Annotated in this window: 54 protein-coding genes, 4 tRNA genes and 6 pseudogenes (2 of these 64 cut by a window edge); 32 read left to right on the top strand and 32 right to left on the bottom strand. The window is 43.4% G+C overall.

Annotated features, from left to right (window positions below):
* From lpxK to ATY38_RS12585, 4 genes are all read left to right on the top strand, one after another.
* On the top strand, nucleotides 1–965 hold the 3' portion of the coding sequence (lpxK, locus tag ATY38_RS12600; protein ID WP_062559608.1) for a tetraacyldisaccharide 4'-kinase. Its footprint begins 46 nt before the window's first position; the window shows 965 of its 1,011 coding nt (coding positions 47–1,011); the start codon falls outside the window, past its left edge; it ends in the stop codon at nucleotides 963–965.
* A 197-nt stretch (nucleotides 966–1,162) separates the two neighbouring features.
* Nucleotides 1,163–2,392: an aspartate kinase gene (locus tag ATY38_RS12595; protein WP_062559607.1), complete on the top strand. Its 1,230-nt coding sequence runs from the start codon at nucleotides 1,163–1,165 to the stop codon at nucleotides 2,390–2,392.
* A 57-nt stretch (nucleotides 2,393–2,449) separates the two neighbouring features.
* Nucleotides 2,450–2,542: transfer RNA gene (locus ATY38_RS12590), tRNA-Ser, on the top strand.
* Nucleotides 2,543–2,904: 362 nt separating this feature from the next.
* Nucleotides 2,905–3,639: a hypothetical protein gene (locus ATY38_RS12585; protein WP_062559606.1), complete on the top strand. Its 735-nt coding sequence runs from the start codon at nucleotides 2,905–2,907 to the stop codon at nucleotides 3,637–3,639.
* A 354-nt stretch (nucleotides 3,640–3,993) separates the two neighbouring features.
* Here the strand turns inward: ATY38_RS12585 and ATY38_RS12580 are convergent, their stop codons facing one another.
* Nucleotides 3,994–5,070, bottom strand: coding sequence for an IS5 family transposase (locus ATY38_RS12580; RefSeq protein WP_062559605.1), 1,077 nt, complete (start codon nucleotides 5,068–5,070; stop codon nucleotides 3,994–3,996).
* 705 nt (nucleotides 5,071–5,775) lie between these two features.
* A complete protein-coding gene (gene tnpA / locus ATY38_RS12575; protein ID WP_062559604.1) occupies nucleotides 5,776–6,204 on the bottom strand; it encodes an IS200/IS605 family transposase in 429 nt (142 codons plus the stop codon).
* A 536-nt stretch (nucleotides 6,205–6,740) separates the two neighbouring features.
* Here tnpA and ATY38_RS12570 point away from each other — a divergent pair.
* Both ATY38_RS12570 and ATY38_RS16670 read left to right on the top strand, forming a co-directional pair.
* Nucleotides 6,741–7,187 (top strand): hypothetical protein, encoded by a 447-nt coding sequence (locus tag ATY38_RS12570; RefSeq protein ID WP_062559603.1) that lies wholly within the window; start codon nucleotides 6,741–6,743, stop codon nucleotides 7,185–7,187.
* 225 nt (nucleotides 7,188–7,412) lie between these two features.
* Complete coding sequence (locus ATY38_RS16670; protein WP_062559602.1) at nucleotides 7,413–8,063, top strand: PEP-CTERM sorting domain-containing protein; 651 nt, start codon at nucleotides 7,413–7,415, stop codon at nucleotides 8,061–8,063.
* Between the two features lie 271 nt (nucleotides 8,064–8,334).
* On the opposite strand, the gene ATY38_RS16185 is transcribed toward ATY38_RS16670, so the two are convergent.
* The gene (locus ATY38_RS16185) at nucleotides 8,335–8,532 is read right to left on the bottom strand and encodes a hypothetical protein (RefSeq protein WP_162492208.1); all 198 of its coding nucleotides are present in this window, start codon (nucleotides 8,530–8,532) and stop codon (nucleotides 8,335–8,337) included.
* On the opposite strand from ATY38_RS16185, the gene ATY38_RS12560 reads away from it, so the two are divergent.
* Entirely contained in the window at nucleotides 8,468–8,686 is a 219-nt protein-coding gene (locus ATY38_RS12560; protein WP_062559601.1) for a glycine zipper 2TM domain-containing protein, read from the top strand. The two genes, ATY38_RS16185 and ATY38_RS12560, sit on opposite strands and share 65 nt — an antisense overlap.
* 90 nt (nucleotides 8,687–8,776) lie before the next feature.
* Nucleotides 8,777–8,853 (top strand) — tRNA-Arg (locus tag ATY38_RS12555).
* A gap of 169 nt (nucleotides 8,854–9,022) precedes the next feature.
* On the opposite strand, the pseudogene ATY38_RS16665 reads toward ATY38_RS12555, so the two are convergent.
* The 3 genes and pseudogenes from ATY38_RS16665 to ATY38_RS16130 form a co-directional block, all read right to left on the bottom strand.
* Nucleotides 9,023–9,227, bottom strand: a pseudogene (locus tag ATY38_RS16665) (transposase); the annotation flags it as partial.
* A gap of 89 nt (nucleotides 9,228–9,316) precedes the next feature.
* Complete coding sequence (locus ATY38_RS15575; protein WP_074702310.1) at nucleotides 9,317–9,493, bottom strand: PLDc N-terminal domain-containing protein; 177 nt, start codon at nucleotides 9,491–9,493, stop codon at nucleotides 9,317–9,319.
* 195 nt (nucleotides 9,494–9,688) lie between these two features.
* Complete coding sequence (locus tag ATY38_RS16130) at nucleotides 9,689–9,877, bottom strand: hypothetical protein (RefSeq protein WP_158441783.1); 189 nt, start codon at nucleotides 9,875–9,877, stop codon at nucleotides 9,689–9,691.
* 553 nt (nucleotides 9,878–10,430) lie between these two features.
* Between ATY38_RS16130 and ATY38_RS12550 the strand changes: the two genes are divergently transcribed.
* Nucleotides 10,431–10,706 (top strand): hypothetical protein, encoded by a 276-nt coding sequence (locus ATY38_RS12550; protein WP_062559600.1) that lies wholly within the window; start codon nucleotides 10,431–10,433, stop codon nucleotides 10,704–10,706.
* Between the two features lie 4 nt (nucleotides 10,707–10,710).
* The gene (locus tag ATY38_RS12545) at nucleotides 10,711–11,094 is read left to right on the top strand and encodes a hypothetical protein (RefSeq protein WP_062559599.1); all 384 of its coding nucleotides are present in this window, start codon (nucleotides 10,711–10,713) and stop codon (nucleotides 11,092–11,094) included.
* A 416-nt stretch (nucleotides 11,095–11,510) separates the two neighbouring features.
* Here ATY38_RS12545 and ATY38_RS12540 read toward each other — a convergent pair.
* From ATY38_RS12540 to ATY38_RS12525, 4 genes and pseudogenes are all read right to left on the bottom strand, one after another.
* A pseudogene (locus ATY38_RS12540) lies at nucleotides 11,511–11,852 on the bottom strand (transposase); the annotation flags it as partial.
* A 16-nt stretch (nucleotides 11,853–11,868) separates the two neighbouring features.
* The gene (locus ATY38_RS12535; protein WP_062559443.1) at nucleotides 11,869–12,942 is read right to left on the bottom strand and encodes an IS110 family RNA-guided transposase; all 1,074 of its coding nucleotides are present in this window, start codon (nucleotides 12,940–12,942) and stop codon (nucleotides 11,869–11,871) included.
* Nucleotides 12,943–13,210: 268 nt separating this feature from the next.
* Entirely contained in the window at nucleotides 13,211–13,825 is a 615-nt protein-coding gene (locus ATY38_RS12530) for an IS3 family transposase (protein ID WP_062559598.1), read from the bottom strand.
* The gene (locus tag ATY38_RS12525) at nucleotides 13,825–14,145 is read right to left on the bottom strand and encodes a transposase (protein ID WP_062559597.1); all 321 of its coding nucleotides are present in this window, start codon (nucleotides 14,143–14,145) and stop codon (nucleotides 13,825–13,827) included. Before ATY38_RS12525 ends, ATY38_RS12530 begins: the two co-directional genes overlap by 1 nt.
* A gap of 454 nt (nucleotides 14,146–14,599) precedes the next feature.
* Here ATY38_RS12525 and dapC point away from each other — a divergent pair, with 454 nt between their 5' ends.
* Together dapC and dapD are read left to right on the top strand one after the other, a co-directional pair.
* Nucleotides 14,600–15,796, top strand: coding sequence for a succinyldiaminopimelate transaminase (dapC, locus tag ATY38_RS12520; RefSeq protein ID WP_062559596.1), 1,197 nt, complete (start codon nucleotides 14,600–14,602; stop codon nucleotides 15,794–15,796).
* Nucleotides 15,797–15,827: 31 nt separating this feature from the next.
* Entirely contained in the window at nucleotides 15,828–16,649 is an 822-nt protein-coding gene (dapD, locus tag ATY38_RS12515; protein ID WP_062559595.1) for a 2,3,4,5-tetrahydropyridine-2,6-dicarboxylate N-succinyltransferase, read from the top strand.
* 54 nt (nucleotides 16,650–16,703) lie between these two features.
* Here the strand turns inward: dapD and ATY38_RS12510 are convergent, their stop codons facing one another.
* Nucleotides 16,704–17,039, bottom strand: coding sequence for a BON domain-containing protein (locus ATY38_RS12510; RefSeq protein ID WP_062559594.1), 336 nt, complete (start codon nucleotides 17,037–17,039; stop codon nucleotides 16,704–16,706).
* A gap of 166 nt (nucleotides 17,040–17,205) precedes the next feature.
* Complete coding sequence (gene miaA, locus ATY38_RS12505) at nucleotides 17,206–18,171, bottom strand: tRNA (adenosine(37)-N6)-dimethylallyltransferase MiaA (RefSeq protein ID WP_062559593.1); 966 nt, start codon at nucleotides 18,169–18,171, stop codon at nucleotides 17,206–17,208.
* A 165-nt stretch (nucleotides 18,172–18,336) separates the two neighbouring features.
* Between miaA and ATY38_RS12500 the strand changes: the two genes are divergently transcribed.
* Both ATY38_RS12500 and ATY38_RS12495 read left to right on the top strand, forming a co-directional pair.
* On the top strand, nucleotides 18,337–18,525 hold the full coding sequence (locus ATY38_RS12500; RefSeq protein ID WP_062560205.1) for a twin transmembrane helix small protein: 189 nt from the start codon (nucleotides 18,337–18,339) through the stop codon (nucleotides 18,523–18,525).
* Between the two features lie 90 nt (nucleotides 18,526–18,615).
* Nucleotides 18,616–19,785, top strand: a complete 1,170-nt coding sequence (locus tag ATY38_RS12495; protein ID WP_062560204.1) for a BaiN/RdsA family NAD(P)/FAD-dependent oxidoreductase — start codon at nucleotides 18,616–18,618, stop codon at nucleotides 19,783–19,785.
* 37 nt (nucleotides 19,786–19,822) lie between these two features.
* Here the strand turns inward: ATY38_RS12495 and ATY38_RS12490 are convergent, their stop codons facing one another.
* Nucleotides 19,823–20,404, bottom strand: a complete 582-nt coding sequence (locus tag ATY38_RS12490; protein WP_062559592.1) for a class I SAM-dependent methyltransferase — start codon at nucleotides 20,402–20,404, stop codon at nucleotides 19,823–19,825.
* A 554-nt stretch (nucleotides 20,405–20,958) separates the two neighbouring features.
* Here ATY38_RS12490 and ATY38_RS12485 point away from each other — a divergent pair.
* From ATY38_RS12485 to ATY38_RS12470, 4 genes are all read left to right on the top strand, one after another.
* A complete protein-coding gene (locus ATY38_RS12485) occupies nucleotides 20,959–23,097 on the top strand; it encodes a DUF6242 domain-containing protein (RefSeq protein WP_074702174.1) in 2,139 nt (712 codons plus the stop codon).
* A 312-nt stretch (nucleotides 23,098–23,409) separates the two neighbouring features.
* Nucleotides 23,410–24,018, top strand: a complete 609-nt coding sequence (locus ATY38_RS12480) for a LemA family protein (RefSeq protein WP_062559590.1) — start codon at nucleotides 23,410–23,412, stop codon at nucleotides 24,016–24,018.
* 131 nt (nucleotides 24,019–24,149) lie between these two features.
* Nucleotides 24,150–24,947 carry a TPM domain-containing protein gene (locus ATY38_RS12475; RefSeq protein ID WP_235590297.1) on the top strand — a complete coding sequence of 266 codons (798 nt, stop codon included), beginning with the start codon at nucleotides 24,150–24,152 and terminating at the stop codon, nucleotides 24,945–24,947.
* On the top strand, nucleotides 24,948–25,448 hold the full coding sequence (locus tag ATY38_RS12470) for a TPM domain-containing protein (protein WP_062559588.1): 501 nt from the start codon (nucleotides 24,948–24,950) through the stop codon (nucleotides 25,446–25,448).
* A 398-nt stretch (nucleotides 25,449–25,846) separates the two neighbouring features.
* On the opposite strand, the gene ATY38_RS16850 is transcribed toward ATY38_RS12470, so the two are convergent.
* Nucleotides 25,847–25,978 carry a hypothetical protein gene (locus ATY38_RS16850; protein WP_256325595.1) on the bottom strand — a complete coding sequence of 44 codons (132 nt, stop codon included), beginning with the start codon at nucleotides 25,976–25,978 and terminating at the stop codon, nucleotides 25,847–25,849.
* 223 nt (nucleotides 25,979–26,201) lie between these two features.
* On the opposite strand from ATY38_RS16850, the gene ATY38_RS12465 reads away from it, so the two are divergent.
* The 4 genes from ATY38_RS12465 (at nucleotide 26,202) to egtB (ATY38_RS12450) (ending at nucleotide 31,590) form a co-directional block, all read left to right on the top strand.
* Nucleotides 26,202–27,728 carry a hypothetical protein gene (locus ATY38_RS12465; protein ID WP_062559587.1) on the top strand — a complete coding sequence of 509 codons (1,527 nt, stop codon included), beginning with the start codon at nucleotides 26,202–26,204 and terminating at the stop codon, nucleotides 27,726–27,728.
* A 164-nt stretch (nucleotides 27,729–27,892) separates the two neighbouring features.
* Nucleotides 27,893–29,854, top strand: coding sequence for an AsmA family protein (locus ATY38_RS12460; RefSeq protein WP_062559586.1), 1,962 nt, complete (start codon nucleotides 27,893–27,895; stop codon nucleotides 29,852–29,854).
* Nucleotides 29,829–30,194, top strand: a complete 366-nt coding sequence (locus tag ATY38_RS12455) for a BON domain-containing protein (protein ID WP_062559585.1) — start codon at nucleotides 29,829–29,831, stop codon at nucleotides 30,192–30,194. Before ATY38_RS12460 ends, ATY38_RS12455 begins: the two co-directional genes overlap by 26 nt.
* A gap of 103 nt (nucleotides 30,195–30,297) precedes the next feature.
* Complete coding sequence (egtB, locus tag ATY38_RS12450) at nucleotides 30,298–31,590, top strand: ergothioneine biosynthesis protein EgtB (protein WP_062559584.1); 1,293 nt, start codon at nucleotides 30,298–30,300, stop codon at nucleotides 31,588–31,590.
* A gap of 36 nt (nucleotides 31,591–31,626) precedes the next feature.
* On the opposite strand, the gene egtD is transcribed toward egtB (ATY38_RS12450), so the two are convergent.
* The 3 genes from egtD to ATY38_RS16125 form a co-directional block, all read right to left on the bottom strand.
* A complete protein-coding gene (gene egtD, locus ATY38_RS12445; protein WP_062560203.1) occupies nucleotides 31,627–32,601 on the bottom strand; it encodes an L-histidine N(alpha)-methyltransferase in 975 nt (324 codons plus the stop codon).
* On the bottom strand, nucleotides 32,585–33,880 hold the full coding sequence (egtB, locus tag ATY38_RS12440; protein WP_062559583.1) for an ergothioneine biosynthesis protein EgtB: 1,296 nt from the start codon (nucleotides 33,878–33,880) through the stop codon (nucleotides 32,585–32,587). The genes egtD and egtB (ATY38_RS12440) overlap by 17 nt, the downstream gene beginning before the upstream one ends.
* A gap of 281 nt (nucleotides 33,881–34,161) precedes the next feature.
* Complete coding sequence (locus ATY38_RS16125; protein WP_141398071.1) at nucleotides 34,162–34,380, bottom strand: hypothetical protein; 219 nt, start codon at nucleotides 34,378–34,380, stop codon at nucleotides 34,162–34,164.
* A gap of 514 nt (nucleotides 34,381–34,894) precedes the next feature.
* On the opposite strand from ATY38_RS16125, the gene ATY38_RS12435 reads away from it, so the two are divergent.
* Entirely contained in the window at nucleotides 34,895–35,206 is a 312-nt protein-coding gene (locus ATY38_RS12435) for a BON domain-containing protein (RefSeq protein WP_062559582.1), read from the top strand.
* Nucleotides 35,207–35,280: 74 nt separating this feature from the next.
* Here ATY38_RS12435 and ATY38_RS12430 read toward each other — a convergent pair whose 3' ends face one another.
* Both ATY38_RS12430 and ATY38_RS12425 read right to left on the bottom strand, forming a co-directional pair.
* Complete coding sequence (locus ATY38_RS12430; protein ID WP_062559581.1) at nucleotides 35,281–35,661, bottom strand: DoxX family protein; 381 nt, start codon at nucleotides 35,659–35,661, stop codon at nucleotides 35,281–35,283.
* Between the two features lie 30 nt (nucleotides 35,662–35,691).
* Complete coding sequence (locus tag ATY38_RS12425) at nucleotides 35,692–36,558, bottom strand: pirin family protein (RefSeq protein WP_143023514.1); 867 nt, start codon at nucleotides 36,556–36,558, stop codon at nucleotides 35,692–35,694.
* Between the two features lie 125 nt (nucleotides 36,559–36,683).
* Between ATY38_RS12425 and ATY38_RS12420 the strand changes: the two genes are divergently transcribed.
* The 4 genes and pseudogenes from ATY38_RS12420 to ATY38_RS15565 all read left to right on the top strand — a co-directional run.
* Nucleotides 36,684–37,607, top strand: a complete 924-nt coding sequence (locus ATY38_RS12420) for a LysR family transcriptional regulator (protein WP_062559580.1) — start codon at nucleotides 36,684–36,686, stop codon at nucleotides 37,605–37,607.
* Between the two features lie 290 nt (nucleotides 37,608–37,897).
* Entirely contained in the window at nucleotides 37,898–39,499 is a 1,602-nt protein-coding gene (locus ATY38_RS12415; protein ID WP_062559579.1) for a multicopper oxidase family protein, read from the top strand.
* 136 nt (nucleotides 39,500–39,635) lie between these two features.
* Nucleotides 39,636–39,875: pseudogene (locus tag ATY38_RS12410) on the top strand (IS1595 family transposase); the annotation flags it as partial.
* A 199-nt stretch (nucleotides 39,876–40,074) separates the two neighbouring features.
* Nucleotides 40,075–40,236, top strand: a pseudogene (locus ATY38_RS15565) (integrase core domain-containing protein); the annotation flags it as partial.
* A 126-nt stretch (nucleotides 40,237–40,362) separates the two neighbouring features.
* Here ATY38_RS15565 and ATY38_RS12400 read toward each other — a convergent pair.
* Entirely contained in the window at nucleotides 40,363–41,439 is a 1,077-nt protein-coding gene (locus tag ATY38_RS12400; protein WP_062559576.1) for an IS5 family transposase, read from the bottom strand.
* Nucleotides 41,440–41,518: 79 nt separating this feature from the next.
* Here ATY38_RS12400 and ATY38_RS16660 point away from each other — a divergent pair.
* A pseudogene (locus ATY38_RS16660) lies at nucleotides 41,519–41,635 on the top strand (IS481 family transposase); the annotation flags it as partial.
* 72 nt (nucleotides 41,636–41,707) lie between these two features.
* Here ATY38_RS16660 and ATY38_RS12395 read toward each other — a convergent pair.
* The 8 genes and pseudogenes from ATY38_RS12395 to ATY38_RS12360 all read right to left on the bottom strand — a co-directional run bounded on the left by ATY38_RS12395 (nucleotide 41,708) and on the right by ATY38_RS12360 (nucleotide 49,180).
* A complete protein-coding gene (locus tag ATY38_RS12395; protein ID WP_062560201.1) occupies nucleotides 41,708–42,127 on the bottom strand; it encodes a group I truncated hemoglobin in 420 nt (139 codons plus the stop codon).
* Nucleotides 42,128–42,132: 5 nt separating this feature from the next.
* Entirely contained in the window at nucleotides 42,133–42,975 is an 843-nt protein-coding gene (locus tag ATY38_RS12390; RefSeq protein ID WP_062559575.1) for a DUF3034 family protein, read from the bottom strand.
* Nucleotides 42,976–43,002: 27 nt separating this feature from the next.
* Complete coding sequence (locus tag ATY38_RS12385; RefSeq protein WP_143023535.1) at nucleotides 43,003–45,405, bottom strand: bifunctional diguanylate cyclase/phosphodiesterase; 2,403 nt, start codon at nucleotides 45,403–45,405, stop codon at nucleotides 43,003–43,005.
* Nucleotides 45,365–45,997: a methylamine utilization protein gene (locus tag ATY38_RS12380; RefSeq protein WP_062559574.1), complete on the bottom strand. Its 633-nt coding sequence runs from the start codon at nucleotides 45,995–45,997 to the stop codon at nucleotides 45,365–45,367. Before ATY38_RS12380 ends, ATY38_RS12385 begins: the two co-directional genes overlap by 41 nt.
* Nucleotides 45,998–46,545: 548 nt before the next feature.
* Nucleotides 46,546–46,887 (bottom strand): annotated as a pseudogene (locus tag ATY38_RS12375) (transposase); the annotation flags it as partial.
* A gap of 16 nt (nucleotides 46,888–46,903) precedes the next feature.
* Entirely contained in the window at nucleotides 46,904–47,977 is a 1,074-nt protein-coding gene (locus tag ATY38_RS12370) for an IS110 family RNA-guided transposase (protein WP_062559443.1), read from the bottom strand.
* Between the two features lie 268 nt (nucleotides 47,978–48,245).
* Entirely contained in the window at nucleotides 48,246–48,860 is a 615-nt protein-coding gene (locus ATY38_RS12365) for an IS3 family transposase (RefSeq protein WP_062558875.1), read from the bottom strand.
* The gene (locus ATY38_RS12360; protein ID WP_062558874.1) at nucleotides 48,860–49,180 is read right to left on the bottom strand and encodes a transposase; all 321 of its coding nucleotides are present in this window, start codon (nucleotides 49,178–49,180) and stop codon (nucleotides 48,860–48,862) included. The genes ATY38_RS12365 and ATY38_RS12360 overlap by 1 nt, the downstream gene beginning before the upstream one ends.
* Nucleotides 49,181–49,297: 117 nt before the next feature.
* Here ATY38_RS12360 and ATY38_RS12355 point away from each other — a divergent pair, with 117 nt between their 5' ends.
* Complete coding sequence (locus tag ATY38_RS12355; protein ID WP_062559573.1) at nucleotides 49,298–49,720, top strand: hypothetical protein; 423 nt, start codon at nucleotides 49,298–49,300, stop codon at nucleotides 49,718–49,720.
* Between the two features lie 55 nt (nucleotides 49,721–49,775).
* On the opposite strand, the gene ATY38_RS12350 is transcribed toward ATY38_RS12355, so the two are convergent.
* Nucleotides 49,776–50,540, bottom strand: coding sequence for an IS30 family transposase (locus ATY38_RS12350; protein WP_144429462.1), 765 nt, complete (start codon nucleotides 50,538–50,540; stop codon nucleotides 49,776–49,778).
* A 392-nt stretch (nucleotides 50,541–50,932) separates the two neighbouring features.
* Here ATY38_RS12350 and ATY38_RS12345 point away from each other — a divergent pair, with 392 nt between their 5' ends.
* From ATY38_RS12345 to ATY38_RS12335, 3 genes are all read left to right on the top strand, one after another.
* A complete protein-coding gene (locus tag ATY38_RS12345) occupies nucleotides 50,933–51,577 on the top strand; it encodes a DUF1499 domain-containing protein (RefSeq protein ID WP_235590295.1) in 645 nt (214 codons plus the stop codon).
* Nucleotides 51,578–51,994: 417 nt separating this feature from the next.
* Nucleotides 51,995–52,071, top strand: a tRNA-Arg gene (locus ATY38_RS12340).
* A 68-nt stretch (nucleotides 52,072–52,139) separates the two neighbouring features.
* Nucleotides 52,140–52,215, top strand: a tRNA-Phe gene (locus tag ATY38_RS12335).
* A 107-nt stretch (nucleotides 52,216–52,322) separates the two neighbouring features.
* On the opposite strand, the gene ATY38_RS12330 is transcribed toward ATY38_RS12335, so the two are convergent.
* The 3 genes in view from ATY38_RS12330 to ATY38_RS12320 are tightly spaced (at most 5 nt apart) and all read right to left on the bottom strand, a layout consistent with a single transcriptional unit that may run on beyond the window.
* The gene (locus ATY38_RS12330) at nucleotides 52,323–54,692 is read right to left on the bottom strand and encodes a pectate lyase family protein (protein ID WP_143023461.1); all 2,370 of its coding nucleotides are present in this window, start codon (nucleotides 54,690–54,692) and stop codon (nucleotides 52,323–52,325) included.
* 5 nt (nucleotides 54,693–54,697) lie between these two features.
* Nucleotides 54,698–55,867: a hypothetical protein gene (locus ATY38_RS12325; RefSeq protein ID WP_062559569.1), complete on the bottom strand. Its 1,170-nt coding sequence runs from the start codon at nucleotides 55,865–55,867 to the stop codon at nucleotides 54,698–54,700.
* Nucleotide 55,868: 1 nt separating this feature from the next.
* Nucleotides 55,869–57,671, bottom strand: the 3' portion of a protein-coding gene (locus ATY38_RS12320) for a hypothetical protein (protein ID WP_062559568.1). 174 nt of this gene lie beyond the right edge of the window; 1,803 of the gene's 1,977 nt are visible here — the last part of the coding sequence; its start codon lies beyond the right edge, outside the window — the gene reads right to left on this strand; its stop codon occupies nucleotides 55,869–55,871.

The raw sequence follows: 57,671 nt of genomic DNA, 5'->3' as shown, positions 1-57,671 counted from the left end.
TTCTTTTGTGGCCAATAAGTGTTCTCTATGGTTTTTTCTTGACACTGAAAAAACTGTGTTATTGGTTGGAGATTTTGCCTTCGGTCAAATTACCCGTCACTGTTATTATGATCGATAGTATCAGTGTCGAAGATGGCAGCAAAACACCTTTATTGCTTTGGTTAGTGGATTGTTTGATAACTCAAGGCTATCGACCAGGAATTATAACGCGCGACAACTCCGATAGACCAAACTTGCCACATGAAATAACTTGCGAGAGTGATACACATAGTGTCGATGGAAAAACATTTTTGCTGGCTCATCACTGCCGGGCATCCTGTCCGGTATGGGTTGGAAGCGATAGAATAGCCACCGCCCATGCATTACTGAGCGCTCACCCGGAATGTAATATCATCATCTGTAATGGAGGTATGCACTATTATCAACTTGAACGCGATGTAGAAATCATAACGGTCGATTTCAGTGCACATAGTTTTGGCAATGGACTCTTGGTACCCGCAGGGCCGCTACGTATCAATCTTAATCAGTTAAAAAAATCCGATATTCTCGTAACAAATGGAAAACCCGATCATCCTCGAGATATGAGCAAGTGGGGTAAAACCTACATTATGCAGCTGGCAGATGAAATGGTGTATAACGTGCTTAAGCCCGAGATCCAACAATCCGTTTCCTGCTTTAAAAATAAGCATCTACATATTGTAACCGATGCTAATAACTCTCGTTGGTGCTTTGATCTCATGCAAAACAAAGGTCTCCATGCAAAATTGCATTCTTATGCGGAAAATCATCGATTTAGTCAGCACGAGATTAATCTCCCAGAAGCCGATGCTATCCTCATGCCGGAAGAAAATGCGCTGCAGTGCAAGAAACTCGCCAATGACAAGCTTTGGGCTTTGCCAAGGAAAGCCTGGATTAATAACGAGTTGCTAGAGATTATAATAAAAAAACTTGAAAATAAGAATTAACCCTATGAAATCATCTCATCAATTTATAAGAGAAATCAGGCCACAAGAAATTGTAAACAAGGTTCTCTACTTAAATTGGAATCTGGGAAAAATTCAAACCGGAGCGCTAGACAGAAGAGCAGAATCTGGTTTTCTTTGAAGGAAGTGTGTAGAATCCTGCGGTTTTCCAATTCAGAAATTAAGTGAGTTATTAATCTGTGGCATTCTACGTACAAAAATATGGCGGCACATCAGTCGGAAGCACCGAACGGATAAAGAATGTTGCCCGTAGAGTGGCAAAATTTCATGCACAAGGACACCAAATTGTAGTTGTTGTTTCAGCCATGAGCGGTGAAACAAATCGCTTAATCGCTTTGGCTCATGAAGTGCAAGTGAATCCGGATCCACGGGAATTAGATGTCATGATCTCCACCGGCGAGCAGGTGTCCATTTCATTATTGGCAATGGCATTAATGGAACTTGATATCCAAGCCAGAAGCTATACAGGATCACAAGTCAAAATTTTAACTGACAGCACACATACGAAAGCTCGAATCTTAAATATCGATGAAGACAGGATCCGGGCTGATCTTGCTGCGGGTTATGTAGTAGTCGTAGCTGGATTTCAGGGTGTAGACGAGCAAGGCAACATCACAACGCTTGGCCGCGGCGGATCCGATACAACCGGAGTTGCACTGGCCGCAGCTCTGAAAGCGGATGAATGTCAAATTTACACTGATGTTGATGGAATTTACACTACGGATCCACGTGTTGTAGCAGAAGCAAGAAGGTTAAACACCATAACTTTTGAAGAAATGCTCGAAATGGCAAGCCTTGGCTCCAAGGTCTTGCAATTGAGATCTGTCGAGTTTGCAGGAAAATATAAAGTGAAACTGAGAGTCTTATCAAGTTTTGAAGATGAAGGCCAGGGCACTTTGATTACTTTTGAGGAAGATGAAGATATGGAACAAGCGGTTATTTCAGGGATCGCATTTAATCGCGACGAAGCAAAAATTACTGTATTGGGTGTTCCAGATCATCCTGGGATTGCTTATCAAATTCTTGGTCCCGTAGCAGATGCCAATATCGATGTGGATATGATCATACAAAACGTTGGTCATGATGGTCTAACAGACTTCTCATTCACTGTTCATCGCAATGAATTCAACAATACGATGAATATTTTGAAAGAAAAGATTCAACCTCATATTGGTGCACGTGATGTACTCGGAGGTGATAGAATTGCGAAAGTATCGGTCGTAGGTGTTGGAATGCGCTCGCACGCTGGCATTGCAAGCAAAATGTTCCGTGTGTTAGCGGAAGAAGGAATCAATATACAAATGATCGCCACTTCTGAAATAAAAATTTCGGTTGTTGTCGATGAAAAATATATGGAGCTGGCCGTTCGGGTTCTGCATAAAGCGTTTGATCTTGAGCAAGCACCTTAAACTAAATCAGAAGAATTGAGCAACAAACTATTATACGACTGCATTCAACAGATTAACGGAGAGATGGCCGAGTGGTCGAAGGCGCTCCCCTGCTAAGGGAGTATAGGCACAAAAAGCTTATCGAGGGTTCGAATCCCTCTCTCTCCGCCAGATATGTAATAAAATCAATAACTTACGTATTGTTTTATAATCTGACCTACATAAAAACCAAAAATAAAAATCTCTTTATTAGGGTATTCCTGCCGGTTCGGTATCACCCCAAACAACCTAAAACCCGCCAGCAAGACTCACAGGTCACGCGCACAGCGGAAACAATGAAAGAGCTCAGCGTATCCGGGGCTTAGTTTCTGGCCTAGTAATAGCTTCAGGTTAGTTAAATAGTACTCGATCAAAAAATTAATTCATCATTTGTTATGACTATTCGTTCATATTCTATTGTATTATTTTCGATAATACCTATTCGTGCAATTAATCAATAAAAGTACTTGTTTAATAATTTACCTGGAGTAAACATGAAGCGCGTACCTAGTGAAATTACATTTGGATATAAAATTTTAGAAATACCTACGCTAGCAGAAATGGGTATACCGCTGGCTGGATTAAGCGATGTTGTATTTGATAGTGAAACCGAAAATTGGAGTAATCCAGAATCGTGTTGGATTGATAGAGGAGAGCCTATTCTTAGTTACAGCATTATTAATTATAGTAATGCAAAAAAAACTATGTTTTCATTTATGAATGACCCCGTTAATACAGAAAAGTATGAAATTACTGCGCCAATCTCGGGAATATTTACAAAAATTTATCATCAAAGAACACAAGAATATTCTTTAAATTTCGATACGGGTCTTCAATATCAATGGACTAAAATTTTTGGGTTTCCTGTAATTCTCATTCCAAATGAAGAACCACTTCCGGAACATCATAATTTTTATGTATATGATGAAATCTCTTCACATTTTTATTATAACTTCGACGCTATACTGATTCGTGATCAACACAGCGTCAACCCTGAGAGACTTCGAAGTTACATTGAGAGAAAAGAAAGCGGAACCCGTCAACAATACCTAAATTGGTTAAATGAAATCAAGCAACGGGAAAGCAGTAACTTTAGAAATTATAAAATTAGAGAAATATCTGAAGAAGATAAAGAACTTGTTAACAATATTCAACAACTTAGAGCAAAAGATCTACAATTAAGAAATAAGCTTGCTCATATAGCCAGAGATTTCGGCGAATCGATTTAAATCAAATTCGTTAAAACCCTCCAAAACGCTCTATAGCGCGTTAAAATAACGCGCCTTATAATACCTTTACCAACACGGCGGATTCAAGTTTGAAGTGCAATTTTGAATAACGCAGGTCATGGGGGTTGGATGCGGTAGCATCTGAGCCTTTTTGACCAGTCAGTCGAAATTGCAAAGATGAACTACACACACCTAACCCAAGAAGAACGATACCAGATATACGCCTTGAAAGACCTCTGCACAACCGCAAGAATTTTGCTGTAGTGACAGAGAAAATTTTCCAAGTGACACTTGTTGCACGTCACTTTAATAAAAAGTGAAGTTTTTTCCTTTTTTTAGGTGAATTTTTCCCCCTTATGTAATATTTGGACGGATCGCTCCCCTTAATGGTTGGTCTACGAAGATTTTGTTGGCTGCTTTCTTTAGATTCATGCAGATACTTTTCAGTATGACTTGGGCGTTGACTTTCGTCGTACCGAAGTAGCTGGCGCGTCCCATTCTGAATAAGCGTTTGATTGTGCCGAAACACTGTTCGACAATATAGCGTTTTTTACTGATCAATTGATTCGCCAGCTTCTGGCGTGACGAGAGGGGTTTATTCTTGTACGCGCGATGCATGATTGCGCTCTTGATCTTTTGCTTTCTTAGAAATTGCCGATTGGCATTGCTGGCGGATCCCTTGTCGGCATACACCCGATTCGCCTCGATATGCGCACCATCGATAGCGGCTTCGAAATGCATCATTTCGCTCTGGTTGGCAGGGGCGGTGTGAACCCCGCGCACATAGCCGTCTTGTGCGTCCACCACCAGGTAACTGCGGTAGCCAAACTGCGACTTCCTGCCTTTCTTTAGCCAGGTCGCATCCGGATCCGCGCTTTGTTCTTCGATACAGTTGATTCCAGGCTGACTACCATCTTCAAACTGAACAACCTTACCTTCTTCGGCATCCACTTCCAGTGTGATGGTCTTTTTAGGGCGTGCCGCTGACTCAATCAGCGTGGCATCAATGACCGCTCCTGTCGCACCCTTGATCATCAATCCGTGGGATTGAAGCTGTTCATTAATAGTGGCCAGCAGATCATCTAGCCGGTCGTTGGTTATTAGTCGGTTACGGAACCGGCACAAAGTGGTTTCGTCCGGTATCGCATCCGACAAGGACAGTCCGCAAAATTGCAGAAAATCAATGCATACACACAGTGCTTGCTCCAACGCAGCGTCCGATAAACTATGCCACTGACCTAGCAGGATCGCTTTGAACATCAACAACCCATCAAACGGCTCTTGGCCTCCACCATGCGATAACTCGCGCTTGTATAAACCCGTAAGTTTCGGACGTAATTCCTCCCACTCAATTAAGCCTTCAATCTTCAACAGAACATTATCTCGATTCAATCGCTCTGCTAATTCCAGTGTTCCAAAACTCATCTGCATCTTTTGCTCCAGCTGTCTTTTAACCTCCTCTATTTTAGTTGGTTATTGCACTGCCAGGCGAGGTTGTGCAGGAATCTTCAAAGAGTTACTTCATCTTAGAATATTTAAATGTTTCGATGTAGGCGTCATGTAGGGACTATGTAGGAATATTCGATCAATCATGGATTTTCGCACCAGGTTCAAATAACATCCCTAGAAATGGATTATATTGAGCTGGCGTCAATATCCGTTGCAAATAATAGACACTGATTCTTCGAAAGCCTGATTAGCCCAACGGATCCACATAATGCTTGTTTGTGATAAACCACGTAGTTAGTAACGCCCAATACTTTATCCGTAACAACGTCACAACCCAGCATTGATGAGGGTTCCAGCATTACTCTTCTATTGCCTGTTACTGTTACTTTTCCTTTCGTTACTTTACCCTTTAAAGGCTGCCGAAAGGAATGGTTCTGGAATATGACTCAGCTATGCTAGTGTTAATTTGACAATTGACCAATCGATAGAGTAGCGGACTTTTAATCCGTTGGTCGCGAGTTCGAATCTCGCACGGCCTACCAAATAGAATAGGGGTTAGGTTAAACGCTAATCCCTTTTTTATTTAGAGCATAACAAAAAATTCAAAGTTAAATTACTTCCAGCATAATCGGAGGCTTATCGCTGGAGCCCCTTAAAGGGGCTGTTTGTGAGCCGCTAAAGCGGCACCTACATACCCAGTTTCAACTGATCATAACGTTCATCTTCCTTTTCCTGATCTCGGATATATGCTCTGACCATCTCTTCATCCAGACCTACCGTTGATACGAAATACCCACGAGCCCAAAAACTTTCTCCCGTTAAATTCCTTCCTCTGCCCAATTGACGCGCAATTGCTATCGCACTTTTATCTTTGATAAAACCTACTACATGCGACACCGAGTACTTGGGTGAAATACTTATACACATGTGAATGTGATCCAGCATCAAATGGCCTTCCACAATCGCGCTTTCCTTCTGATTTGCCAGATCGCGCAACACTTCCCCTATATGCTTCCTGACCTTGCCAAATAGCAGTTTCTTTCGCCGCTTCGGAATAAATACCACATGATATTTACAATCCCAGCACGTATGGCTCAAACTTTGGTACTCCTTCATCTTTGACTCCTCGTCTCCTGGTTGGGACGAGAACGTTACGACGACTGCCGTAACGGTCAAACCTTGGGGAGTCCCCCGGAAAAGTCAGGGGTTTACCTATTATTAATTATACTGTTATCTAAATACAGCACTTCGATATTTCCCGGATATCAAGCAAAATAAATCGATTTTTCGGCTCTGGACCGAACTTATGCAGAACTCTTCCTGGTAATTATCCTCTACGCTTTACGTTGTAAAGCGGATTCCATGACAATGCCTCAATGGAAAGCAAAAGTGAAGGTGCATCGTCCAAAATTTCAAAACGCGGCAACACGGAATTCAGGAGATTTCTGAAACTTCTGACAGAGAAAGCAGTATAGACTGAATTATTCCTACTAGTGCAATTTACTATGTACTATGCTATTCGCTACTTTGTCGCATGGATTCCATATTTTGACAGCACATGTCACAAAAGTTATTTACTAGTTGTGAACCATTCTTAGGTTATTGCTTGGTTTCAATTGTCCATAGTGGGTTTTTTTTGGGAAAAATTGAATATGAAAATAAACATTACAAAAAAAGAGTATAGATTGTTACTCGATATTCTCTATCTCGGAGACTGGATGTTAACTGCACATGACCAGGAAGAATTGCCAGAAAAGGAGAAGTATCAAGATGTAATCCAGAAATTTTACTCATATGCTGAAGAAATGGGTTACGGGAATTTGATAGAAGCTGATAAAGAATCAAATAAATATTATGAAACACGAGAGTATGAAGATACGAGCGAAGTTAGCGAAATCATTGAAAACTATGATAATGCTACATTCTGGGAAGAATTAGTGTCAGAACTTGCGATGAGAGATGCTAAAGAAACTGAAGGAATTGATGCAATCAAAAAAATGTCACCTGAAAAAAGAATAGAATTATTGCACTCATTGGAAGAAAAATATCATGAAGAATTTATGGCTAATGATCTAACTAATCTTAAAATCAAGAAATGAGGTACGATCATAAGCTGTACTGATTTACCATTGCTGTAGGTATAATGGAAAGCCAGAGAATGTACATTTTATTAATTGATTTCAGGAGAGATTATTATCTTTGCTAATTTTAAATTTAATGCGATTGCAATAGCATTTTTTGCTTTATCGTCTACTACTTACGCAGCTGATTATGTCTATTAGACGAGTCAAGAACCTTGGGCAAATAAGACAAACGATAGCACGATGTCAGCAGTATTCGGTGCGACCAACTGGAGTAAGTCCGGGTATAACATTGCTGATTTCAGTGGGGCGAAATTTGTATTTCTTGTTGGAAGCGACAACAATGCAAACGAGCTTTCGTCATTTATTGGGGGCAATCAAAGTTTCCTTGAGAACTATGTTGCAGGAGGTGGCCATCTATTTATCAATTCAGCCCCTAACGAAGGAGGAACATTTTCATTAGGATTTGGTGATACTCTAAATCATGACTTTGCTCATCAGTCTACTCACAGTTCTGTTGCAACTATCAATACCGCAGGTGTATCAGCTGGGCTCACATACGGCGACATTGCAACTGAATACACAGGAAACTTCTTTTCTCATGCAACGGTAACCGGTCCTCTCACAAGTCTAATTGACGGGTCTGCAGGAAGTATATTTAGTGTCATGGATTGGGGTAGCGGATTCGTTGCTTTTGGCGGGCAAACAACAACAAACTTTCACGATCCCGTAGTTGATGCAAGGGGTCTATTGGCCAACGAGCTGGCGTACGTTGCCTCCGTTCCTTTTGTCTCTCCGCTTCCTATTCCTGAACCAGAAATTTATGCCATGTTATTGGCTGGACTGGGGCTGTTGGGTTTCGTAGCACGACGCAGAAAAGAATCAGTCATTTAAATTAGTTTCAGATTTAAACCAGAATGAGGGGTTATGCTCCCGGTTTTATTAGTTATTCACGCTCATTCCCATACAAATGCTTTAGAAGGTCTCGCAAGCGTATGCGAGTTATTTTTTTTAAGCTACAGCTAGCAAATTTAAAAGGCCACGCCCACCATACTGAAAAACAATAGCCTTTTCTTCCCAGGATTATTTAACGATCGAGATAGACCCATTATTAGTCGGGTAATAATTTAAGGCATTGCCAAGTTATCTCTCGCACGACCGCTTCTCAGCACAGCAGGAATATTGCTTCAAAAACTATTTTAGGAATTGCCCTCTTCGGCATTTCTAAATGATTAGTTGCAAAATTAAAGAAGTAAAGGAATCTTCCGATATTTTTGTATTTGGTAAAAGGTGCTTCAATGAGAATCATAGTCAGCGCTGCAATCATGACAATAATAGTTGTTTTAAGTGGTTGTTCAGGCATGTCAACACGGGATAGAAATACAGCTTTAGGGGCGGGTGTCGGAGCTGTCGGAGGCGCCGTCCTTACCAATGGCAGCACTCTGGGAACGATTGGAGGTGCAGTTGTAGGTGGTGTTATTGGTAACCAAATGGGTAATGGCAAGCACAAAAAATAACGACTTCAATCAATATTCGCAAGGTTGCTTACAGGATCAAGGTTAAACGTGCCCGCTTTTCGGCTACTATGTAAGATATAGATTGAGATAGCGCCCGTAGCTCAGTTGGATAGAGTACTTGGCTTCGAACCAAGTGGTCGTGGGTTCGAATCCTGCCGGGCGCGCCATTAAGTAAAATCCGTCGTTACATCCATTCCTATGAGCACTACCGCATCACCTTGCGTATAAGTATGAAAATTACCGTGAACACCGCCATCCGTCCCTTCGCTCAACAATCCCGCTTCAGGTAGAGCACAATTATTCTCCCGCGTAAGTTATCGATTGGAACATCTTGAAATCAGGCTCGGCGTCCTTTGCCCTTGAATTACTCCCGAATACATCGATTGCAGATTCCTGCAACTGCTACTTCCATACCGAAATCTGATTCGGATGCACATCAAATTGTTCAGCTAACTTAGCAAGTGACTTGTCACCCTTGATGTGCAACTATAGCCATCCTGGCTTTGAATCCCGCTGCGTGATTCCTTCTTGTCCTTCTCATACTCTCGCTCTTTTTTACCATCTATTACACGATTTGGGTTGAGCATAAATAACGCTTAACGGACTGTCTGAATTTTTAAGACCACTTCTCTATCTAGGACCTAGAAAATACCATAGGATCAGACCAATTATAGGCAGAAGCAATATTAGTACTATCCATAGCACTTTGTTTCCTGTACTCGCTGAACTTTGTACAACCTTAACAATCGCCCATACATTAAGGACTAATAAAATAAGACCAGAAAAGCCACTTACTTCAATACCCATGATTTATTTCTCCATATTTATTAAATTAATCAAATTTTTGAATCAATTCAGAAGTAATCAACTAATCCAAATAACTTTGGGTAAAAACAGGAAGAGAAAATTACCAACATAACATTTGGACCTCTCCTAGCATTTTACTCAAAACAAGCGGCTTAAAACAGATAACTGGCATGTCTATAGGTGGCGAATTACAATTCACGCTGCCATCGGTGTATGAAATAAATCTCGGCAATGTGATTTCCCCCGGTACTCGTTGATATTCGCCTTGCCCAGCACATCATTTCCGCTGAGGCTTCTTGCCAATGCAGCGTGAACGCGGTAACCGTTAAAATAGCCTTTTAAGGCATCGAGTTTCTTTTTTAAATCGTGTGAGAATCTGATCAAGACACTCGCGCCTGAGAGTGCCGATTAGCCTTTCGACGAATGGATGTGATACTGGAACGTGCGGGACCGTTTTGATTTCGTTGATCTCCAGTATTCTCAGATTGGCATGCCATCGATGAAAAGTAAAGAAGAATCGATCGAGACCAGTTAGGTTAGGAGCGTTTTGCCGGGATCGGTTGATGCTTAATGAGTAGGCTGTCTGCCACGATGGTCCGTGTCCCACCCGGCTCCTCCAGTTTCGCGAGTGTGGTAAGAAAATGCACAACAAGTAAAAGAACAATTCTCATTGATCTCGATAGTACGCGTGTTCGAGATAATTACAAGGCTGGTAACGGGATTAATTTTTGGCGAGAATTAGTAATTTGCCATGCACAGCCTGGCTATGCCAGATTGTGAAGGTGGATTGTTAAATTTAATTAAATTTTTTAAATACTTAAAAACTAGAAGTTAGAGCGTAGCCTTACAAAGCGTTCATGTACTCGCAATCGCAATGATTGATTAGTTCGATTTAGGTTTTTTATTTAACAATTTTGATTACCGCATTAAATTTATAATGAAAATAAATAAAAATCATCTCAGATCTTTTTGGGGAGTATTTGGTTTAGTTATTACTTTTTTTGTAGAAGATATTAAACTTTTACTTCATGACCCAACCTATCTTATTTTCGTCCTATATTGTGTTGTCGTATTTACAATATATAGTTTTGGTAAATGGTTAGAATTAAGTAAAGAAGAGCTTGATCAAGAAGAGATGCAATTGAAAAATGAATATAAGTTAATCAAGGAAATCAATAATTTAATACCAGAAGATCTTTCATCTTTCATTTAAAGTAATGCGTCCTGATGAAATACTTAGAAACTCAGAGCGCCCATATTTCAATACATATATTAATCGCCATGCAATTCCATCTGAATTAAGTTCAGCAAATATAACACCCTATACTGAACAAGATTTGACCACATTAGTCGAACAAGGTAACAGTATCCTATTGATTGGCAACCCTACCGAGGGTAAAACACGCACCTTGCTTGAAGTTATTCGAGACCTAAAAAGTTTCGTTGTTATTTGCTTACGTTTAGATAGATCACCGAGTAATAATGCATTGGAGCTACTGAAAGATAAAAAAGTGTTGTGGTTACTTGACGATTTAAATACTTATGATAGCGATACTTATGATTTTAATTATGCCGATTCAAATATGAAGTGCAACGCCTGATTTGAAGAATACCTGATTAGGTGTTTGGTATCCAAGCCGTTTTCTAGGTCGATTGTTCAATCTTTCCATTGCTGTATCCATTTCCTGTTGTGTAATAGTGGTGAAGTCCCTGTTTTTGGGGAAGTACTGCCGAATCAGTCCATTGGTATTCTCGTTCGTCCCTCGTTCTCATGAAGCGTAAGGGTGGGCGAAATAGAAGTCCGCATCCAGTTGTTTGCTGATCTCATCAAATCCGGCGAATTCCCGCCCGTAGTACATTCGGAGTAATGAAAGAGTCAGCGCTATACCTCAGAATATTTGATACCTATCAACAAACTGTGAGGACATCAATATGACTGACTCTACTCATATCAATCCAGATTCTATTCTCGTGGCTATCTGGAGTTGGAGTTGTCCCCTTTTGGCGGACATTTTTTTCATGGAGTCGAGAGAGTCTCGACCTGTAAAAGCGGATTGCAGTTTATCGCGATTTTATTTTTCTCATTCAGTTTTCTCTCAAAATTGTTGGGTGATAAGTATCCCAGCCCGGAATGCCTGCGAGTTGGGTTGTACCATGACTCGATCCAGGTGAATATGGCCAGCCTTGCTTCAGTTTTATTTTTCCAGGAGCGCCTATCGATCAATTCACATTCCAGGCTGGCAAAAAAGCTTTCAACCATTGCATTGTCATAAGCATCACCCACACTTCCCATGGAGGGATGCACACCCATTTCCCTGCATCGCTTGCCGAATTCAACACTGGTGTATTGACTGCCCTGGATGCCCTTCTAAATGTCAAGCAGCAATTTGGATACTATTGATAAGATTGTTGCGTTTTTTCAGAATGTAATAAACTTCTCGCGCAATATAGCGTTTAAGGCACCGCAGCGCCTCAAGTTTCGTATGCCCTTGTGTCAAACTTTTATCAACGTACTCTTTAGTTTTATTGTCCGTCCTCAGTCGTCCAATAGCGATAATATGCAGTGCACTATTAGCGGCTCTGTCACCGCCGCGATTCAATCTGTGTCTATTGACCTTGCCCGAGGAAGCAGGAATTGGATTTACACCGCATAATGCGGCAAAGCTAGCTTCGGATTTTAATCGATCCGGATTGTCTCCCGCGGTAATGAGTAATTGTGCAGCAGACTCATAACCAATGGCTTTACCTGCAATCAGATCGGGAGCAAGTTCATCAACTATGGCTGAGATCATGACATCCCGATCCGCAATCTCATCATGCAATTCCAGATATCGCCGTGCAAGAGATTTCAATGCGATTTTGTATGCAGTTGATATATTACGATACCCGCCCAGATCTGGCCGCCAAGTGACAAGAGTACGGATTAATTGCATGCGAGTCAGTGCACGGAGCGGTTCCCGAATCGACTCTGGTGCGGAAATAATATTCATTTGGATCATTTGGAGTGCGATACGTCTAGCTGCAATGGCAGTCTTCCTACATACCTTTAGAACTCGTAACGACTCCACCATGCCATCTCGTGTTTTAGGTGTGACGGTTCGTATTCCAGCAAATGCAGCATGGGCCGCATTTTCCGCATCGATTGTATCGTTCTTGCCGCGTCTGCGTCGATCCATTTTATCAGGTGAGGTAACTTCTAAAATTTCGACGTCAAACTGCTGCAGATACCTTAGCAAACCCGCACCATAAGTCCCAGTGCATTCTATTCCAATGCGCTTGACCTCACCAAAAGATTGCATCCAATTCATCAGCATTGATTTGTATCCTTGCCGTGTTGTGGAGAAAGAATTACTGGCAAGCACTCGATCGTAAGTATCGACTACGGCTGCGAAATGTATGTCTTTGTGGGTATCAACTCCTCCAACTATGCCATGATGATTGTCATCCATTCTCAGCTCCCTATTTTTGAATGATGTTATTGATAGGGATTCACCGAAACCGATTGCCGGGACAAGACAGTAATGAGATAAGCGATCAGGCCCTTCTTGGGTCACAGACAATGGCGAGGTGAAACCTCACCGATAGATATTGCCAAATAACCGACAGATCCAGGGAATGACACTATTGACGGTCTATCGCTGTGAGAGTCAGGAAACTTGGCAATTCTTACGGTACCAGAATTCCAATAATTACTCATTCAATGATTGAGTCAAATCATTATTGAAATCTGGTGCAAGTATTCTTACTATCGCTGTGGTGAATCACTTTGCCCGGTTTACGAGTGATTAACGCCATGTTCAACGCACTGATCACCAGGCTTGCTGTCATGGTTTCACCGAAAGACCAGCCCACTACCTTACGGCTGAATACATCGATGACCACGGCCAGGTACAGGAACCCTGCCCAGGTAGGAATGTAAGTCATGTCCGCAACCCATAGTTGATTGATGCTAGTTGCCTTGAAATGGCGTTGCACTAAATCCGGTGCAGGGCGGTCACGCTTATTCCGATGAGTCGGGATCACAAAGCCTCGCCTGCGACTCACCCCTTTAATTCCAGCTTCACGCATCAATCTGCCTACGCGCTTATGATTGACCCTGACTCCACGATCGGCTAGCTCAACGGTAATGCGGGGGCGGCCATACGTACAATCGCTGGTACGGTATATGGCCATGATCTGCTCGATCAATCGACAGTTGGTAATGGCCCGTCGGCTGGGTGTGCGTTTTGCCCAGTCATAGTAACCGCTGTGCGATACACCGAGTGTCTCGCATAGAACACGAGCCGGAAATTGGGCCCGGTTTGCCTTGATTAATTGGTACACTTTCCCCATCAATCCTTGTTGTTTGCAAACCAGGCCGTAGCCTTTGCCAATATGTCACGCTCCATCTCCACACGCTTGAGCTTCTTACGCAATTCCAGCAGTTCCTGCCGTTCGTTGGCACTCAAGGAAGCAACACTCGATGTCGCAGCGAAAGCAATTGCCTGGCTTGATCTAATTGGTACACCTGCTGCTCGACACCAGGTTTGTATCGAAGTGTAGTGGCATCCAAATTCCTTGGATAATTGCTTGGGGCATTTGCCTAATGCTACCAATTCCACCATCTGTTGGCGTAACTCAGGTGGGTAAGCAGGTTTGTAGTTTTGTGTCATCTTACTTCTCCTTTAAACAGAACATAATGTGTCCGTTCAAAGGGGGCAACTCCAACTCCAACTCCATATATCTGGTATCGTTCTTCTCGGGTTAGGTGTGTGTAGTTCATCTTTGCAATTTCGACTGGCTGGTCAAAAAGGCTCAGATGCTACCGCATCCAGCCCCCCTAACCTGCGTTATTCAAAATTGTACTTCAAACTTGAATCCGCCTTTGATTTTTCTGGATCGATTGAATGAATACCGCTATTCCTCGTATGCAGACAATCGGGAATTGCAAGCATGCTGCGCTTGAATGGTAAGGTCATGTATCCTCTGAATAGTCTGAAACACAGCAGGACAAATTAATTTTAGTTGGTTATTCTCACCCGCACGTTTTATAATCCGCACGCATTAACGACCTAATAACGGGATGATCAGTATAAAATTATTGACTGAGCATTCTTTCCAAATGACATGAACCCAAATCTGAATCAGCTGCAACCCTACCCCTTTCAAAAACTGCGGTCATTACTCGATGGGGTGGTACGCAATGAGGCATTGAGTCCGATTGATCTGCAAATTGGCGAACCCAAACATGCAACGCCTGACTTTATCCGTCAAGCCATAGTTGATAATCTGGATGGTCTATCGACATACCCGACGACGCTGGGAATACCGGCGCTACGGAATAACATCGCGGCATGGATAAAACAGCGTTTTAATTTGCCGGAAATCAATCCGGATACTGAAATTATTCCTGTCAATGGCAGCCGTGAAGCGTTGTTTTCTTTTGCGCAAGCAACGATAGATCGCAGCGCTGGATCCCCGGTAATCATATGTCCCAATCCGTTTTATCAAATTTACGAAGGCGCCGCGTTATTAGCAGGGGCGACACCGCATTTTATCAATACGCTGCCCGAAAATCGTTTTCGATTGGATTTCTCGCAATTGAGTAATGATGTCTGGTCGCGCACGCAATTGATTTATGTTTGCTCGCCCAATAATCCGACGGGTGCAGTCATGACACTGGAGGAATGGCAGGAACTGTTTGCACTGTCCGATCGTTATGGTTTTGTAGTCGCTGCGGATGAATGTTATTCGGAAATCTATTGTGATGAAACGAAACCGCCATTGGGCGCGCTGGATGCTGCACATCAACTGGGCCGCACAGGTTTTCCGCGCTTGGTGGCATTCAACAGCTTATCGAAACGTTCCAATGTGCCGGGAATGCGCTCCGGTTTTGTAGCCGGTGACGCAGCAATATTGAAACAATTTCTGCTGTATCGGACTTATCATGGCTGCGCCATGAATCCTGCAGCTCAGGCTGCCAGCGCAGCGGCCTGGAATGATGAAAAGCATGTGGTGGAAAATCGCCGGTTGTATGCGCAAAAATTCTCTGACGCGCTGGCGTTACTGGAAGATGTAATGACCGTGCAAATGCCGGACGCAGGTTTTTATTTGTGGATAAAAACACCTATCGGCGATACCGAATTCACCAAACGATTGTATCAAGATTATAATGTGACGATGCTGCCAGGTAGCTATCTGGCGCGTGACGCACACGGCAGCAATCCGGGGAAAAATTATATTCGCGTTGCGTTGGTAGCTCCGGCGCAGGAATGTAGCGAAGCGATGCAAAGAATTAAAAACCTCGTGACTCAATTAAGTTGAGTCGACTGAATTTAAATTACTAAGGAAAATTATGAGTGAATTAAAAACCATCATTGAAGAAGCTTTTGAGCGCCGCGCTGAAATTACACCACGTAATGTCGATGCCAGTTTGAAGGAGGCCGTTACACAAGTGCTGACGATGCTGGATAACGGCAAATTGCGCGTAGCTGAGAAAATCGATGGTGACTGGGTTACGCATCAATGGATCAAAAAAGCAGTATTACTGTCATTTCGCATCGAAGATAACAATTTTATCAAGGGTGGTTTTTCCAATTATTTTGACAAAGTGCCATCCAAGTTCGCCGATTACAGTTCCAGAGACTTTCGTGACGGCGGCTTTCGTGTCGTACCGCCTGCAGCCGTGCGCAAAGGCTCGTTTATCGCTAACAATGTCGTGCTGATGCCCTCTTATGTCAATATTGGCGCGTATGTAGACGAGGGCACGATGGTCGATACGTGGGCCACCGTCGGCTCATGCGCGCAGATCGGTAAGAATGTGCATCTATCGGGTGGCGTTGGCATTGGCGGAGTGCTGGAGCCGGTGCAGGCCAATCCGACCATCATCGAAGATAATTGTTTTATTGGTGCGCGTTCTGAGATTGTGGAAGGCGTGATTGTCGGTGAGAATTCCGTGATATCCATGGGGGTGTATATTGGTCAAAGCACGAAAATTTATAACCGTGAAAGCGGGGAAATAAGTTATGGCCGCATTCCGCCGGGATCAGTCGTGGTATCGGGTAATTTGCCAGCAGAAAATGGGAAATACAGTTTGTACTGCGCCGTAATCGTGAAGCAAGTAGACGCAAAAACCCGTTCAAAGACAGGAATTAATGAATTGTTGCGCGGAATATAAAAGAAGTATCCCTTATAAGCTGGATAACCCCCTATTACGGGGGTTTGTTCTTGATTATTTTATGGTGACCTGGTTATCAACATTCTTGACCCCATCCACGATCCAGGTGTGCATATTAGTGCGGGTAATCTGATCTTCATTACGAGCGACACCCGTGAGTGTTACATGCCCTTCGTTAACTTTGATTTCAATGCTGGCGCCCTGTAAAACCGGATCCGATTGAATGGCCTGGGTAACGCGGGCAAAAATGGTCGAATCATCGTAAACGAGTCCGGGAGGGGGCGCAACCCAGGACGGATGGGTTCTTTCCGCGTAGTTTTCACACCCTATCAGAAAAAAGATGCCTATCAGCAACAAAGCTGAAGTCAATAATTTAAAAAAAGTCCTCATGGTCGTCTATCCTATCAATGTTTGTTCCACAGGTATTTTGTAATTCTTCTTATACGCTGATGAAAATTGATGTCATTCATCCAGCATGAATGGAATCATAACGCTACCGATAGGAAATAAACAAGTCGGTAAACTCAAAAACATACTCATAATAATAATTCAGCATTCAGTCTGCTCCGGTCTCAATTGCAGTCCGGATTAAATTATTTACTTGAGTGCTTAAATCACTGGACAAGCAGTCAAGCTCATAGATTTTATCGGTGACGCGCATACTGCGCAGCCAGGTAAGTTGTCGTTTGGCCAGTTGGCGCGTTGCGGCAATTCCCATGTCATGCAATTCGTCACTGTTGATTTTGTTATCCAGGTAAAGACAGGTCTGACGATAGCCGACACATCGCATTGATGGTGATTCCACGCTCAATGAGAATTTTTGGCGTATGGATTGAACTTCTTCGATCAATCCGGCGTTTAACATGCTTCTAAAGCGCTCAGAAATACGCAAATGCAATTGGCTGCGTTCGCTGGGTATCAATGCAATGCTGATTCTACGATAAGGAAAATCAATGGGTTGGAATTTTTTCAGAATCTCTGACATCGGTTGTTGCGTCAGATAGCACACCTCCAATGCACGTTGGATACGCTGACTATCGGTAGGCATGATACGTGCAGCAATGACTTGATCCAATTCTGACAATTTTTGATGCATCGCAGGCCAGCCATGTTTCTCCGCCATATTTTCCAATGTCAAGCGCAGGTCTTGATCAGCCGGAGGCAATATGGACAAGCCTTCTTGTAATGCTCGGAAGTAAAGCATCGTGCCTCCCACCAGCAGCGGAATTTTGTTACGCGAAGAGATATCTTGCATGATGCTTAAAGCATCCTGGCGAAATTGCGCTGCTGAATAAGATTGATCGGGATTAATAAGATTAATCAGATGATGTGGGACATGAGCCAGAATCTCTTGTCCGGGCTTGGCCGTTCCGATATCCATGTAGCGGTATACCTGAGCTGAGTCCACGCTGATGATTTCAGCCGAAAACTTTTTTGCGATATCCAAAGCAACTTGGCTTTTGCCACTGGCTGTGGGGCCCATTAAAAAAATGGCAGTGGGTAAGCAAACCGGATTTTGCATTACACAGAATCGACCGAGTGAAAAAGAGTGGGAATGAAGTGAAATAGAAACAATTGGTTAATTTTAAATAATAAATGTCTGAAATGCTTATCGTTAAATAGTCTTGGATAATCATAAAAACTCGGCTAAACTTTGGCAAATTTAACTTTTGTTAGGATTAAAGCTTTGAAAATTTTTGCTGCCGTATTATTTCTCCTCATATTATATAGCCTGGGATCAGCACTGTATTACATGTACAAGGATAAAGGGCATTCAACGCGCATGGTCAGATCTTTGAGCATACGTATCGGCTTATCTCTTTTCTTATTTATTGTCATGATGATAGCAGCTCGCCTGGATATGCTGGCTGAATAATTTTTCTGCCCGGAATCACTTTATTGTGCAACCGTGAGCCTGCCGAAGTTATATAAAGATGTTGTAATCGTTGGAGCTGGCGCTGCAGGCATGATGTGCGCGATCGAAGCGGGTAAACGAGGCCGCAGCGTAATACTCATTGATCATGCAAGTAAGTTAGCAGAAAAAATCCGTATTTCCGGCGGTGGTCGTTGTAACTTTACCAATCGGTATACTACAGCTGAAAATTTTATTTCCGGGAATCCGCATTTTTGTCGCTCTGCATTGGCTCGATTCACGCCGCAGGATTTTATTGCGCTGATTGAGAAGCACGGTATTCGCTATCATGAAAAGAAATTAGGTCAATTGTTCTGCGATGGTAGCTCACAACAAATTATCGATATGCTTCACGGCGAATGCACCGCAGTGGGTATAGAGTGGCAAATGCCTTCTACAATCAAAGAAATAGTGAACTTATCCAGCGATAGAAAAAAACCAGGTACTGAATCGAATTTTAGTGTGATAACTGAGCGCAATACCATTGAAACCAAGTCTCTGGTGATTGCTACAGGCGGGTTATCGATCCCGCAAATTGGCGCAAGCGCATTGGGCTATCAAATTGCCAATCAATTTGGCGTTCGTGTAACGCCCTTGCGGCCTGGTTTGGTGGGTTTAATTTTCTCCGCCGATGAATTTTCCGCCTTTAAGGAAATTTCAGGCGTGGCGATAGATGCTGAAGTGAGTTACAACGGCGCTTCATTTCGTGAGAATGTCTTATTTACCCACCGCGGATTAAGCGGCCCCGCCATATTGCAAATATCATCGTATTGGCAACTCGGAAAACCCCTACACCTCAATCTGTTACCACAACAGCATGCGCAACAGATTTTTCTTCTTTATCGTAGAAGCGCCGTGCTTTTACCGAATCTGTTAGCCCGCTATCTGCCTAAACGTTTCGTGCAGACCTGGTGCACATCCATGTTAGCCCGTCTGGCTATCGCCGCAAAACCTATCTGCGATTATCGGGAAAATGAATTACTCCTAATAGCGGATAACCTCCATAATTGGCAGATTATTCCGAGTGGCACGATCGGTTATAAGAAAGCGGAGGTAACAATAGGCGGTATCGATACTCTCGAATTATCATCTAAAACAATGGAATCCAAGCATACACCAGGTCTTTTTTTTATTGGAGAGGTGGTAGATGTTACTGGCCATTTAGGAGGATTCAACTTCCAATGGGCCTGGTCATCGGGTTATGCTGCAGGGCAAGTTGTCTGAATTTGTATGCGATATCAATCGAAAAATAAAATATTTTTTATTTTTCTCCATAAAAATAGGATGCGATCGAGAAATAGGTTCTGCGCCACATATAAGTTCCGCATGCAACCTCTTTGAAATCTTCCATCCATACTCTTAATCCATCCGGACTAACACGCCAATAGTCTTTTGGAACCGCATGATAGGGACAAAGCCAAGGCAATTGAACCCATATTCTTCCGCCTGGCTTTAAGACTCGTTTGAGTTCCTGAATTGCCTTCAATGGATAAGGAACATGCTCCAGTATCGATATACAGACCACTGCATCAAAGCTATCATCTTCAAAGGGTAAGTCATGGATATCGTAATGATAATCAATGAATTCACGCATATCGTATTTATCAACACTTACCCAGTTCGGCCCATATTTTTTCCCTAATCTATTCTTTACCCCGATTTGGAGACATGGTTTATTTTCACAGCCTTGCATGAATTCTTCAAATATCTTTGCATAGACCGCGTTAGGATTAGTGCTCGTTTGGCGTACCGCATTTGCAGCCCGTTTGTATTCGACAAGATAAAACAAAAATGATAAGTGTTTTTTTAATAACGCATAAATTTTTCGCAGTATATTTTTCATTTAATTCTCTATATTGATAATAAACAAAGTATCAGATATCCAGTACTCCCCTTTATCTATTAATTGAATGCATCTAGTGAATAAGAAGCTTTCGACAAGCTTGAGAAATATCATTGATCACCCCTGGCTTTTTCCTAGCGATATTATCAGATTAATTATCTTGCCCATTAAAACTTTATCAAAGATTTATTGCTGCAAGATAATTAATGCAGATAATGCCCCACTATTGAAAAAGTTACGCTTAAGCTCTGCGAAATAAGATTGCTCTGCGCACCTGCACCTGTTCCAGCGGCAAGACCGTGAAAATTGCAAGTTTGATTTTAAAAAGCCATCAACTACATTTTCTTGAACTTACAATAACTTCGTAGGAGATATGTACTACAAAAAAAGTAATAATGACCTATTGGTCGCAAGAAGTATTTCTACTAATATGAGTCCCCATTTTGTGAAATCAATCACTTCACAGAAATTCAAAGTTTTTCAATAAATATGCAGCAATAGCTTTAATAGTAAAGTTAATGATCGATAAACAACTAAAACGTGAGGGATTAAACATGTTAGTCAATGTAAACAAAATTCGAACCAGCCTCATACGACGAATAGCGGTAATTACTGCATTTTTCTTGTCAACTGGCATTGCTGGCATGAATGTACACGCCCATACACCTCACGACATGGTAATTGCATTTGCGGCATCACCGAATTATGCCAATGATAAAACGATGTTTCTAATTAGTGATGGTGCATTTACTGGTTGGTACTATGATCAAGTAATGCGATCCACTGACGGTGGCGTTAACTGGATCAATATAGCAAACGGATTGGACCACCCGCTTGAATACAGCGTTCTTCGTGTTTCTCCAAAATTTGCTACGGATCAAACGGTATTTGCGGGCCTCAAAGGTAAAGGCGGTGTTTATCGATCAACCAACCGCGGCGATTTATGGGAGCCTTATAACACAGGTCTTGCCGTTTCAAACAAGATTATAAAAAAAATGGAAGTTGCTGAAACCGGCAATGGTTACGTAGTTTTCTTTACCGAAGGCAACGGAGCTCTTTTCCGCCGCTCCGATACAGACGCCCAGTGGACCCAAGTACTCGATAAAACCCATAAAGTAGCTGCTATTGCAATCTCCCCCGATTTTGCTACCGACAGCACTTTAATTATAGCAAGCGATACCGGATACTTGCGAAAATCCACCAACGGAGGGGTTGACTGGATCGAATTGGGGAATCCAACAGGAACCATTATCTACGATATGGCCATCGCACCGGGCGCAGCGGAAATATTCCTCGCGACCCCAAGTTTTGGGATTTTTTATAGCGGCGATGGAGGAAGCACCTTTATCAACAAAGGAACCAATTTACCCAACGAACCGATCAATAACATAGCCGTTTCACCAAATTACGCGATTGATCGTACGGTATTTTGTACCAGTCTGACTCAGTCGGTATTTAAATCCACCGATGGCGGCGATAATTGGGAGCTGTTTAATTCAGGTGCTGTAGTCACCGTTCAAACGACATCACTCAATGAAATGACTGACTTGCAGGTCTCCCGTACCTATGCGACAGATCAAACTGTGTTTTTACCGGTATTTGATGGACTCTTTATCTCGAAAAACGGGGGCAGCACATGGAAGCAAAGTCAAACACGGATTGGCATACTGACAGGGCTTGCGTTATCTTCGAATTTTAATACCGATCAGAAGATGATCGCCACAACATATGTCGGCAGAGGTATCGCTATTTCTGCAGATGGCGGTACAACCTGGTCTACGAGTGGTTGGCCCAATCCAACGGGACGGAAGATGAATTTTTTTGATTCACAAATCATTAAAAATGCCAATGGCAATCAAACAATCGTTACCGCGACCAATGGCTACGTGGGAAGCTCGAACGATTTCGGTGCCAGTTGGATCGTTAAGTTTATCCCTAGATTTCTTGAAATTAGAAAAGATCTCGTTTCGCTCACGGCTCTAGCAGCATCGCCAAACTTTGCGACCGATAAAGAGATATATCTCGGTTCAAGACTCCATGGATTGCTGCAAACCAAAGATGCTGGAAAAACTTGGATATTACAACGCGGAATGCCAACAAACCATCCGATTACAAGCGTGGCTATATCGCCCAATTATGCCAACGACCGTACTGCATTTGCCGTTAACCGTGCGGGAGAAGTCTGGCGCACCCAGGATGGCGGAAACACTTTCTTACGCGTAGGCGCCAGTTCGATCATCCAAACCGGATGGGCTGGACAAAGATATATGTGGGTTGCGGTGTCTCCGCAGTTTGCCGTCGATAATCTTGTTCTCGTTGGCACCACCAGTGGCATTTACCGCTCAACCGATGGCGGCACCACCTGGATAAAAGAAACCGACACTTCGGTTGGGTCAAATGCCGTTATCTTACAAATCGAATTTTCGCCAAACTTCGGGAACGATCGCACGATCTTTGTCAATGTCCGTGGTAAAGGATTGTTTAGCGCAAATCTGGACGGAGCAGGCGCGGTAACCTCTTCGATCAATACAACTGCTTCACTGATTGGGACTGAAAATATTGAATTCATTGAATTCAAGATATCGCCTACCTATGAATTGGATTCTGCGATTGTAGGTGCTGCAAGAAAAAATATCTATAAATCAATGGATGGCGGTTTAACCTGGGCAGTAGCAGGATATCCTGACAATTAGAACACCGAAGATTGCAAATAAAAACCGCCCGATTAGAATCGAGCGGTTTTTATTTATCCAGAATTCTGCGCTAGTCCCGATGTAAACTGCAATCAATATAGCATTTAGCGATAGATTCCATTTACCGCTTTAGCAATGGAACTGTAATAGCCAAACCTCAGCAACAGATGAGCAATCTGCCATTGTTCATCACTCAATTCCAGTCTATCATTCACTTCTAACTTCTATGGAATGAACAAAAATTTTCGTGGAATATTACGAAAATTCCGACAAAACCATAGTCCATGGATATTAAATTTTTTGGAGAGATTTATGCGCAATTTGCAATTAGCGGCGGCAATTCTCTGTGTGCTTGTTTTAAGTAGTTGCGGCTACAATACACTTCAATCGACCGATGAGCAGATTAAAGCCAGTTGGGCGGAAGTGCTGAATCAATACAAACGGCGTGCGGATCTAATTCCAAATTTGGTTAATACCGTTAAGGGATTCGCTGCCCAGGAAAAAGATGTATTGCTTGGTGTTACGAATGCTCGTTCCAGAGTGGGTAGTATTCAAGCAACTCCGGAACTCATCAACGATCCCGAATCATTTACTAAATTCCAAAATGCACAAGAGGAGTTATCCAGCTCTCTTTCAAGATTGCTGGTCGTAATCGAAAATTATCCCGAGTTAAAATCGGATGCCAACTTTCGTGATTTACAAGCACAGCTGGAGGGTACCGAAAACCGCATTACTGTAGCACGTAATCGGTATATTAAAGCGGTTCAGGACTACAATACGATCGTTCGGTCTTTCCCTAGCAACCTCACAGCCATACTATTTGGATTTCAGACAAAGTCCAGCTTCACTGTGGAAAATGAAAATGAGATTTCTGTTGCGCCAAAGATCGATTTTGATACACCGAGACCGGAGGATAAATAAGCCCGATTATCATCCATTTCATGTAAGCTAGATTAATCAGCCAAGAATCAATCCTCAGAATCAAGAATATGTTTTTCAGAATTATTACTTTACTCACAATTCTATTGGCAATTGCTTCAGTTAGGGCAGAAATGGCCATTCCATCTCTTAAAGCCCATGTAACTGATTTAACCGGCACACTCTCTGCTCATGAAACTGCGCAATTGGAACATCAATTAGCGGCATTTGAGAAAGCGAAAGGTAGTCAAATTGCCATATTGATTGTCCCTACCACTCAACCGTATGCAATTGAACAGTATTCAATGCAGGTTGTGGAAACAAGGAAAATAGGACGCAAGGATATCAACGACGGTGTCTTGCTACTGATTGCTAAAAACGACAGAATGCTTCGTATTGAAGTCGGCTATGGTTTGGAGGGAACGCTACCGGATGCTACAGCGAAACGAATTATCTCGGAAATCATTACACCTCGATTTAAACAGGGACGGTTTGCCGAAGGTATTCAAGCAGGTATTGAAGCAATCATAGGCTTGATCAATGGCGAGACACTACCCCTCCCAAGCAACACGCACAACAATATTTCGCCAAGTACATACCCAAACATTGAAAACTTGATTGTCATCCTGATCTTTTCCACGGTTATAGGAAGAATATTGCAAGTACACCTGGGACGTATTGTCGGGGCTGGTGTAACTGGCATTGGTTTAGGATTTGTCGGTTGGTCATTATTCTCTTCGGTAGCAATCGCTATTCTCATCGCTGCTATTGTATTCATTCTGAATTTATTCATTCATATCAATCCGGGTATCTACCGTACCGGGCGAGGTAATTGGTCAAACTCTGGTTTTAGAGGCGGCGGTTCTGGTGGAGGAGGATTCAGCGGAGGCGGCGGCAGCTTTGGCGGCGGCGGTGCCTCGGGGAGATGGTAAATGAATTTAGTTCGTATAATGCGCCATCTATCTTCTGGACAATGGTTGCTTCGACGAGTATTTCCCACTGCTACCCTAACCGCTATTGAACAAACAATTCAGCAATCGGAAATGAATCATAGCGGTGAAATTTGCATTGCTGTGGAAGGTACGCTCAATACCCTGGCTCTGATTAAAAATCAAACAGCGCGGGAGCGTGCTATCGAAGTTTTTTCACAATTGCGAGTATGGGATACCGAGCAGAATAATGGCGTGCTCATTTATTTACTACTGGCGGATCGTGATGTAGAAATCATTGTGGATCGTGGCATCCACGCGAGAATTTCCAACGCAGAATGGAAAAATATTTGTCATAGTATGGAATCCGCATTTAGTCAACGACAATTCGAGGCTGGCTTCATTCAGGGCATCCATGCCATTAGTCAGCTTTTAGAAACACATTTTCCTTATGATCCCAAAAAAGATAAAAATGAACTTACCAATAAACCTACGGTACTGTGATGGTTTGTTATTTAGGTCAGGATGGTCTTTTATTGATCGAACGAATCGATCAATAATGGCTGAGAAATAACGGAAATCTTAAATCGTGACATCAGATGTTCACCTGTTTACCACACGGTGTAGTCCTCCCATTAATGACTCTTCAATTCAAGAGAAAGGCTGGTACTAATGTAGTAACACCATAAAAGCATATGCGCTGTTTGTTCCTTCGTCGATGATTCTGATAATCCAATCCGCTATACCCCACATCGTGTAAAACACAATAAATTTCACTGATGCGGTTAAATCGCTTCGTATGTTAGAAAACGCACAGAAAGATAATCCGAATAGTCTAGAATGACCAACAGCACTCATACTTCTTTTTAATGAGTCAACCGCACCAGTCAGGGCATGTCTCATTAGCCTAGCCGGATGACTGGATTCGAACCCCCGGTGCGCATCTCCCCTAGCCCTTCTATCTGCGCATCGGGGCGTTTCCCTTCAGTTCCCAATATTTTTATAATTATTCCATTTGGTTGATGAATAATCATTGAGATCCAGCTTCCCGAAACACGAATAGAACTTAATCCAGTTCTCCCTCAACAATCCAATCTGCCCGTAATTTTTTCTTGAAAGATCAAATCAGTGTGCGGTTACGTACAGATAGATTTCCTGCGCAATGAAAGAATAAAAATCAGAATTAATTGTTGTTATTTTATCTTGCATGAAGATTGCTTCATGCTCAGTTGAAGTCTTGATAGCGGAGCGATTCATATGAAAAAAGTAAATATTTTATTTTTAACCGTGCTGGGAATGAGCGGTCTTGGCTTGGGGATCAATAATGCCATAAGCAAAAGTGATAACGTGTTACCAGAACAGAAGAATGACGCGATTATGAATGCACAGACTATTCACCCCAGCACAGAGCAGAAAAAAAGTGAACATGATCGCTCTTATAATTTCGATGCTTCGAGCGCTTTACCTTCATCAAGTACCTTTCAGCAACAACCGGATAATGGAAAAATTCTCGGGTTTGATTTTTATCGGGATGCCCTCAATGCTAAGAAGCCTATGCAAACCTTTGAGGAAACAATGAAATCCGATATGGCGCAACGGCCGGAAATCAGTAAAACTCAGCACAAATTATTGCTGAGCCGTTACGATCTCACACCACGTTTCGATCCAGAGGTAACCATGACTCGTGGCAAACCGCTTGCAGTTGGTCCCACTGCCATCCTGAAAAACAAAATGAGCTGGCAAAAACTAGCCGACATGTCTCCCGAAGAAATCCGCAACAATAATCTTTTTCCTTATCCCGCATTACCGCACCCTAAGCAGGTAACTGGCGGACAGGTTTTTCCTCCCATGCAAATTTCAATGTTTCCAAGATTAGAGCGGTTCGACGTTGAATTTGATTTGCCGGAAGCTTTTTTGCCAGAATTTCCTCCTGCCATTTTTCTTCAGAACAGGCCTGAATTAGGGGATGTTTCGCGCGGTGAAGTTGTTTCCATCAACAATTTCTATCGTTTGTTCAAAGATATACTGACCCCGGTTCAATTGACCGGGTTGCAAATGCTGCTTACTCCTCTGCCGCAGGAAGAATTCAATCCTACAGATGACCGTAAAAGTGCCCAGCCCAGCCTTGGTGTGACCTGTTTTGATTGCCATGTCAATGGCCATACCACGGGGCAATTTCACTTAAGCCCCGATATGCGTCCGCAGGAACGGCGCGTTCGACTGGATACCACGAGTTTGCGCGGCGTCTATAGTCAACAAATTCATGGTTCAAAACGCAGCTTGCGTTCCATTGAAGACTTTACAGAGTTTGAATTTCGTACCGCCTATTTCAATGGCGATCCCATACACGCAATGAAAAAAGGGTTCCCCATGATTGATCGAATTCATGTGAGTCACATGGCGCAGTTTCAAAACATGCTGGATTTTCCGCCCACTCAAAAATTGGATAACAATGGCCGGCTGAATCACTCAAAAGCGACTGAAAAAGAAATCAGAGGCGAAAACATTTTCTTTGGTAAGGGACAATGCGCCAATTGCCATCAGCCCCCTGCATTCCTTGATAATCAAATGCATGATTTAAAACTTGAGCGTTTTCTGAATGAACCCGGCGATGGACCAATGAAAACTTTTACGCTTCGTGGCATTAAAGACAGTCCACCCTATTTGCATGATGGTCGTCTGCTTACCCTTGAAGACACGGTTGAATTTTTTAACCTGGTATTGCAGCTTAAGCTGACGGATGAGGAAAAATCCGATCTTGTGGCCTATATGAAGCAACTTTAGGAGTGTCCGGATAATTGTCATTCCGAATGATCGCAAAAGATTTTTATTCATCTCTAATAATGATGCATTCAGAGCTCTTATCCAGAACAGCCCATTTTGTAGATTACGTCATGAATATTCTGGTAAATAAACTCACCATTCGTGCCATAAAATAGGTGATAAAAATGAATGCCGTCAGATGGATTGGAATTTCTTTTTTCGCAATATTTTTTTTATTCGCATTGTTAATCTCAGTGCAAAACTGGAATTGGGCGCGAGAAATCGTTGCACAGCAAATTAGTGGTTTGACCGGCCGCGATTTTACGATTAACGGCAATTTGACAGTCGATTGGTCTTTAACACCACATATCAGAATTGAGCACATACAGTTTGGGAATGCAGCTTGGAGCAAACAACCTAACATGCTCGAACTGGCGGCATTGGATATGCGTGTCGACCTGATTGAATTGATCAAGGGCCGTATGTTATTTCCTGAAATTATCCTTACTCAGCCTCATATAATTTTACAGAAATCTCCGCAAGGAGAGCCTAATTGGGAATTTACAGCGGATGCACATGACCCGGAAAGCAAAACAAATATTCCGCTTATTGAGCGTTTGCGCATCACGGAAGGTCGCCTTGTTTATCAGGATTTTTCAGTTGGCACAGCAATTACCGCAACCTTGGCAACCATTAAGGAGGCGGCTTACGAAGAAGAATTTACCGAGTTATACGCCGAGGGAAATCTGAAAGGGCATCCGCTGCAAATAAATTTAAAGGCGGGCCCTTTGGTTGCGTTGCGGGAAGCTGATAAACCTTATCCACTAACCTTAAGTTTACAAACCGGAAAAACCCGTGTCAAAGTTAAAGGTACTGTAATACAGCCTTTGCAGCTCAAAGGTCTGGATTTGCAATTTGCAATGCAAGGCCCTAACCCCGAACTATTAGCACCCATCCTCGGATTGCCTATGCCCAGCTTACCTCCGTATCGGTTAGAAGGTGATTTGTCTCATCATGGACATACGTGGCAAATCAGCAATCTGAATGGACAAGTAGGAGATAGTGATCTTGCCGGAATGATCAGTGTGAAGTTAAGCGAGACAGTACCTTTTATAAAGGCTGATCTGAAATCAACAGAAATAGATTTGGATGATTTTGGACCATTGATCGGTCTTGCTCCCGATACGGGTGCCGGTGAAACTGCATCCTCAGCTCAGAAGAAAAAAGCAAAAGAAGAAACTATAAGCCCTTTTGTTTTGCCTGATGACCCGATCGATTTTAAGGAATTGCAGGCTATAAATGCCGACATTACTTTACATAGCCGTCGTGTTAAATCAAAACTACCTGTAGATGATCTTTCCATGCGGATAATCATAGATAATGGCCATTTAACGCTTACTCCCCTCGATTTTGGTGTGGCCACCGGGAATATCCGCACACGTGTTGAATTAGACACCACAACACAACCCGCCAAAAGCAAGATTGAAACCGAAATACGCCATGTTCAGCTGGGTGAGATTTTACGTCGCTTTGAAATCGCTGACGACAGCGCCGGATTAATAGGCGGTCAAGGCATATTCTGGCTCAAAGGGAATTCCATTGCGGAAATGTCGGCATCGGCTGATGGAGGTTTATTGATGATAATGACAGGGGGGCAATTGGATAATTTGCTGGTTGAACTGGCCGGACTTGATATGGGCGAAGCCTTAGTGGCGTTATTCGATAAAGACGATGATGGCAAAATCAATTGTGCTTATGTGGATCTTCCAATTCATGGCGGTGTTATGAATATGGATAATTTTATTGTGGATACTCAGGACACCCTATTCTTAAGTCAAGGAATGATCGACTTAAATAATGAGGAATTGGATCTGATTATTGATCCCAAACCTAAGGACTTGAGCATTTTCTCAGCGCGCGCACCGCTCCATATAGCAGGCACTTTCAAGAAGCCCACCTTCACCCCTGGCGCTTCCGCGATACTCAGGGGTGCAGCTTCACTCGCATTATTGCCTTCTGCACCGATTGTGAGTTTGTATTCATTTATCCAGGAGGAACAAGAAGATAAGAAAGCGGATGGAGAAAAAAATATACGTTGTGGCGGTCTGGTAGGCGCAATAAATGAAGCTCGCAAAAAGGCTCTTTGATTTTTTACGAAACGATGAAAAGCGCATGATTTACATCATGCGTCACGTAGGGACTATGGGATATCTATTGATGATATTGAGCATGACCAGTTGCGCTGGCTTCAATCCTGGTACGATAGAAGAAAAATCCCGTGAAGATATCATTTTAGCCATGAAAATAAAGGCAAAGCTGATTGAAGCGGAAGAATTGAAGGCCGCTGCAATACATGTCGAGGCAACTAATGGATCAGTGAAAATAAGCGGGTTTGTTGAAACAGAATCTCAACGACAATTGGCCAGCTCGATTATTCAGCAATTTCCCGATGTGAAGCAGGTTAACAACCAGCTCAAAGTCAAGTAAAAACAATTAATATATGAGAATCTAAAAGCTCATTTGATTTGTAGAATTACTATTTTTAACTTAATGGGTGAATAGCAAGTCCCCGTTTTCCTGGAATTAAAAGATGGATATCAAAATCTTACTCGATGAATACAATGCGACACGAAGTCGTACTATGGAACTGATTGAGCCCCTACTTGAAGAAGATTGCTGCGTCCAATCCCTACCGGAAGCGAGTCCGGTCAAATGGCACTTGGGTCATGCCGCATGGTTCTTTGAAGCTTTTGTTCTCCAGCATTATGAGACAGCGTTTCAACCCTTCCAGCAAGAATTTCTCACCATGTTCAGTTCCTACAATTCATCCAATGTGCCGCATCCGGATCCTAAGCGTGGTCTCTTCACTAGGCCATCTTTAAAAGCAACGCGCGAATATTGTCACAACATTGATGAACGCATGACCAATCTATCGCACCAAGTCACCGCAGATGAAATGCTGCAAATGATAATTACGCTGGGGATTCATCATGAACTTCAACATCAAGAACTCATGCTGACAGACCTCAAGCACCTGCTATCGCAAAACCCATTGAATCCAATTTACCAGCCGAAAATCGACCTGCGAGCAACAGATTCAAGCATATCCGCTCCACTGAAGTGGCATAGTTTTGACGCCGGCATAATAGAGATCGGCTATGAAGGAGAAGGTTTTAGTTATGACAATGAATCGCCACGCCACAAGCAGTATCTTTACCCCTATCAACTGGCATCACGTTTGGTCACTAATGGAGAATACCTGCAATTTATTGAAGATAATGGTTATGATAATCCGTGCTTTTGGTTTTCCGAAGGTTGGAATTGGATCAAATCAACCCATTGCCACCATCCTCTTTATTGGCGCCATGAAGCTGGAGCATGGAAAGAATTTACACTTCATGGGCTTGTTCCACTTAACTTGAATCTTCCAGTCATTCATATATCGTATTATGAGGCCAGTGCTTTTGCGCAATGGCGTGGTGCACGCCTGCCTACCGAAGCGGAATGGGAAAATACTGCATCCCTGCAAAAAATTGCAGGAGATTTTGCGGATAACAATTATTTCCATCCCCGCCATACGGCTATCGGCGAAAGCGTCAAAATTAATGCGCTTTACGGTTCCGCATGGGAATGGACACAATCAAGCTACTCGCCCTACCCCGGCTACAATCCAAAAAAATCCAACAGTAACAAGCCTAAATCCGACATTTGGGATGTGGCTGTAGGCGAATATAATAGCGAGTCTATGGTAAACCAATACGTCTTGCGAGGTGGTTCCTGTATCACGCCAAGAAAACGCATTCGCCCCAGTATGCGGAATTTCTTTCCTGCAGAAACACGTTGGCAATTTTCCGGCATCCGTTTAGCGCGTAATGAAACATGACCAATAAAGTAATTTTTTCTCGGTTTAATCGAGTGATTAAACCGATAAGAGGCATAGCGCGAACCTGTTTTTGTTATCGCACCAGTATTTTTCCAATGCTAATCCTGCTTCATCGGTGATGGAACTTATTGACTCGATTGAATACTTATAGGAACTTTCGGTATGAATGGTCTCCATTGATTCGAAATCAAAGCTTCTGCCTGCTATCGTAACACTTTGAGGTTTACAAGAAACCAGATGCATTTCTATGCAGCTGTTATCTTCATTGAAAATAGCTTTGTGTTTGAAACCATTCTGAACATCGAAATTTCCGTCAAGCTCGGTGTTGATTCTGGTCAGTATATTTTTATTGAATTCGGCAGTAACACCGTCCGCGTCATCATATGCCCGAATAAGCACATCTCGATCCTTGATCAGATCAATCCCCAGCAATATTTTTCCGTTGCTCCCGCTCAATCTTTTAAAATTTCTTAAAATATCAGCTGCCTCAGGCCGAGAAAAATTACCTATGGTCGATCCTGGGAAAAACACCACATTTGATGAATTCTCCAGGTTTGTTTCACTGACTATTTGCTTCACAACCTCTTCATTAGTGAAATCGCCTTCTAAAGGCTGAATGTCCAGATGCGGAAATAGACCACTTAATCTGTTCACTGAATGGTTCAGCATCTCCCCGGATATTTCAAATGGAATAAAAGCCTTGGGCTGCTCAATGGCATGGAGTATTTTTTGTACTTTATGTCCGGCTCCGCAACCGGGCTCAATGATAATTGCATTAGGTCCGAGCTGCGATGCAATTTCTTCGATATGATGATCCAAGATATCCAACTCAACGTGAGTTAGATAATACTCTTTTAATTGAGTTATTTTTTCAAATAACCAAGAACCTTGCTCGTCATAAAAATATTTACAGGGTAAAGTCTTGGGCGCACTATCCAATCCTTGATAGACATCGGCCAAGAAATCGAGATCCGCGATAAGGGTCAGAGTCTCTTCAGTTACGACACGCATAATCATCCTCTACAAGACGAATTCCACTCATCATCCAGGATTGGTGGGGATAATAAAAATTCCGATAACTACTTCTTAAATGCTGCGATGGCGTCAAACATGAACCACCACGCAACACTATCTGGTTTACCATAAACTTACCGTTATACTCGCCTGCCACATCCGTAAACGGTTTAAAACCCAGATAGGGCATGTAAGCACTACCCGTCCATTGCCAAACTTCTGTTGTCATTTGCAAAAGCCCATCGCCTTGAGCTGCCTGGGGATGTAAATGCTCAGGTGCGCCGGAATTCCCGAAAATATTTTCTGATTGACTTGCATATTCCCATTCCACTTCAGTAGGTAAGCGTTTGCGTGCCCATGCAGCAAAAGCATTGGCCTCATAATAATTAACGTGACAGACCGGCTTATTCAAATCAAGCGGTTCTGGACCCGCCAGTGTAAATTCGTACCAGCTATCATCTTTTTTTATCCAATAAAGCGGCGCATTGCGATCATTCTGCTTAATATTTGACCATCCGTCGGAAAGCCAATATTGGGGGTTTTCGTAGCCTTGGTCATCTATAAAAGCCAAATACTCCTTATTGGTAACCAAGCGGGAGGCTAATCTGAAGCTTTGTATCAATTGGTCATGCCGTGGCCTTTCATTATCAAAAGAAAATCCTGTATCTTTGGCGCCCATCTCAAAAATGCCTGTTTCGAAATCAATCCATTCCAAAGGTGAGGCAGTATTATTGCGAGGTGCATTTTTCAGTGTTGATGAATAAATTGGACCCATTGGATTTAGCGAGAATGCATGCTTAATATCCATTAATAGTAATTCCTGATGCTGCTTTTCGTGATGAATACCTAACATCAAAATTTCACTTATATGAAGGGGTATTTCAGCAAAATGAGAATGCAAGTCTTCAATATGATTATCAACATGATGTCGATAACTTAATATCTCCTGCAAGCAGGGTTTCGCGAGTAAGCCGCGCAAAGATCGAGCGAATTGCTTTCCTATACCGTTATAGTAAGAGTTGAATAAAACCTGGAAATGTGCATTAAAAATCTTGTAGTCCGGTAAATGCGGTATCAGTAAAAATATCTCGAAAAACCAGCTGGTATGAGCCAGATGCCATTTCACAGGACTGGCATCCGGCATGGATTGCAATTGGCAGTCTTCCGCGCTTAAATTTTTGATGAGCGTTTCTGAATATTGCCGCGTCTGTTTAAACAGCTCGAATATCGAATAGGGAGCAGAATTCTCCAACAAATCCGCAAAGTGTGGCTTCATCTCAGATCCTCAATCATGCGCATGGGCTCCCAAATGCATTCATTACAAAAATCCCTTTTATTTTAAATAATTAACCACGGGTTTAGCTTATTCTGTGAAGTGTCGAGCTATCTTCAAAAAATTGTGTGCCAGTTATCCATGGTTCATAAAAATTTCTTTTCTCGGATCACTAAAAAACACCTGCTCTCATGAAGAACCCGCCCTTTGGGGCGGGAAATTACATCCGCAGAAATTAATTTCTTCCGCCAACCACTGATACAATTAACGCACTTACAGCTGGTCTAATAATTTGATCCGGCAGGGTTGCTTGGGCTGGTGCCGGATGGGACATTTGAATTCATTCCCGACGGATTGCTTGAGGGCGCTGCCGGTGACCCAGGCATATTCGAGTTTACTCCTGTAGGATCATTGGGATTAACAATAGCAGGGTTATTAGGATTGACCTGAGAACCATCACGTGAAAGATCACGTGAGAGCGAATCAGATTGCGAGCTTCCCATTGAATCCCTATTTAAATTGTTTTGTGGCTGAGGCGATTGTGACGATACACTTGTGCTTACTAATATAAAAATTGCGCTCATAATAAATATCAAAGCTGTTTTTCTCTCTCTAATCATGATATTAGTCCTTTCGTGTTGTTAATAGGAAATGTAATAGTGCAGCTTAATCAGCATTTCCGTCTGTACGTCACCGTACAAAAAAATTTGCTCGGCGCACCCCGCATGTATCCCCATGGCAAAACCACGGGGAATTGCAAGTTAAAAAATTAATGCAGGGAAGATTTTGAAAACAGAAAAATGGTTATTAAATTCGGAGAGTAGCTATGCGGGGACAATAAGTGTGTTAGCGCACATTCACGGCAATTAATTCTTGTAATAATTCAGCTGCGATTGTGAAGTAAACCTTACCTTACGCAAGGAATACAAAATCGTCCACTTGAATATCCATAAGCAATTGAAATATAAAACGACTTAGGATATTTATCTGAGCTAACTTATTCAGGAGAATTTTATCATGACACAATTCAACAGCCGATTCTTGACTTTTATTTTATCCATTTTATTGCTTTCTTTCTTGAGCACTCAGTCCGTTCACGCCAGTGAAGCAGGAGAATATATTGATGACGCTGTTATCACTACAAAAGTCAAAGCGGAAATTTTCAATGATCCATCATTAAAGACCTTTGAGATCAGTGTGGAGACTATAAAAGGTGTGGTCCAACTCAGCGGTGCCGTCAGCAGCCAAGCTAACATCGATCGCGCGGTCGAGATTGCACGCAGTGTTAGCGGTGTTACTGCCGTCGAGAACACTATGACCGTTAAGTAAGTAATACTGCATTGATTGACCATCAATGCAGTAAAACCATCATTGCTCGTCCAGGCGTTTTTTAAATTCGTCATCTAAGATTTAATACGATAACCATCAATGCTATAGACACCTGCACCATAAACTATCAATAACATGAATCCGCCAGTGATCGCAATATTCTTCATAAACATGATCATCTGAATTTGATCGGAAAAATTGCTGTGAAAAATTACCGCAGCTACCAGAGTAAAGGCTGCCAATGCCATCGATACCAGCTTGGTTTGCCATCCCGTCACAATGGCCAAACCACCTGCCACTTCAAGCGCTATCACCAGCGGCAATAACATACCCGGCACGCCCATCGCTTCCATATACCCTTGTGTGCCTTCGTATCCGCTGATCTTGAGAAGTCCGGAAATTAAAAAGATCTGCCCCAGGAATATCCGTGCGACCAATTGACTGATTTTATTCATTTGTATCTCCTTAAGAATTGATTGAGAATTTCATCGATTGCGTTTGATCCAAGCACGATCGCGCACGAAAGTATTGGTTTGAAAATCCCGCATGGCCTGATCAATTTCCTCCCGGGTGTTCATCACAAACGGACCATAACGTGCAATCGGTTCATGAATCGGCTTGCCACTGATAACGATAAATCGTGTTCCTTTCTTTCCTGCAATAAAATCAAACGAATGATCATCAGTATCCAAGATAACAAGGGAGTGCGGCAGCACGATTTGCGCATTGAATTGCCCGCTCCCTTCAAATACATAAAGCAAACTATTATTTCCGGCCGGCAAACGATGTTGAAAATGCTTTCCGGGCTGTACATGCACATCGAAATAAGTCACATCCGTACTGTTATCCCTGATCGGCGCATGCGTATCAGCGAAGCGGCCAATCAAAACCTTCAACGTATAGTCCGGAGTCTCCACGATTGGAAAGGCTTCTGCAGAATATTCCTGATATTCGGGATGATCCATCTTGTTGGCTGCGGGCAGATTGATCCACAACTGAAATCCGCGCAACAGGCCATTTTCCTGCTGCGGCATTTCAGAATGGATAACGCCGCTGGCAGCCTTCATCCATTGTGCAGAACCGGGTCCCAGATCACCGCTATTGCCCATATCGTCCTGATGCGCCATATGGCCATCAATGATATACGTGAAAGTAACGAATCCCCGATGAGGATGTAACGGAAACCCGGCACTGTAATCATCCGGATTATTGCTGCTGATATGATCCAGTAGCAGGAATGGATCGTGATCGCGCAGTGCCGGTGAACCGATCGTCCGGTACACGGTAACTCCGGCCCCTTCCGGAACTGCCACTGCAGGAATGATGGGTGAAGAATTCATTATTGCATCCATTATTTCTCCTTTGCGGTAAAAATTATTCTGTTGTAGTTCAGGAAGAATTATCATGGTTGCTATAGTAAGAATAAACAGTAATTATATAAACAGACTGTTCTCATATTAGCAACAATAAAACTGAAATGGATCGATTTGAAAATATGAATGCATTTGTGCGTGTCGTTGAAACCGGCAGTATCAGCGGCGCTGCGGATCGCATGGATGTGGCAAAATCAGTGGTTAGCCGGCGTTTAAAAGAGCTCGAAGCGCACCTCGGCGTGGAATTGTTCCATCGCACAACAAGGCAGATGAATTTGACCGACAGCGGGCGCGCTTTTTATCAGCAATCGGTACGCATTCTTGCTGATATCCTCGAAGCAGAACATGCCACTTCGCAATTTCACGGCGCCCTAAAAGGCAACTTGAAAGTAGCTGTGCCGCTGAGTTTTGGTCTGATGCACCTGGGACCCGCCATCAGCGAATTTTTGCAGGCTCATCCGGAAATCACATTTGACCTGGATTTTAATGACCGCCAAGTTGATATATTGACCGAAGGCTTTGATTTGGCAATTCGTATTGCCAGCCTGCCGGACTCCAGTCTGATTGCGCGCCGTCTCGCCCCTATTCAGGCCATTATGTGCGCAAGCCCGTCTTATCTGGCACGCATGGGGGAGCCCCAGTCGCCGGAAGAACTTATCCATCATCGATGTTTGGCTTACAACTTGATCAGTAATTTTGAAAACTGGAATTTATACAATACCGACGGTCAATCGATCAGAACAAAAATAGCGCCTCATTTAAAAGCCAGTAATGGCGAATTTCTTCGCGATGCCGCTGTAGCGGGATCGGGCATCATACTGATGCCGACATTTATTGTATATAAGGAAATCGAACGCGGCGCATTGATCCCGCTACTGACTCAGTACACATTCTCACAGCTCTCTGCCTATGCCATATACCCACAAACCCGCCACCTTTCCCAGCGTGTTCGTGCATTTGTCGATTTTCTGATTCAGCGATTCGAGGGAGCGCCTTATTGGGATTCATGCCTGCAAAACATGAAGTAAGATATGCTGATTATCGCAATCCAAAGTTTCACAAAATGAATGATCGGTAAGCGCAAACAATTGGATGGATGTCTGGAAATTATAGTTGCGGGGGAATAGAATCATAGATGGGAGATTTTATTTAAGCTTCGTGCGAGGTTTTATTAACATAATTCAACCGCCATCCATTGGGTAATCGAATTTCCCTGTGTTTATAAAATAGCAGCCATAGAAGTTATTTGACGTTTAATTTCATTATCGGCTGCTAAATTTATCAAGCGCATGCTTGAATGGTTAATAGGAGAATTCTCATGACCAGCGTAAATTATCGAAGACGGCAATTTCTGCAATATGCCGCGTTGGGAACAATAACCGCCGCAATGCCCGGTTTCTCTCTGGCTGAAATCCGTTCAGCAGGAAAAACCGCCAATAGTGCTTTCAAGGCTGATGTTGAAATTGCTCTCACAGCGCAGGCGGCTGATATGCCGATTCTTCCCGGCGCACATACGCATGTTTTAACATACCGCGGGAAAGTGCTCAACGGCCCGCAAACCGCACTAAAAGAGCTACCAGGTTATTTGGGTCCGATCCTGAATTTCGAACGCGGTCAGAAAGTCCGGATATATTTCCGTAACCAATTACCGGAGCCTTGCATCACCCATTGGCATGGCATGCACGTACCGCAAGTGATGGATGGTCATCCGATGTACGCCATCGATCAAGGTGAACAGTATATTTATGAATTCGAAGTAGACAATCCAGCAGGCACCAACTGGTACCATGCCCATACCCACGAATTGACCGCCACGCAGGTTTACCAAGGCTTGGGCGGGTTGATTACCGTAACCGATGAAGCGGAACGAAGACTGGAATTGCCCAGCGGAGAATATGATTTGCCGCTGATCATTCAGGATCGCAGTTTTACGCAGGGCAATCAGTTGCGTTATATGCTGGGCATGCATCAGCGCATGCAAGGGTTTTGGGGCGATACCATTCTGCTCAACGGCCAGAAAGACAACGTGATTCCGGTCAAGACCAGAGCTTATCGGCTGAGAATTTTAAATGCATCGAATGCCAGAATTTATAAGTTGGGGTGGAATGACGGCACACCGCTGACAGCAATCGGCACCGACGGCGGATTACTGCCAAGACCCGAAACATTCCCTTATATCATGCTTGCCCCCGCTGAGCGGGTTGAATTATGGGTCGATTTCAGCGACCGCAAAGTGGGTTCTGATTTAACATTGCACAGTTTGCCGTATCAAATCCCCACCTCACACATGGGAGGAATGGGAGGCAGAGGCAGAATGGGTATGATGGACCAGGCAGGGCAGCATGAAGCACTTTCGATTGCAACCTTCAGAATCGCCGAACGCACAAGTGACTCGCCCAAGTTACCGGATCGATTAATTCCAATGCAGCGTTGGACGGCATCCCATGTAACTCAACCGGATAAAACCGTCCCTATCGCAATCGGCATGCGTCATATGTCGTTCCAGTTGAATGGCAGAACTTTTGAGATGGAAAACTATCAGGAAATAGAAAAAATCCCAGTCAATAGTTTACAAAGAATCAGGATATTTCACGAATCCGGTATGAGAATGGGAAGAATGGGCGGTGGCATGCGTGGTGGCGGCATGGGCATGATGATGTCTCAACCTCATCCGATTCACATTCACGGCCAGCAATTTCAAATCGTATCACGCACCCAAACCAATTCGCAAAGCAGCGCATACAACACCATTAAAGATGGATTTATTAATAACGGCTGGAAGGACACCGTGCTGGTATGGCTAGGGGAAGAAATAGAAATTATCAAGCCATTCCAGGATCATGTTGGTTTGTTTCTCTATCACTGCCATAATCTTGAACATGAAGACATGGGGATGATGCGTAATTTCTGGGTGGGATGATGTATCTGCCATATACGCCATGCACATGTTATCGTTCGCGTGATAATCGAAAGCCACTATTCATGAATCCGCTTTTTCTTGGTTAGGGCGAATATGTAACTCTAAACTGGCAGCAACAATCTGTTAGTCCAGTAATATGTTAAGAAACAGTAAATTAAGTGATAATTACATGAAAAAATAATTCAACGCTTTTGCAATGATATTCCTGCCAGTAAAACAACAGCTGTTAGGTGAAAATCGTAACACGATTAATCGCTGGTATGGCATTTTCAGGAAGGGAATTTATAATCGTCAGACTGCCCTTAAAGACAAGTTGTTAGGCAAAGCGGAAGTTGATGAAAGCTATTTTAGAGCGATACAACATCGAGGTTGTCACGAGGCCATGACACAATAAACTTGCTGTACCTATCCCCGCGGCAAGACCACGGGGAATTGCAAGTTGATTCATGTCACCATGTCAATTAATACTTAATTGATCGCTCTCGAAATTCCTGGCTATATTTTGTACATGGTAATTCCGTTTTCTCTCTTCATTTTACGAAGTTTAGAATTCCATGAGAATCAGCAAACCTCATGTTGAGCATTCCAGAACCAAAGCCAATCATCCGCAGACCACCGGCATCTGCGAACGTTTTCATAAAACCATCTTGCAAGAGTTCTACCAGGTGGCGTTCAGGCGCAAGATTTATCAGTCCTTTGAAGAGTTGCAAGTCGATCTGGATGACTGGATAAATTACTAAGACCTCTGCACAACCGCAAGAATTTTGCTGTAGCGACAGAGAAAATTTTCCAAGTGACACTTGTTGCACGTCACTTTAATAGAAAGTGGAGTTTTTTCCTTTTTTTAGGTGAATTTTTCCCCCTTATGTAATATTTGGACGGATCGCTCCCCTTAATGGTTGGTCTACGAAGATTTTGTTGGCTGCTTTCTTTAGATTCATGCAGATACTTTTCAGTATGACTTGGGCGTTGACTTTCGTCGTACCGAAGTAGCTGGCGCGTTCCATTCTGAATAAGCGTTTGATTGTGCCGAAACACTGTTCGACAATATAGCGTTTTTTACTGATCAATTGATTCGCCAGCTTCTGGCGTGACGAGAGGGGTTTATTCTTGTACGCGCGATGCATGATTGCGCTCTTGATCTTTTGCTTTCTTAGAAATTGCCGATTGGCATTGCTGGCGGATCCCTTGTCGGCATACACCCGATTCGCCTCGATATGCGCACCATCGATAGCGGCTTCGAAATGCATCATTTCGCTCTGGTTGGCAGGGGCGGTGTAAACCCCGCGCACATAGCCGTCTTGTGCGTCCACCACCAGGTAACTGCGGTAGCCAAACTGTGACTTCTTGCCTTTCTTTAGCCAGGTCGCATCCGGATCCGCGCTTTGTTCTTCGATACAGTTGATTCCAGGTTGACTGCCATCTTCAAACTGAACAACCTTACCTTCTTCGGCATCCACTTCCAGTGTGATGGTCTTTTTAGGGCGTGCCGCTGACTCAATCAGCGTGGCATCAATGACCGCTCCTGTCGCACCCTTGATCATCAATCCGTGGGATTGAAGCTGTTCATTAATAGTGGCCAGCAGATCATCTAGCCGATCGTTGGTTATTAGCCGGTTACGGAACCGGCACAAAGTGGTTTCGTCCGGTATCGCATCCGACAAGGACAGTCCGCAAAATTGCAGAAAATCAATGCGTACACACAGTGCTTGCTCCAACGCAGCGTCCGATAAACTATGCCACTGACCTAGCAGGATCGCTTTGAACATCAACAACCCATCAAACGGCTCTTGGCCTCCACCATGCGATAACTCGAGCTTGTATAAACCCGTAAGTTTCGGACGTAATTCCTCCCACTCAATTAGGGCATCAATCTTCACCAGAACATTTTCTCGCTTCAATCGCTCTGCTAATTCCAGTGTTCCAAAACTCATCTGCATCTTTTGCTCCAACTGTCTTTTAACCCCCTCTATTTTAGTTGGTTATTGCACTGCCAGGCAAGGTTGTGCAGGAATCTTTTACTACAACAACGCGCGAACTCACCAAGATAAGATGTGTTGTGGGCGCACTCCCATGCAAACACTAATTGACGCAAAGGAGGTGTGGGACGATAAAATCACTACATTGAATAGCTGAATTTAATCTAACAGACACAGCGTCAAATCGGGTAACTGTCAGACCGGGTCACAACTACTACAACTGATTTCGCTATGGCCTATAAATCATTTGCTCACGCATCGGAACAAATATTGCCAACATCTTATTTTGTATCCTATGTGGAATGTCGGCCTGATACATGGCATTAATCAGCAGATCAACGCCCCGGTTAAAGTCGGTCTCGGTAATATTCATACCATCGTGAACCCTTTCCATAGTATCGCCCGTATATTTACACGGACCACCAGTATGGAAACAAATATGCTCAGTTAGCTTGGTGCGAAATCTTTCTACATCCGACTCTTTAAAATACTCAAAAATAACCGGATCTTTTTCAATCTCGATTATAAAATTATCGACAATCTGTTCGATCTTTGGGTATCCACCTAATTCCTTATATACTGACACTGAGCTCATCTGATTGACGCAGGCTGATGAAAACAAAACAGTTAAAATTACTAATGTTTTCATGATAGCTACCATAAATAGCCAGTTGCTGAGAAATAAAACCCTTGCTGATCCTTTGCGCCAGCAATATCACCTAGACGTGTCCAGGCCAAGGTAAGATTAAAATGCTTGTTAGGGATATAAGTGGCAAAAAAATCCTGCCAATCATTCTCTTTAACCCCAACCAAATTGTTAGGTTTTTGTCTATATTCGTACCCAACTACCCAATTACGAGACAACAACACACCGACAGAACCTTCCATCATCGCTTGGTAGTCATCATTTTTCCCTCCTCCGTAGCCCAGCAAACCAAGTTGATTGGCTTTTGTAGCGCGTGCTGCCAGATTCCAAATTAAATTGTAACCACCCACAGCACCAAGATGTACTTTAGTGGCCGCAATATAAAAGTCGGTTCCGCTGTTATTATTTTTGGCACCAACGGCTGAAGCAACAGCTCCATCAATTAGCGTTTTGTGTTGCACACCAATACTTATCTGGGGCAGGAATGTATATATGAGGTCGCCATATAGGCGGGTTTTTATACCATAAATATTCTGCCGTATTTCGCCACCAGATGTGGATAAGTTTAGGTTTTGATGTGCAAAACTCAGTTCTACTCGGTCAAATAACCCTAAACTACCTCCTAATGAATGTAAGCGATAATCATCGAGAAAAACCAGTGAATTAAAAACGGATGCAGAGGTTTCATCACGACTTCCATATCCGGAAATTGTTGCCCAAGGTACGATACCGCCCCCGCCACTACCTTCTATTTGGGTAAGTCCTGCAGTCTCCAATAATTTGCCTTGTCCAGCCAGGATCTGGCCAACCATCAACAAATAAAGTAGTATGCATGCTTTAAATTTACTCATCTGTAATACATTATTTAATACATATGCTTACGCATATTTTTTATACCTATATTTTTCAATATCATTGCGTATCCATTTTGTGGTGCCATGTTCTTCTAGCCAACGCTGAATTTGGTCACTTGCCATTGGTTTACTGATAAAATATCCTTGGATCCAGTCGCATCCCCAAGCATTTAGTAGTCGTAATGTGGCCTCGTTCTCAACACCTTCCGCCACAATTTCCAGTTTAAAAGTACGGGCGAGAGCGATAATAGTTTGCACGATATTTTGGTCTTCCAATTGCTGATCAAGCTTGAGAATAAAGCTCTTATCAATTTTTAACTCGGTTACCGGCATGTTTTTCAGGTAAGATAACGAGGAATAGCCTGTACCAAAATCGTCTATCGCCAAATTAAATCCATACGTTCTGAAGGCCTGTAACTGTTCTATGGCTTTTTCGGGTTCTTTCATCAGATCACTTTCTGTGATCTCAAAAGCCAGTTTATTTTTACCTAATCCAGCTAGCTTCAGTCGCTGCACCACTCCAGGCAACAAATCAATATTTGTCACATCATGGACAGAAAGGTTTATTGCGACTTGTAAGCTGATACCGATTTGATCCCATTGACGCAAGTCATAAATAACGCGATCAATTACCCAGTTAGTCACCTGATTGATAAGTCCAGCCTGCTCCGCAACAAGAATGAATAGTTCTGGAGAAACAAATCCCAACCGTTTGTTATTCCATCGGATTAATGCCTCTACTTTGCTGATTTTTCCAGTATTCAAGCTCAGTTTCGGTTGATAAAAAACTGCAAGTTCCGATTGAGTTGAACTTAATGCTTGTTTGAGCTCATTCAACACTTCAAGCCGATATAAATAATTTTCTTCCAAATCTTGACGATATGCTTGAAATAAATTTTTCTCCCTGCGCGCATGGTCAACAGCAATACTTAAACGGCGAAATAGCGTTTGTGTATCCTCAGCATCATCTGGAAAGCACGTTACACCAATCGAAAACCTAATATTTAAAACTGTATTATCTACCTCGAGCGGCTGTTCCAACTGCTGACGAAGTTCTAACAAAGCCTTCTCATTGATGAATTGGTCAGGCAGCCAGAGTAATTCTCCGCCGCCCAAACGAGCTGCTTGACCACCTAATTTCATGAATCGTACAGCTAGAGATTGCAAACAACTATCGCCAATCTGGTAACCAAATACATCGTTAATCCCACGATAACCCAGGATATTCATACCAAATGCCTGGAATGGTTTTTGTTCAGACATTTTTTGCTGAATGATTGTTGAAATCTGATAGCGGTTATATAAACCTGTCAATACATCATGACTAGCCTGGAATTGTATTTTCTCTTCCCTGGAACATACGTTTTCCTGCATAACGCTAAAAGCAATCGCCAGATTATCAATTTCTTTAGAATTCGCTTGAATATTGATGTGCTTATGATAGTCTCCACGCGCTACACGTTGTGCCATTATTTCAAGATTAGTCAGAGGTAAAGTCAGATTTCTTGCAAAGACTGCGCCCATAAGAAGAGTCAGGCCTATAGAAAGCAGAGTGATGAAAGTTATTTCAAGCTGTAATAAATTAAATTCAGAAAACAGCTGATTGATGTCTTCAGACAAGATAATCCACACTTGCCTACCTTCCAATTCTGACAGCAAAAAACGTTTGGAGAAAAATCTATGTTCACGCTCAAAGGGCGATCTCAGGATATCCAGTTCTAGTTTAACGCTATCATAAACATTAATCAGTTCATTGTTAGGCACTGAGCTGATTGTCATATTCTGGCCTCCAGCATGGCTCAATTCAATTGTGGTGTTTAACTTTGTTATTGCTGACAACTCTTCAATCAACGCCTGATTAATTTCGAATCCGACTACAGCAATTGCGATGGGAACAGGCGCATTCACAGTTAATAAAATAACTTGATATAGCTGTTTATCTATTTCTAAAATAGATGCCACGCCACCGCTACTAATGGCTTTCCTGATAAGTTCTTTGGCAGGAAAAGGATCGTTGCTGCCAAGACCTGTGGAAGTACTGGAAATGACATTTCCATCAAACGATAAGAGTGCCATTAAATCAGCAGAAATACGCTCACCGTGATTAAATAAAACACTAGTTATTGTATCCTTGTCTTGTGAGGCAACCGACTGTATGAAGCCAAAATCAGCAGTCAGTACATCTGCAGAGTTATATAATTGGCTTTCCCGACTGGCTAACACTTGCGTGAAAATATTTTGCCCTATGTCCAAGCCCTGTGCGACTTGTTTTCTTGCATGATTTGTCGTTGATATCCAAACTGAAACCAGAATCGAGCAGGTAGTCAAACATAACAATCCGCCAACAAGTTTAAGTATGCCGTAGTTTAATGTTCGCAATGCCAATTTAATTAAACCTTGGTTTAAACTTTCTTGGGGTTTTAACAATTACTGGCCGCAAGTTCGTCGTTAATTGCCAGACGCCCTGATCATTTTTTTTTACAAGTGGTGCAGTAATAATTTTATCTGCGCCTTCTGCTAATTGCGCATGCCAAATCTTCACTGTGTCAGGCACTTGTGCCTCAAAATCTGCTACACCATTTTCATTTGTCATAGCGACCAAATTATTGTCAGTCACATAAATATAGCCAACCATGTGATCATGAACGTTACATCCTAGAACCACAATTCCTGGTTTATCAAATAATTCTGGCAAAGTGGGCGTGCCTTTATATAGCTTAATTTCAAATGGTTTTGGCCCAGAAAAACTGTAAACATGATGTCTAATATTGTCCCTATTGGGGAACAAGACAAATTGTCCTTGGTTGATTGTTAAAACGTGAGGTACAAACTGTTGATTAATTTGATCCATAACAGCTTTCTGCCCATCAGTAGCTGACGCGATCTTTGTAGGAATGCTTATTACTGCTTGACTGACTGGTTTATTATCCTGATCAAATAACTGAATCTTCAGCTGAGCGCTACCAATACTTGGCCAAACAACCACAAATAACATAATAATTTGTCTAATCTTGCTCATTAGTTTCTATTGAGAATCGTTTGGATATTCATTAGATATTTGTTTTCATTAGTTCTGGATGAATTAAAGTCTTGGTGAAATTCACATGGGCGTTTGATGTTTTAAATTTCTTGCCAAGTTCATAAAACAAGTAAAACGCTTAATGTGTGTTTGTAGAATGTAGTTTTTAGTAGCTGTGTCTTTAGCTTCTAAATAATCATTTAAAACATATTATTGTAAGTTATGAACGACTATTTCTTTGTAAACTTTAGTCAAGTTAATTTATGGTTCTGTTGCAAAGTTTTCGCATGAGCAAGCAAATACGCCTCTTCGGATCATCTTATCCGGCCGGCGAATAGAACTGTGCTGCGGGAGTGAGCTTCCCCCAAAAAATAGTTACCAAGGGTGACGTACAATTAACGTTACATTTGAGGGGAAGGCGATGAAGAAGATACCAAACTAGGAATACACGACCGAGTCCAAGTAACAAGCCTTCAAACAAGAGCTATGTTCATTTCTGGTGTATGGAGTTGAAGTTGGAGTTGTCCGCCTTTTGGCGGACATTTTTTTCATGGAGTCGAGAGAGTCTCGACCTGTGAAAGCGGATTGCAGTTTATCGCGATTTTATTTTTCTCATTCAGTTTTCTCTCAAAATTGTTTGGTGATAAGTATCCCAGCCCGGAATGCCTGCGAGTTGGGTTGTACCATGACTCGATCCAGGTGAATATGGCCAGCCTTGCTTCAGTTTTATTTTTCCAGGAGCGCCTATCGATCAATTCACATTCCAGGCTGGCAAAAAAGCTTTCAACCATTGCATTGTCGTAAGCATCACCCACACTTCCCATGGAGGGATGCACACCCATTTCCCTGCATCGCTTGCCGAATTCAACACTGGTGTATTGACTGCCCTGGATGCCCTTCTAAATGTCAAGCAGCAATTTGGATACTATTGATAAGATTGTTGCGTTTTTTCAGAATGTAATAAACTTCTCGCGCAATATAGCGTTTAAGGCACCGCAGCGCCTCAAGTTTCGTATGCCCTTGTGTCAAACTTTTATCAACGTACTCTTTAGTTTTATTGTCCGTCCTCAGTCGTCCAATAGCGATAATATGCAGTGCACTATTAGCGGCTCTGTCACCGCCGCGATTCAATCTGTGTCTATTGACCTTGCCCGAGGAAGCAGGAATTGGATTTACACCGCATAATGCGGCAAAGCTAGCTTCGGATTTTAATCGATCCGGATTGTCTCCCGCGGTAATGAGTAATTGTGCAGCAGACTCATAACCAATGGCTTTACCTGCAATCAGATCGGGAGCAAGTTCATCAACTATGGCTGAGATCATGACATCCCGATCCGCAATCTCATCATGCAATTCCAGATATCGCCGTGCAAGAGATTTCAATGCGATTTTGTATGCAGTTGATATATTACGATACCCGCCCAGATCTGGCCGCCAAGTGACAAGAGTACGGATTAATTGCATGCGAGTCAGTGCACGGAGCGGTTCCCGAATCGACTCTGGTGCGGAAATAATATTCATTTGGATCATTTGGAGTGCGATACGTCTAGCTGCAATGGCAGTCTTCCTACATACCTTTAGAACTCGTAACGACTCCACCATGCCATCTCGTGTTTTAGGTGTGACGGTTCGTATTCCAGCAAATGCAGCATGGGCCGCATTTTCCGCATCGATTGTATCGTTCTTGCCGCGTCTGCGTCGATCCATTTTATCAGGTGAGGTAACTTCTAAAATTTCGACGTCAAACTGCTGCAGATACCTTAGCAAACCCGCACCATAAGTCCCAGTGCATTCTATTCCAATGCGCTTGACCTCACCAAAAGATTGCATCCAATTCATCAGCATTGATTTGTATCCTTGCCGTGTTGTGGAGAAAGAATTACTGGCAAGCACTCGATCGTAAGTATCGACTACGGCTGCGAAATGTATGTCTTTGTGGGTATCAACTCCTCCAACTATGCCATGATGATTGTCATCCATTCTCAGCTCCCTATTTTTGAATGATGTTATTGATAGGGATTCACCGAAACCGATTGCCGGGACAAGACAGTAATGAGATAAGCGATCAGGCCCTTCTTGGGTCACAGACAATGGCGAGGTGAAACCTCACCGATAGATATTGCCAAATAACCGACAGATCCAGGGAATGACACTATTGACGGTCTATCGCTCTGAGAGTCAGGAAACTTGGCAATTCTTACGGTACCAGAATTCCAATAATTGCTCATTCAATGATTGAGTCAAATCATTATTGAAATCTGGTGCAAGTATTCTTACTATCGCTATGGTGAATCACTTTGCCCGGTTTACGAGTGATTAACGCCATGTTCAACGCACTGATCACCAGGCTTGCTGTCATGGTTTCACCGAAAGACCAGCCCACTACCTTACGGCTGAATACATCGATGACCACGGCCAGGTACAGGAACCCTGCCCAGGTAGGAATGTAAGTCATGTCCGCAACCCATAGTTGATTGATGCTAGCTGCCTTGAAATGGCGTTGCACTAAATCCGGTGCAGGGCGGTCACGCTTATTCCGATGAGTCGTGATCACAAAGCCTCGCCTGCGACTCACCCCTTTAATTCCAGCTTCACGCATCAACCTGCCTACGCGCTTATGATTGACCCTGACTCCACGATCGGCTAATTCAACGGTAATGCGGGGACGGCCATACGTACAATCGCTGGTACGGTATATGGCCATGATCTGCTCGATCAATCGACAGTTGGTAATGGCCCGTCGGCTGGGTGTGCGTTTTGCCCAGTCATAGTAACCGCTGTGCGATACACCGAGTGTCTCGCATAGAACACGAGCCGGAAATTGGGCCCGGTTTGCCTTGATTAATTGGTACACCTTCCCCATCAATCCTTGTTGTTTGCAAACCAGGCCGTAGCCTTTGCCAATATGTCACGCTCCATCTCCACACGCTTGAGCTTCTTACGCAATTCCAGCAGTTCCTGCCGTTCGTTGGCACTCAAGGAAGCAACACTCGATGTCGCAGCGAAAGCAATTGCCTGGCTTGATCTAATTGGTACACCTGCTGCTCGACACCAGGTTTGTATCGAAGTGTAGTGGCATCCAAATTCCTTGGATAATTGCTTGGGGCATTTGCCTAATGCTACCAATTCCACCATCTGCTGACGAAACTCCGGTGGGTAAGCAGGTTTGTAGTTTTGTGTCATCTTACTTCTCCTTTAAACAGAACATAATGTGTCCGTTCAAAGGGGGCAACTCCAATACAAGAACTATCAAATATCTATCATCAGATTTCCCTCAGCAGAACCCGGATACAACATAGCTTGCTCAATCATTATCTCACGTTGTATTTTCCTGAGATGGAGCGCTATCTGCACAGTACGCGCGCCGAGTGGTTTTGCAGGTTATTACTAAAGTTTCCCACTCCGACTTCTATCCTACGTTATAAAAAAGCGACTTTTGTAAAGCGAGCATGGGATATCGTTGGACGGAAGGTCTGCAAACAACGATTTCTTGAAGAAGTTTACGAGATCGCAGCTCATTCAATAGGTTTGCCCGTTGCTTTAAAAGGATTGGGTATCACGACTTTTAAGTTGCAATTGCCACGTTACCTTGAGCTTTCAATTCAGCGTAATGAACTAGAAAAAATGGCAGAGTCTATGCTATCTCAGCGGACTGATTATCAGCGATTACGCACGCTTCCCGGGGTTGGACCGATTATCTCGCTGATTAAACTGCTGTGTTAAGTCTTGTCGGGCCAATACAATGGACCCTTGTATACTATGGTGAGCACCCTTTAATTTAGGTACAAGCAGCGCTTGGTCGAGATTTATTGTTAGGCACGGTACAGGTGCCAGGGATATTTTTGAGGTAAATATCAGTTGACTCCGCAGGTAGTCCGTTGTCGGAAGTAATCGTATGCACCCGTCTTCGGTGTGGCTTGAGCAGGCGAGTGGTTGCTTTTATCACTGCCTCGGTGGTCTTCCGCTCCACCTTGCGAATCAGCGTGTATCCCGTCTTTCGCTCGACCAGGCTGACGATGGCCTGCCGGTGGTTCTTGCCGATGATGGTATCTGCCTCCCAGTCGCCGATACGACTTCTAGCATCGACGATAGCCGGACGTTGCTCAATGGATTGGCGGTTGGGGATGATGCCGCGCCGATCTGTCTTGCCATAACGCTTCCGGCGCTGCTTCTGACAGCGCAGATTCTTCCAAAGAATGCCGCCGTTTCGTTTGTCGGCATAAACCCTCTGGTACACCGTCTCAATGCTGATGCCCGCATAGTTGCTGATCTGGTCTGGGCTCCATTGCAGCATGAGTTTCTCTTGCGCAAACTGCCAGGTTGCATCGTCTATCGCCCGCGCATTGATGGCTTTCCGCTCGACTGCTTTGTTATGCGCCTGTTTGGGGCGATAGCCACGCGCCCCGCAGTTACGGGCCAACTCTCGGCTGATAGTTGATACGCTTCGGTCGATGACGGTGGCGATCTCGCTTTGTGAATGTCCCGCTTTCTTCAAGGCGTATATCTGGTATCGTTCTTCTCGGGTTAGGTGTGTGTAGTTCATCTTTGCAATTTCGACTGGCTGGTCAAAAAGGCTCAGATGCTACCGCATCCAACCTCCCTAACCTACATTATTCAAAATTGCACTTCAAACTTGAATCTGCCATCCATATCAATCCTGGTGTATATACATTTGCTTTTCTGCAATGGTTTTGCAGCTTTACCTTGACTCTTTTAGTCGTAAAGAGCTGTGCAAGTATTTTACTGATATTTGAAATGCAATCGATCGTTGGGGTACGGCTGCTATAATTCTGTATCCGGGTTAATTCAAGGTAACCATAAAAAATGAAAGAAAAAGTAAAGGAGCGCTCGGACTTTGCGCGTTGGAGTTTCAAGCACGCATGTCTGTCTGCAGCTATCGCAGCTGTCGCTGTTCTGGGATATCGTTTTGGCATAATGAACTACCAAGTGGCGTTGACAATTCTTATCGGTGGAGCAGCGCTTGGCATGATGGCCATACTTTCCGCCATTGTCAGCATTCTCGCCATAATCACATCAGTTGACACTAAAGTAACAGGTATACTCTCAGCACTCGTTGGGCTGGCACTTGGCCTTGCTGTTGCGGCACCAGTCTTTCTCACCATTCAGGCGGGATACAAAGTACCGCGTATTCATGACATCACCACCGATCTGCAGAACCCACCCAACTTCGCAGCCATTCTTACTTTGCGCACAGCGGAACATAACCCGCTAGACCGGAAAGCGCCCGCTAATCTTACTGAGCTTCAGCAAGCGGGATATCCCGACCTCGGTTCTTTGCTGATTGATAAATATCCGAGTCAAGTCTTTACAGAGGCTGTCGCGCTCGCCAAAGCGCGTGACTGGGAAATCATAGCAGTCTCTGCAGAGGACGGTATCATCGAAGCGACCGATACAACCCTGTTCATGGGTTTTAAGGATGATATCGTGATTCGCGTAGCCGCTGAAGCAGATAAAACGATCGTTGATATGCGCTCCGCTTCTCGTATCGGAATCAGCGATATGGGGACTAACGCTACGCGCATTAAAGCGTTCTTGCATGAACTTAACAATGTAAAGTAGCAACATAAGAAAATGTAAGGTATCCACAATCGCTTCGGCTCTCGTCAGTACACAGGACACTAAGGCTGATAACATAAATCAAGCAGAAATGAGTAGAAATGCAGTATATGCATAATCCTCGCGCATTTTAAAACCATTCCCAATCCAAATAATGATACAAATAGTTTCTCAATGATCTAATAACCTGCTAAAAATCTGCATGAACAAAGTTTGATCTTGACAAGACCTGCCAAATATACCATCATCGCCCCCGCAAAATGAAATTGTAATGATTTGTAGAAAAACAATCGGCCTAGTCGATTACAGCTTGAAGGCATCGAAACAGTAGCGAAATGCAACTTCGAATCCCGTGATTGCTTCAATCTGATATAATCCTCCGGTTGCTTAACAAACTGGAAATAATTAGATTGTACTTAAGCGCCCGTAGCTCAGTTGGATAGAGTACTTGGCTACGAACCAAGGGGTCGTGGGTTCGAATCCTGCCGGGCGCGCCAGATTGATTGAATAATCTTATTACAATTCAATATTCAGAATTATCTGTTTTCTAGTCATTACTCAAAATGGCCAAGTAGCTCAGTCGGTAGAGCAGAGGACTGAAAATCCTTGTGTCGGTGGTTCGATTCCGCCCTTGGCCACCAAATAAAACAATAAGTTACATCTAAAAATAAAACTTACTTTCTTATTCAGGGTTACACGGGGGTTACTTTGCCGGGAATTTTGAACGTTTTTTGAGGAAAAATGTTACTTAGGAAACCCTAGGAATTGTCAGATTCGTCCAATCAAAAATACCTCTACTATATTGAGCCGGACGATCCAATTTATAGGTATGAACATAATTGCCTGAAGTTACTTGCTCAGTAACCGCAATCGTGTCCAAATGCTTAAGGGTGTTATTCATCCGATCTATAATGAGCGATACTGCGTAATTGCTACACAGATTTAATTCAACCGATGCCGGTGGATTCGCCGTTCCGTCATCAATAGCATTCTCAAATATACCCCCAAACCCCAGCAATCCCATATTTGAGCAATTATCAGCGATGACTTGAGGGGATTCCCTGCCCGTTCCATGATCGGATTCTAGTTTTAATGCAAATATGGTTGTGTTGTCACAGTTTGTCATCCAGATTACGCATTTGCCTTCATTGGCATGCTCAAGATTGGCGCCATAGATTCGGATAGGCAATACTGTATCTTCGATCTTCAGCATTGCGTAAGTAACGCTACGCTGATTAAGAAGTAATATTTCACTCATCCCCCAGAATCTTCCGCCCGCATTGGCGCCTGAAATCAGCATCACAGTCAAGCGTTTTTGAGTGCTATCCCCGATAAATCCATTGATATTGAATTGCCCGATGTTTAAATTTCTGAACATTGATCTATCACCACACAACCATTTTAATCCAGCACTTCCGCCCTGGCTTTGCGGACACCAGATTGCAAAATCGGATAAGATTGTTTTCGATTCAGAATCATCAGCAGTAACCATCCCATAATTACCCGCAGTCGGAACGGTAAAATCACCGCCAGCGAAGTTTTTAGGAATGAAAACTGTAAGATTGCGCGAAACTCCTAAAATAACACTATCAGGCCGAAGAGTCAGAATCTTACCATGGGCATAATATCCTTTTGGGAAGAATACTTTAGCATGCGCAGAAATTACCGCCTGGGCAGCAATATAATCATCCGTGGTTCCATTGCCGGTCAATGTGTAGCCTAAATTCTTTGCTGCTGTTTTCGCATTCACAACCCCTGGGGAATCCGGATACAACATCTCACTTCCCCAGTGATGACGACTAATCAAATCCGATGGTGGAGTATTTCCCGTAGCGCCGCGAGTTAATGTATTTGAATAACCCAATCTTGAACCATTATGCCAACGCACCATATTGAATTGAACATTGCCACTCGTTAACGCCTTGGTGGGCGGTTGAATACAGATTGTTGCTTCTTTAATCCAGGTCCATCCGCTTATCGGAGTATCCGCATCGATATCATTTGCCGTTCCTGAGAAATCCACGATTTTACCCGCACCCCTAACCCAAACATTCAGCAGTTTAATGCTGCGATTAGAGGATATGGCAACATTGCCGGAACTCTGCGTGGTGAAATCGATAGAACAGTCTGTGATCAATAAATATCCAGTATTCGATGAGAATCCGGATGTTGATATTGCCGGACCAGTAGCGCTTGCGGCCATGACTATGCTCACACCCGTAATCGATACCGTTTCTGAATCATCGTTGGAAAAATTTATTGCTGTTACTGACTGTCCTGAATATCGGCACCCGGCAAATACCGGAACTGGACGGCGAGATACGCCGGTACCACGCTGGCCATAACTGCCGCCGATGAAATCTGTATTTACGATCGAACTTCCGCTTCCGATTAATCCTTGCTCACAAGCCAGGCCGCCGGTAGCATCGATCAAACAATTATGAATATAACACCCTTGAGCTCCACGAATCTCAACCCCGATCGCCCCGGCATTGGTTCCGGTGGTAATTTTTATATTTTCAATCCCGGCATTGTAGAGCGCTGCCTCATCCTCAGTTAAGTCGGTATGACCGCCGATACCCCAAAAATGTAGCATTGACTTAGGCGAACCACTACTGGTAAATCCTGTTGTGCCATTTGCAAGAAATATTTCAGGCATATTCCCGCCATGCTCACCGATCCACATTAAACAGGATGCAATACCATCAGAAACTGTTAATCCGCTTGCGCGTCGATACGTTCCTTGTAGCAAATCTATCGTATTGCTGATCTTGAATCTGGAACTTTTCGGCAACTTAACCACAAGATAATTCTTACGCGCATATTCACCGCATGCGATGAGCGCTGCCGTTGAGTCTGTAGAGCCCGATCCATCAGCAAAAAACGGGTATTTAGTGGGATCAACATACCCGTCAAGAACAGAAGGTTGGAATTTCGCCATCACTGGATCAATGGCCAATGACATGCCATTGACTACCGGCATCGGACTTTTGATTTCTTGTCTGACTAATGCATTGGCTTCAAATGTACTTAATGGCGCACTGAATGGCAAAAGATTGATATCGAAACCTAAGAACGAAATTCTTCGTTTTGGACGGGAGAATAATCCTATCGCCACAATATTTAAACCACGAACGTTGGGCGAGTAGAAACCAAGCCGCCATGCGGATACGGAAGCGTCTTGATAAAATCATCATAATCAGAAAAGACATTACCGCTGGGTGCAGTTAGTTTGTATTGGATCAGGCACATATTCGCACCGATATATGCCGATGTGAGACGATCATGGAAATCCTGCATGGTATGCAAGACGCCGGTTGCAGGGTTGATTTCATTCATATCATCGCCTTGCCACTGACAGAACTTAGGCAATATTCCAGAGTAATCTTGGTAATAACGCAAAGCGCCTTTTGGATTATTCCCTGCCGCAGCGATATTTGTGGATGCATTCCAGTGTGTGTTACTCGCGCTAAGCCACACCCTTTGAGCTGGAACGTTATTTGTGTACCAGTCAAATGCTAATTCTTTGGAATGATTCATATCATGATAGACGCCGGTTTTTCTGAAAGCTGCTTTCAGATCCTTAACCATTTGTATCCGTCCAGATTGCATACTTGCAACCGATTCGGGATTGTTAGCGCCGCTTCCGAAAGGAACGCTTAAAGTTCCATAGCTGGATTCGCTGGTTCCGACAACAAAGACATTCGGATCCTCATCGAACTCTGCGGCCATAGCCGCGAAGAATTCCCGATGCCACGCTTGAATCATGGCGTTGCTGTACTGAAATGTATAACCGCGTTGGCCACTACCTTGCCCAACACCCGGTTCAATGCCAAGGCAACCCTCATACATGATGTGGGTAGTTTTTCCGGTCGCACTGAATGTTCCGCGAGCGCTGACTAAATGTGCTGGAAGCAATTGACGCACATCATTACCCACAGACACATCGAATTCACGCTGGACGAACATTAAGCCGGATTTGACACCCATGGCACCCAAAGTCGCTATTCTGCCTTTGAGCTTATTGAGAGGGCTGTCAGGATTGTTCTTTCCGTAATCGCCTGGGCCTTGCGTGATATGACCAGGATACAAGTCAAACTGCACGAATCGCCAATTTGGATTATTAGTGAGCCTGGTTAATAGGCCATTTGTTCCACCAAAACTTGTAGCTCCGGCGCTATCAGCATTGTTATATGCAGAGCGAGGAAACTTAATACCGAAGCCTGGAATAAAAACATCTTTCAGGTTACGGGCACGCCGACGCTTCGGCCTGGAGAATAATCCGATAGCCATATTAATGAATAACCTCGATTAGACGACTGCGAATCCCGATCAACTCGTTGACGGAAGCGGATGAGAAGTGGAAAGTAAGGTTGGTTGGGGAGGTAGTATCAACTCCCAGCACAGCAGGAGCAGCACTTGTACCAACGCCGTTTGCAGAGGCAATACCAGCCCTCGTTTCTTGAACTGTCGTAGAATTTTTGTTATAAATCTCAATCGGAATGTGGAGATTGACTGCTGTTGTGATGGTTGCGGGAGTAAAAATATCGCTACCACCAAACTTAGCAACTACAGTTTTGTTACCACTTCCGGAGGCGATGAAATTTGCGTCTACAATGACGCGACTGTTATTTCTTAATATAGGAATTATTGTTGGCTTTAGTTGAACGGTATCGCCAGCATCAGAAATCAAGGGCGCAGCAGGTGTGCCACCAGGCCAAGGGAATGAAGTTTGAATTACGGTAGTGTTTACAACTGAAGTAATGGGTAGAAGATCATAAAGGCCAAAACCCGTTGAAGCAGTTCCAATATGCAATTTAGCTTTATTGTCGCAAACACCACTTGTTAAACCGTGCGCAGCGTTTGCTGTTAACCTAACGAATCCACCGACATCGCTTGCGGTCCAGGTCAATCCGGTATTCGGAAAAACAAGCGCATGCGTTTCGTTATCATGCTCAATGACCATCCGGCCAACGCCGTCATAAGTAGAAGCACCATCCGAAATAGCTATCGCTTTTTTACCAGTCGCATTGCCGCTGATGTTACTGAGGATAACGGCCATACCAGGATTCAAGCTGGCTGAAGGAAGATCAGGATCTTCTAAATTATCGTAAACCTGCGTTTCGGATGAGTCGAAATAAGTTATCGATACAATGTCGTTACCAGCGAAATTAACTCCTGAGATAAATGCAGCGCCAAATTCCCAATGGTTGGCATTGGCTTCTATTGCGGTTATGCCAAATGTTGCGCGTTTATTTCCGTCTCGTTGCTCAAAATATAATCGCCCTCCAACCTCATAACTTCCAAAGACATCGGTCATGTCGAAGCCGTCGTTTGTTACTTTATGAAAAGCTATCTCAGTCGTGCCGGAGCTATTGGCATTATTGAACCGGAAATATGGTAATCCGGGATTTACTCCGGTATTTGTGTTGGTGCTAAAAGTGAACGGATATCCAGCTTTGTCGCCCTTCGCACCCGTGGGACCAGTTGGGCCGATCATGCTTACACCTGCCGGCCATGTATCGCTTGCTTTGGGGCCATAGATCATGCTCGTTGATGTATTGATATAAAAATCATCATCAACTCCCTCGGTCGTAGGCGCTACCGTTCCATACAGTATGGTCTTTCCATTTACACCAGGCGCACCGGATTCACCTGGCGGTCCTATCAAGCTTCTACCGGCAGGCCAAACACCATCAGCTTTAGGGCCATAAATAAAATCCGTATCCGTACGGATGTACGTATCACCTTCTCCGCCAACTTCTTCATCGGGGGCGCCTACTCCATAAATGATCGTTTTTCCATCCGCCCCCGGCGCTCCCGGCGCACCCTCTCCCGGAGGGCCGGTCATACTGACCCCAGCTGGCCATGTGCCGGATGCCTTGGGCCCGAAGTAATATCCGGTAGCAGTATTGATGTAATGATCGCCGTCATTGCCTTCGGTTGTTGGATCTACAACTCCGTTGAGCCATGTATTAATCTCCGAACCAGGATCGCCCTTGAAATGGAACCATAGGCCATCAAAATCAGAAGCAACAGGGTTTACTAATTTGGTGGATGTAGTCTTGAAAGCAACATACTGTAAAGAATTATCCGG

This window comes from Nitrosomonas ureae (assembly GCF_001455205.1).
Classification (GTDB): Bacteria; Pseudomonadota; Gammaproteobacteria; order Burkholderiales; family Nitrosomonadaceae; genus Nitrosomonas; species Nitrosomonas ureae.
The sequence above is the reverse complement of the archived record's forward strand: the minus strand, read 5'-3'. Positions and strand labels throughout refer to the sequence as shown.

Bases quoted from the DNA above. Each gene is read 5' to 3' on its own strand.
- ATY38_RS12585 (WP_062559606.1), top strand. From the start codon at position 2,905: ATGAAGCGCGTACCTAGTGAAATTACATTTGGATATAAAATTTTAGAA.
- ATY38_RS12580 (WP_062559605.1), bottom strand. From the start codon at position 5,070: ATGCAGATGAGTTTTGGAACACTGGAATTAGCAGAGCGATTGAATCGA.
- tnpA (WP_062559604.1), bottom strand. From the start codon at position 6,204: ATGAAGGAGTACCAAAGTTTGAGCCATACGTGCTGGGATTGTAAATAT.
- ATY38_RS12570 (WP_062559603.1), top strand. From the start codon at position 6,741: ATGAAAATAAACATTACAAAAAAAGAGTATAGATTGTTACTCGATATT.
- ATY38_RS16670 (WP_062559602.1), top strand. From the start codon at position 7,413: ATGTCAGCAGTATTCGGTGCGACCAACTGGAGTAAGTCCGGGTATAAC.
- ATY38_RS12560 (WP_062559601.1), top strand. From the start codon at position 8,468: ATGAGAATCATAGTCAGCGCTGCAATCATGACAATAATAGTTGTTTTA.
- ATY38_RS16185 (WP_162492208.1), bottom strand. From the start codon at position 8,532: ATGCCTGAACAACCACTTAAAACAACTATTATTGTCATGATTGCAGCG.
- ATY38_RS15575 (WP_074702310.1), bottom strand. From the start codon at position 9,493: ATGGGTATTGAAGTAAGTGGCTTTTCTGGTCTTATTTTATTAGTCCTT.
- ATY38_RS12550 (WP_062559600.1), top strand. From the start codon at position 10,431: ATGAAAATAAATAAAAATCATCTCAGATCTTTTTGGGGAGTATTTGGT.
- ATY38_RS12545 (WP_062559599.1), top strand. From the start codon at position 10,711: ATGCGTCCTGATGAAATACTTAGAAACTCAGAGCGCCCATATTTCAAT.
- ATY38_RS12535 (WP_062559443.1), bottom strand. From the start codon at position 12,942: ATGGATGACAATCATCATGGCATAGTTGGAGGAGTTGATACCCACAAA.
- ATY38_RS12530 (WP_062559598.1), bottom strand. From the start codon at position 13,825: ATGGGGAAAGTGTACCAATTAATCAAGGCAAACCGGGCCCAATTTCCG.
- ATY38_RS12525 (WP_062559597.1), bottom strand. From the start codon at position 14,145: ATGACACAAAACTACAAACCTGCTTACCCACCTGAGTTACGCCAACAG.
- dapC (WP_062559596.1), top strand. From the start codon at position 14,600: ATGAACCCAAATCTGAATCAGCTGCAACCCTACCCCTTTCAAAAACTG.
- dapD (WP_062559595.1), top strand. From the start codon at position 15,828: ATGAGTGAATTAAAAACCATCATTGAAGAAGCTTTTGAGCGCCGCGCT.
- ATY38_RS12510 (WP_062559594.1), bottom strand. From the start codon at position 17,039: ATGAGGACTTTTTTTAAATTATTGACTTCAGCTTTGTTGCTGATAGGC.
- miaA (WP_062559593.1), bottom strand. From the start codon at position 18,171: ATGCAAAATCCGGTTTGCTTACCCACTGCCATTTTTTTAATGGGCCCC.
- ATY38_RS12495 (WP_062560204.1), top strand. From the start codon at position 18,616: ATGATGTGCGCGATCGAAGCGGGTAAACGAGGCCGCAGCGTAATACTC.
- ATY38_RS12490 (WP_062559592.1), bottom strand. From the start codon at position 20,404: ATGAAAAATATACTGCGAAAAATTTATGCGTTATTAAAAAAACACTTA.
- ATY38_RS12485 (WP_074702174.1), top strand. From the start codon at position 20,959: ATGTTAGTCAATGTAAACAAAATTCGAACCAGCCTCATACGACGAATA.
- ATY38_RS12480 (WP_062559590.1), top strand. From the start codon at position 23,410: ATGCGCAATTTGCAATTAGCGGCGGCAATTCTCTGTGTGCTTGTTTTA.
- ATY38_RS12475 (WP_235590297.1), top strand. From the start codon at position 24,150: ATGGCCATTCCATCTCTTAAAGCCCATGTAACTGATTTAACCGGCACA.
- ATY38_RS12470 (WP_062559588.1), top strand. From the start codon at position 24,948: ATGAATTTAGTTCGTATAATGCGCCATCTATCTTCTGGACAATGGTTG.
- ATY38_RS16850 (WP_256325595.1), bottom strand. From the start codon at position 25,978: ATGATTATTCATCAACCAAATGGAATAATTATAAAAATATTGGGAACT.
- ATY38_RS12465 (WP_062559587.1), top strand. From the start codon at position 26,202: ATGAAAAAAGTAAATATTTTATTTTTAACCGTGCTGGGAATGAGCGGT.
- ATY38_RS12460 (WP_062559586.1), top strand. From the start codon at position 27,893: ATGAATGCCGTCAGATGGATTGGAATTTCTTTTTTCGCAATATTTTTT.
- ATY38_RS12455 (WP_062559585.1), top strand. From the start codon at position 29,829: ATGAAGCTCGCAAAAAGGCTCTTTGATTTTTTACGAAACGATGAAAAG.
- egtB (WP_062559584.1), top strand. From the start codon at position 30,298: ATGGATATCAAAATCTTACTCGATGAATACAATGCGACACGAAGTCGT.
- egtD (WP_062560203.1), bottom strand. From the start codon at position 32,601: ATGCGTGTCGTAACTGAAGAGACTCTGACCCTTATCGCGGATCTCGAT.
- egtB (WP_062559583.1), bottom strand. From the start codon at position 33,880: ATGAAGCCACACTTTGCGGATTTGTTGGAGAATTCTGCTCCCTATTCG.
- ATY38_RS16125 (WP_141398071.1), bottom strand. From the start codon at position 34,380: ATGGGAAGCTCGCAATCTGATTCGCTCTCACGTGATCTTTCACGTGAT.
- ATY38_RS12435 (WP_062559582.1), top strand. From the start codon at position 34,895: ATGACACAATTCAACAGCCGATTCTTGACTTTTATTTTATCCATTTTA.
- ATY38_RS12430 (WP_062559581.1), bottom strand. From the start codon at position 35,661: ATGAATAAAATCAGTCAATTGGTCGCACGGATATTCCTGGGGCAGATC.
- ATY38_RS12425 (WP_143023514.1), bottom strand. From the start codon at position 36,558: ATGGATGCAATAATGAATTCTTCACCCATCATTCCTGCAGTGGCAGTT.
- ATY38_RS12420 (WP_062559580.1), top strand. From the start codon at position 36,684: ATGGATCGATTTGAAAATATGAATGCATTTGTGCGTGTCGTTGAAACC.
- ATY38_RS12415 (WP_062559579.1), top strand. From the start codon at position 37,898: ATGACCAGCGTAAATTATCGAAGACGGCAATTTCTGCAATATGCCGCG.
- ATY38_RS12400 (WP_062559576.1), bottom strand. From the start codon at position 41,439: ATGCAGATGAGTTTTGGAACACTGGAATTAGCAGAGCGATTGAAGCGA.
- ATY38_RS12395 (WP_062560201.1), bottom strand. From the start codon at position 42,127: ATGAAAACATTAGTAATTTTAACTGTTTTGTTTTCATCAGCCTGCGTC.
- ATY38_RS12390 (WP_062559575.1), bottom strand. From the start codon at position 42,975: ATGAGTAAATTTAAAGCATGCATACTACTTTATTTGTTGATGGTTGGC.
- ATY38_RS12380 (WP_062559574.1), bottom strand. From the start codon at position 45,997: ATGAGCAAGATTAGACAAATTATTATGTTATTTGTGGTTGTTTGGCCA.
- ATY38_RS12370 (WP_062559443.1), bottom strand. From the start codon at position 47,977: ATGGATGACAATCATCATGGCATAGTTGGAGGAGTTGATACCCACAAA.
- ATY38_RS12365 (WP_062558875.1), bottom strand. From the start codon at position 48,860: ATGGGGAAGGTGTACCAATTAATCAAGGCAAACCGGGCCCAATTTCCG.
- ATY38_RS12360 (WP_062558874.1), bottom strand. From the start codon at position 49,180: ATGACACAAAACTACAAACCTGCTTACCCACCGGAGTTTCGTCAGCAG.
- ATY38_RS12350 (WP_144429462.1), bottom strand. From the start codon at position 50,540: ATGAACTACACACACCTAACCCGAGAAGAACGATACCAGATATACGCC.
- ATY38_RS12345 (WP_235590295.1), top strand. From the start codon at position 50,933: ATGAACTACCAAGTGGCGTTGACAATTCTTATCGGTGGAGCAGCGCTT.
- ATY38_RS12325 (WP_062559569.1), bottom strand. From the start codon at position 55,867: ATGGCTATCGGATTATTCTCCAGGCCGAAGCGTCGGCGTGCCCGTAAC.